Consider the following 50571-nt stretch of genomic DNA (forward strand, 5'->3'; position numbering starts at 1 on the left):
GCGGGAATATGTTAGAATAGTTTTGTTGAACGAAAAGCACTACAAGCAGCTTTATGATTTTTAAGTTATGCGGTTGTGGCGGAATGGCAGACGCGCTGTCTTCAGGCGGCAGTGATCTTCGATCGTGCGGGTTCAACTCCCGCCAACCGCACCATTCATTACTATGGATAACACATTGATTGAAACACTCAAACAATGGAATATCATGACTGTTCTCCCACTTACGGTGGGAGATTTTCAGTTATTGGAAGAATATCGCATGGTTGAAAAAGACGGCAACCCCGTCGAATATCGCCTGTTCACTTATGAAAATAAGGAGAACGGCTGGACTGTGCGGGCTATCTTCAATCCCGAATCGGAAGAATACGCCGTTCGGGTCGATATCGGCATGTTGGAATTTGCCCTTATCGAATTTATCACCGGGTCCTTCGACGCCTTTCGTAAAATGGTGGAAGAGCGGCTGGCCCGGATCATTCATGATTCCTATGTGGAACGCAGGAAAAACTTCGGTGTCATTCTGAAAAACAAGGGACTACCCGACCTTTCCTGGGATGACTTTCTGCCTGAATCGTACGACGGGTTTCGGCGGCTTATCAAGCCGGACGAGGCCGTTCGCATCATCAACGGCTCTTATATGATCTTATCCTATTACGATAAGGCATCGCGAAGCGGGCTGTCCTTGATGTACAACGTCCTGCGCGACGATTTCTTTGCCGAACGGCGGGTGCAGAACTTCCCTAATCTGGTCCACGACTTCGATACGTCGACGTTGCGGGAATTGGAAGCAGCCTTGCGCAAGCGGTTACTTCCGGTCCTCGATGATATCGGTGCCGACCGGGACAAGTCGTTGTCAGAATGACCAGACAGTGGTATACTAAAAGTAATTTAGATGTTTCGATGCGAAGAGTGGGTGAGAGCCCACTCTTAACTTTTACCTAACAGAAATTTTTTGAGGACAGGCTGGTGAATACGATGAGACGTGAACACATTGAAGATTTGATTGCTAAAGAAGTAGAAACGATTATTGCGGGATCTGATATCGAGTTAGTCGATGTCGAATACGTGCGTGAGCGGGACTGGTACTTGCGCGTGTTTATCGATAAAGAAGGCGGCGTCGACCTGGAAGACTGCCAGGCTGTCAGTGAAAAACTGAGCCGGGTCCTCGATGAAAAGGATCCGATTCGCGAAAATTATCTCCTCGAAGTATCGTCGCCCGGACTGGACCGCATCTTGCGGAAGGATAAAGACTTTATCCGCTATGCCGGCCGATCGGTTGATATTCATTTTTTCAAAGCTTGGAACGGCGTCAAGGATGTGACGGCTGAACTGGTCAAAAAGACGGCAGACGATAAGCTCGTCGTTCTGATCGATGGGGAGGAACACGAGATAGACAGGAAAGAAATATCGCAAGTCCGTTTGCATATTGATTTTTAGTGGAGGTTATTACCGTGAATAAAGAATTGCTCAATGCTATTGCTTACTTATCCAAAGAGAAAGGCGTATCTTCGGATGTCATCTGCGACTCTCTGGAAGCCGTCTTGATTACGGCTTACAAAAAGGAGCCCGATGCCAATCCGACGGCAGAAGTTACCTTGGACCGCACGACCGGGGATTACCAGATCCGGGCTGCCAAGACCGTCGTCGATGACGTCGAAGATGAAAACATCGAAATTTCTCTCGATAAGGCACGGCTCATCGATCCCGGCTATGAAGTCGGCGACATCGTCAACGTCGATGTCACACCGGCCAACTTCGGCCGCATCGCCGCCCAGGCTGCCAAACAAGTCATGATTCAGCGCCTGCGTGAAGCCGAACGCAATATCGTCTATGATGAATTTTCCGACCGCATGGATGACATCATTACGGGAATCATCCAGCGTATCGAAAATAAGAGCGTCTATGTCGATCTCGGGAAAGCCGAAGCCATCCTGCCGGCGTCGGAACAGATTCCGACGGAAACCTACACCGTAGGCCAACGCATCAAATGCTACGTCGTCGAAGTTCGCAAGACGACGAAAGGCGCTCAGATCCTCGTATCCCGGACCCATCCGGGCCTGCTCAAGCGCCTCTTTGAATTGGAAGTACCGGAAATTTACGAAGGCGTCGTCGAACTGAAATCCGTAGCCCGCGAACCGGGCCGCCGTTCTAAAGTCGCCGTCTATTCCCGCGATGAAAACGTCGATTCCGTCGGCGCCTGTGTCGGTCCTAAAGGCGTTCGCGTCCAGAACATCGTTTCGGAACTGCAGAACGAAAAGATCGACATCGTCAAATGGGATGAAGATCCGGCCGTCTATATTGCCAATGCCCTCAGCCCGGCTCAGGTCATTTCGGTTACCGTCGACGAAGCTGAAAAATCTTCGGGCGTCGTCGTTCCCGACTATCAATTGTCCCTGGCTATCGGCAAAGCCGGCCAGAATGCCCGTTTGGCAGCGAAATTGACTAACTGGAAAATCGACATCAAGAGCGAAAGCCAGGCAGCTGAATCTTTCGACGAAGAGGCTCCGGAAACGGCAGAAGCCGACGACTTGGACGTCCTCAGCGAAATGGCCCTGCCTTCAGATGACGATACGACCGTACCGACGGAAGGAGAATAAACGATGAAGACCCGAAAAACTCCGATGCGCGTCTGTGCCGGCTGTCAGGAACTCAAGAGCAAGAAAGAGATGATCCGCGTCGTCCGCACGCCGGAAGGTACGGTCGAAATCGACAAGACCGGCAAGAAGTCCGGCCGCGGCGTCTATCTTTGCCCGGACAGCGAATGCCTCGAAAAAGCGTATAAAGAGCATCGCCTGGAGCGGTCGTTAAAGACCAAGGTATCGAATGATATTTATGAAGCATTGAGAAAGGACCTGTTGTGAGCGACAAAATCCTCAATCTCTTAGGCCTTGCCTGCCGGGCCGGTAAGACCGTCTGCGGTGATGGAGCCGCACAGAAAACATTGAAAAAAAAGAGCGTACCTTTACTGTTTCTCGCAGCCGACGGCGGCAATGACAACGTCACCAAATACCGCCGCCTGGCCGAAAGAAAAGGGATCGCCGTCATTGATACATATACAAAAGATGAATTAGGAAGCGCTGTCGGCAAAGCCCAGAACGTTATCGTTCTGGTCGACGATAAAGGATTTGCGGCAGCCATAGAGAAAGCGAAGCGTGATATATAGAAGGGGGTAACTAGATGACGAAACGATTATACGAAGTCGCGAAAGAATACGGCGTTTCTACGACAATCGTTAGAAAGACGTTAGAAGATCATCAGATTAAAGCCGGTAATTTTACCAGCATCGATGATAAGATGAAGGGCATCCTCGACGCAGCCTTTAAAAGGGGTCCCAAGGGAGATGCCAAGGCAGACCGCAAACCGGAAAGGAAGCCGGAAAGGAAGCCGGAAAGCAGACCGGAAAGAAAAACGGAAAAGAAACAGGAACATAAAACGACAGGGGAAGGAAATAGCCGAACAGTGAACGAAACGAGCCGACAGAATAAAAACAGAAAACAGAGCAACCCGCGCAGACAGAACAATCAGGGAACGCAGAATACCCAGAACCAGAATGCCAAACGCCAACAGGGGCAGCAAGGTCAACAGGGCCATAACGCTAAAAATGCCCAGGCCGGTCAAAAGCAGGGTGCTTCCCGCCAGCATCAGAGCGGCAATAAAGGCGGCCAGCAGAACCGTCAGGGCGGCGATACGAAACGTACCCGCTACTTCGGCAACTCCCAGCAGGGCGGAAACGAAGGCGCTAACCGCAGCGGCGGCAACAATAAGAACAACAATCGCCGCGGCGGCCAGCAGAACCGCAACAACCGCAATAACGGCGGCAGCCGTCCGCATACGCTCTTGTCCAACGTATTAAACAAGGGCAAGCATAAAAACAAGCGGAATCAGAAAAATCAGGCTCCTGTCGCGGCTGAAATGCCGAAGAAGAACTATCCGACGTCGGTTGAACTGCCGGAAACGATCATCGTTAAAGATTTCGCAGAACGGCTGGGCCGCGATGTCGGTGAAGTCATGAAGAAGCTCCTCATGGGAGGTATCATGGCGACAATCAACCAGGAACTCGACTTTGATACGGCCTCTTTGATTGCCGATGAATTCGGCGTCACCGTTACCATGGAAGCTCCGCCGGAAGATCCGACGGAAATCGAAGAAATCATCGATGCCCCGGAAACCCTGAAAACCCGTCCGCCTGTCGTTACCATCATGGGTCACGTTGACCACGGTAAAACGAGCCTTCTCGACGCCATCCGTCAGACCAATGTCACCAGCCACGAAGCCGGCGGCATTACCCAGCACATCGGGGCTTACCAGGTCCGTTACGAAGGCAAGAAGATCACCTTCATGGATACGCCGGGCCACGAAGCCTTTACGGCTATGCGTGCCCGCGGCGCTCAGGTTACAGATATTGCCGTCCTCGTCGTCGCTGCAGACGACGGCGTCATGCCTCAGACGATTGAATCCATCAACCATGCCAAATCGGCAGGCGTACCGGTCATCGTCGCCATCAATAAGATCGATAAAGAAAGTGCCAATCCGGAACACGTCATGCAGCAGCTGACCGAATACGGCCTCATCAGTGAAGACTGGGGCGGCGATACCATCATGGTTCCCGTTTCGGCCCATAAGAAAATCGGTCTCGACGAACTCCTCGAAAACATCCTCGTCTTGGCAGAAGTACAGGATCTTAAAGCGAACCCGAACCGTCCGGCCCAAGGCGTCGTCATCGAAGCCAAACTCGATAAGGGCCGCGGTCCTGTCGCATCCGTCCTCATCCAGAAAGGGACTCTTCGCGTCGGCGATACGATCATCGTCGGTACGGCCTTCGGGAAAGTTCGTGCCATGAACAACGAACGGGGCGAACGGGTCAAGAAAGCTGAACCGTCCCTGCCTGTCGAAATCCTCGGCCTCAATGACGTACCGGAAGCCGGCGACATCTTGAACGTAACCGACGAAAAAACGGCTCGTTCCGTTGCTGAAAAACGAATGGAAAAGAAACGTTCGTCCGAACTCCACGTCAATGCCAAGGTTACCCTCGACGACTTGTTCAACCAGATCCAGCAAGGGGAATTGAAGGAACTGCCGCTTATCATCAAGGGCGACGTCCAAGGTTCCGTCGAAGCTCTCAGCCAGTCCTTAATGGGCATCAAGAGCGACGAAGTCCGCATTGCCATCGTCCACTCCGGCGTCGGCGCCATCAACGAATCGGATATCATGCTGGCTTCGGCTTCGAACGCCCTCATCATCGGCTTTAACGTCCGTCCCGATGCGGCTGCCCGTAAAATGGCCGAACACGAAAAGGTCGACATGCGGATGTACCGCGTCATTTACGACGCCATTAACGACGTCGAAGCGGCTATCAAGGGCATGCTCGAAAAGAAATACGAAGAAAAGATTATCGGCCGTGCCGAAGTCCGTAAAGTCATTACGACGCCGAAGGTCATCGTCGGCGGCTCCTATGTCAAGGAAGGGAAGATCACCAGCACGTCTAAGATCCGCCTGATCCGTAACGGCATCGTCGTTCACGAAGGCGAAATCGACGGCCTGCGCCGCTTTAAAGATGACGTCAAGGAAGTCGCTTCGGGCTACGAATGCGGCGTTACCCTTGAAAAGTACCGCGACATCAAGGAAGGCGACGAAATCGAAGCCTACGAAATGGTCGAAGTCGAACCCGAATAAAGGAGGGGACATTCGATGGGAGAATTACGAGTACGAAAAATCCAGGAATTTATTAAACAGGAAGTATCGAAGATGCTCCTGAATGAATTAAAAGATCCGCGCATCGGTTTCGTCACCGTTACCGATGCCCGCATCACCGGCGACTTGCGCGACGCGACGATTTACGTCAGCCTCTTTGGCGACGACGAAGCGAAAAAAAAGACCTTAGAGGCCTTGAAACGCGCCACCGGCTATATTCGGACGGAAGTCGGAAAACGCCTCGGCATCCGCTATTCGCCGTCCATTGTATTTAAAGAAGATACGTCCCTTGACTATGGGATGAAAATCGATAAGATTCTGCACGACATTGAAAAGAAGGACTGATGACATGAATTGCTCCGCCCAGGAAATCTATACCCTCCTTCACCACTATGACCACATTTTGGTGACGGCCCATGTCAGTCCTGACGGCGATGCCTTAGGGAGCGTCTTGGCTTTGTGGCATTGGTTGAAATCAGAAGGGAAGGATGCCGTCATGGTCATCGACGATGACATTGACGACCGCTATAACTTCCTCGATGGCTTGTCGGCTATTTGCCGGCCCGACCAGGTCAAAACCGATGCCTCGTGGCTGACGGTCGTCCTCGATGCGACAGGTTTAGGACGGATCGGTAAGACAGCTGACCTCGTCTGCGGCAAGGTTTTGAACCTCGATCATCACGTCTCGAATGAGCATTTTGCCCAGTGGGAATATTTTAAGCCCGACTATGCGGCGACGGGAGAAATCCTGACCTACCTCTTTGACCAGTGGCATATCACGTGGTCTCCGGCCATAGCCGATGCCCTCTATACGGCCATCGCCACAGACTGCGGCTTCTTCAAGTTTAACAACACGACGGGCCATACCCTGCGCATGGCAGCCATCCTCGTCGACAACGGTGCGCAGCCCGACGTCATTTCAGACCATCTCGACGCTCGGTCACTCAACAAGCTCCGGGCCTTGTCGAAGGTTCTCGATCAGCTGGAACTCTTTGCCGACGGCCGCATTTCCTGCCTGTCCTACACGCCGGAACTCCTTTCCGTCATCGGCGAGCACACGGGCATCTATATCGACTATGCCCGCCGCATCAAGGGCGCTGAAGTGGCCTTTACGGTAAAATACATCGGCCCTGAAGAAACGCGGGTCAGCCTGCGCTCGAAAGGCATCGACGTCAATGCTGTGGCCGCTTCTTTCGGCGGCGGCGGGCACATTCGGGCTGCCGGCTGTACCATCGAAAAGCCTTTAGATGAAGCTAAGGCGATCATCGTAAAGGAAATTGAAAAGCGCTTATGATACATGGAATCATTAATGTACTGAAGCCGACGGGAATGTCGAGCCACGACGTCATCGGCTGCCTGCGGCGCATTTACGGCATGAAGAAGATGGGCCACGCCGGTACCCTCGACCCCTTGGCAGCCGGTGTCCTGCCGGTCTATGCCGGGCAGGCGACGCGCCTCATCGAATACGGCGACAGCGACGTCAAGTCCTACCATGCCGAATTCGTCCTGGGGCTGGCAACCGATACCGAAGACAGTACGGGGACGGTCGTCGAACGGATGCCGGTTCCGGATCTTTCCGAAGCAGATGTCCGCCGCGTCCTGTCCTCTTTCTGCGGCGATATCGAACAAGCGCCGTCGAAGTATTCGGCCATTAACGTCAACGGCGTCAAGGCCTATAAATTGGCCCGCCAGGACCGGGATTTCACCTTGCCTGTGCGGCAGGTGACAATCCACAGTCTGGAACTCCTGTCCTTTGACGGCCGGCGCGGTACCTTTGCCGTGACTTGCTCTAAGGGAACCTATGTCCGATCCCTCATCCGCGATTTGGGGACGGCCCTTGGGACCTGCGCCTGCATGACCTATCTTGTCCGAACCCGGGCCGGTCTGTTTACCATTGAAGAAGCAGCGACCTTAGAAATGTTGGAACAAGATCCTGCGTCTTATGTCCTTCCGGCCGACATGGCCATTCACGATATAAGGCGGGCTAACTGCTCGACCAAGCAGTGTGATTTTCTCCTTCAGGGGCGGCCTGTGCCCTTTGCCGGGCCGAACCTCACCGATGGAGACGTGCTGCGTGTCTATGGCCCTGACGGGCGATTGATGGGCATCGTCCGCTACGATGAACAGCACCATATCCTGCGTCCCCATAAGATGTTTGCAGACGGATTGTGAGGTAACTAACGATGGAAATATTCCACTCCTTTCAGGAAATAACCGGCTTTACGGGCGCCGTCGTGGCCCTCGGGACCTTTGACGGCATCCATAAAGGCCATCAGATGGTCATGAAGACAGCCATCAAGCGGGCTGCAGCCGGCGGTGTGAAAACCATGGTGGTCACCTTCACGGCTCATCCCATGTCGGTCTTATGCCCGGAAAAAGAACCGCTTCGCTTGGCGACAATCGCCCAAAAGGCAGAGTACATCGAAGCCGTCGGCATCGACGGCTTGGTCCTCCTGCCCATGAGTGAAGGGCTCTTGCGTGAATCGCCGGAGGAATTTTGTCAGAATCTCGTGACTTATATTCATCCGTCGGTCATCGTCGTCGGCTCCAACTTTACGTACGGAGCTAAGGCGGCCGGCAATACGGACACGATGAAAGCCTTCATGGCGGACTACGCTATTCCCGTCGAAGCCCTGACTCTGCTCGAACGGCCCGGCGGTACGACACCCATTAGCAGCACCGTCATCCGAAGACTTATTCAAATGGGCCACATGGAGACAGCTGAAAACCTTCTGGGCCGCCCCTTTGCCTTGACCGGGACCATCGTACCCGGTGACCACCGCGGCCGGACCATCGGCTTTGCTACGGCCAATATGCTCATTCCCATCAACATGGCCATTCCGCCGGACGGCGTCTATGTGACCGAACTGTGGTGGGATGGGGAAGGGCACCCGGCCATGACCAATATCGGCGACAACCCGACCTTTGAGAACCAGTACCGCCGCATCGAGACCCACGTCCTCGACTGGGATAAGGATCTTTACGGCAAGAACGTCAGTCTGCGTTTTCGAAAGCGCCTGCGCGGTGAAGAAGTCTTTGCCTCGGCAGACGACCTCATCGCCCAGATGAAAGAAGACGAAAAGGCGACGCAGCAGTTTTTTGCAGCTGATAAAAATGAATAAAAACCGTTAACAGGAAAAGGTTTTGCTTACGAATTTCTTAATTCGAGCAACTTTTCCTGTTTTTTTTCATAAAAAATGTAGAATAACACACTCTGAAGTGGTATAATAAAAACCATTACGACGGGTTGTTATACGTCGTATCGAAAGCAAGTCAATAGATAGGAGTGAAGTTTTATGGTAATGTTTTCTGAAGAAGCAAAAAGTTTGCACGCATCTGACATCCGTGAAATCCTGAAAGTCACTGAAAATCCGGAAATTATTTCCTTTGCCGGCGGTCTTCCGGCTCCGGAATTATTCCCGATTGACGAAATGATGAAGGTGGACGTGGAAATTTTGAAGAAAGAAGGGCGTCAGGCCGTGCAGTACAGCACGACGGAAGGCTACATTCCGCTGCGCAAACAGATTGCTGCCCGCATGAAATCGTCCTTTAATACGGACTGCACCTATGAAGACATTATCATTACCGCCGGCTCTCAGCAGGGCCTGTCTCTTCTCGGCCAACTCTTTTTGAACGAAGGCGACGTCGTCCTCGTTGAAAGCCCGACCTACATGGGCGCTACGACCGCCTTTGCCGTCAATTTCCCCCAGTTCGTCGAAGTCGAAACGGACGACAAGGGCATGGTACCGGAAGCCTTGGAAAAGGCTATTGAAAAGTACGGCGACCGCGTACGCCTGATGTACGTCATCCCGGAATTCCAGAACCCGACGGGTATCACCTGGCCTCTGGAACGGCGCAAAGCCGTCATGGATATCATGAATAAACATGATATCCCGGTCATCGAAGACGATCCGTACGGCGAACTCCGCTATGAAGGCCAGACCATGCCGACCTTGAAATCGATGGATACCAAGGGCAACGTCATCTTCCTCGGTTCCTTCTCGAAAATCTTCATGCCGGGCCTTCGTATCGGCTGGATGGTCGCTCATCATGACATCCTTGAAAAAGCGGTCATGCTGAAACAGACCGTCGACCTCCAGTCTTCGTCCTTTGCTCAGCGCCAGGCTTCGTACTACATCGACATGTACGACCTCGACGCTCACGTCGCCAAGATCCGCGAACTCTACGGCAAACGCCGCACCTTGATGTACGATTCGATGAAAAAATACTTCCCTCAGGGCCTTTCCTTTACCTATCCGGAAGGCGGCCTGTTCACTTGGGTTACCCTTCCCGAAAACATCGATGCCAAGGCCATCATGCCGGAAGTCATCGAAAAGAAAGTCGCTTATGTCCCGGGCGGAGCCTTCTATCCTAACGGCGGCAACGGCAATCACTTCCGCTTGAACTACTCCAATATGCCGGAAGACCGCATCGTCGAAGGCATTAAACGCTTAGCTGAAGTTTTGAAAGAAAAGATGGGAAAATAATTAAACTTTGCAGGAAATGAGACGCTCTCTCCCGAGGGCGTCTTTTCTTTTTTTATTTTTTTTAAAAATTTTTTACATGAATTACTTAATATTTTATGGAGTTTACTTTTGGTATTATCAGTAATTGACCATAATACCCACGAATTTATAGGTTTGCATAAATGAGAATGTAGCTATGACATAAACGTTTAATTGCATAAAAGTAATTTAAATGATACTATATAAACATAGATATGCGCTATGCACAATTATGAAGGAGTGAGTGAATATGCAATTTTCCAACTTAGCTATGAATTTGAAAGCCTCTGAAATCCGTGAACTCTTGAAACTGACGACCATGCCGGAAATTATTTCCTTCGCTGGCGGCCTGCCGGCTCCGGAACTGTTCCCGACAGAAGATCTCAAAAAAGTTGACGAAGCTGTATTGACCAAAGAAGGCCAGGCAGCCCTGCAGTACGGCACGACCGAAGGTTACACGCCCCTTCGCGAACAGATCGCAGGCCGCATGAAAAAATCCTTCATGGTCGACTGCACCCCTGAAAACATCGTCATCACGTCCGGCTCCCAGCAGGGTCTGTCCCTCTTGGCTCAGATTTTCCTCAACCCCGGTGACGTCGTTCTCGTAGAAAGCCCGACCTACCTCGGCGCTATTAACGCTTTTAAACTCTGTGGTCCTGAATTTGTCGAAGTTCCGACGGACGACAAAGGCATCATCCCGGAAGAACTCGAAAAAATCTTGGCAAAATACGGCGACCGCGTCCGCATGATGTATGTTATTCCTGAATTCCAGAACCCGACGGGCATTACCTGGCCGATGGAACGCCGCAAAGCTTTCATGGACATCATCAACCGCTATGACTTCCCGGTTCTCGAAGACGATCCGTACGGCGAACTCCGTTTCGACGGCGACAAAGTTCCGTCCCTCAAATCGATGGATACCAAGGGCAACATCATCTTCCTCGGCTCCTTCTCGAAGATCCTCATGCCGGGCCTGCGTATTGCCTGGATGGTTGCTGATCCGGTCATCATTGATAAAGTCGTTAAGCTGAAACAGGCCGTCGACCTCCAGTCCTCGTCCTTCGGTCAGCGCCAGACTTCCTTCTTCATCGATATGTACGATCTCGATGATCACGTTGCAAAGATCAAAGAATTGTACAAAAAACGCCGCGATCTCATGTGCGATTCGATGAAAGAATACTTCCCTGAAGGCATCACCTTTACATACCCTGAAGGCGGCCTGTTCACGTGGGTAACGTTGCCCGAAGGCATGGATGCGAAAGAACTCATGCCTAAAGTCCTAGCGAAAAACGTTGCCTACGTGCCGGGCGGTCCGTTCTACCCGCATGGCGGCAATGCTAACCACTTCCGCCTCAACTACTCCAACATGCCGGAAGAACGCATCGTAGAAGGTATCAAACGCTTAGCTGAAGTACTGAAAGAAGAATTGGCAAAATAAGCCTAAAAATGATATGATATAAGGGAGCTGTCGCTTTGCGGCAGCTCCCTTTGTACGTTCACTCAAGGAAGGATGCCTTGTTTCATGCTTCAAATTGAATCATTGTTAAAACAGTATTTTGGCTATTCGTCATTCCGGCCGGGCCAGCACGAAGTCATTCAGACCCTGCTCGACGGCCGCGATTGCCTGGCAATCATGCCGACCGGGGCGGGGAAGTCGATCTGCTTCCAGCTTCCGGCCCTGATGATGCCCGGCGTGACCTTAGTCATTTCACCGCTCATTTCCCTGATGAAAGACCAGGTAGACAGTCTGGTCAATCAGGAAATACCGGCGACATATATCAACAGCCAGTGTACCTTTGAAGAAGTGAAGGCCCGCTTTGCTGCCATCCGTGCCGGCCGCATCAAGCTGGTCTATATCTCGCCGGAAAGACTGGAGAATCAGTTCTTTACGGCTTTCATGCAGACCCTGCCCATTTCCATGTTCATCATCGACGAAGCCCACTGCGTCTCTCAATGGGGCCATGATTTTAGGCCCAGTTACTGCACCGTCCGCGACTGGATCGCAGCCCTTCCCAAGCGGCCTGTCGTCGGGGCTTTTACGGCGACGGCGACGGAAAAGGTCAAGCACGACATGATGTCCCTCTTAGGCCTTCAAAAGGAACGCATTTTTATCGGCGGCTTCGACCGGCCCAACCTCTATTTCCGCGTCGTTCATGCCAAGGCTAAGATGGAGTTCACCTTGTCCTACATTGCCAAGCATAAAGAGGACAGCGGGATCATCTATGCGGCGACGCGCAAGGAAGTCGACCGCATCTGTGATGAACTGAATCGGCGGGGCATCAAGGCCGGCCGTTACCATGCCGGTCTCAGCGACGAGATGCGCCGTTCCATGCAGGAAGCCTTTACCTACGATAAAATCCAGGTCATCGTAGCGACCAACGCCTTCGGCATGGGCATCGACAAGAGCAATGTCCGCTACGTCATCCATTACCAGATGCCGAAAAACATCGAAAGTTACTACCAGGAAGCCGGCAGAGCCGGCCGCGACGGGGCACCGGGGGACTGTATCCTCCTCTTTAACCGCCAGGATATCATGATCCAGAAATTCCTCATCGAGCAATCGACTCGCGACGCCAAACAGCAGGAGGTCGAATTCCGCCTGCTCCATGCCATGGTTCGCTACTGTGAAGGCAACCACTGCCTGCGCCATTATATTCTGTCGTATTTTGGTGAGCATCCGTCGTGGGAGCACTGCGATAAATGCGGCAATTGTGACCAGGAAACGGTCGAAGAGGACATGACCGAACAGGTGCGCAGCATCTGCCTCTGCGTCGACGAACTGAAAGGGCGCTTTGGCCTGACCATGGTGTCCGACATCCTGAAAGGGAGTCAGAATGCTAAGATTCGCCGCTATGGCTTTGACCGCAATGCCGTCTTCGGCATGCTCGGTAATTTTTCCCTGTCCGAAGTTCGCGATATGGTGCGCCAGTGCATCGACGACGGCTATCTCGAGCAGTCTGACGGAAAGTATCCCGTCGTCTCCCTGACGGCAGACGGAAGGCAGGCGATGGGGGGCCATAAACGCATCGTTCAGCAGAAACGAGTCGTTGAAGAGATTCCGGCGGCCATTCCCAAACGCCGGCAAAAACGCAGTGCCGGGACCTTTGACGAAGAGACCCTGCGCCCCTTGTTCGACACCCTGCGGGCCGTTCGCCGCGACTTAGCCAAGGACGAAAACATTCCGCCCTTCGTCATTTTTTCCGATGCCACCTTGTGGGATATGGCAGCCCTTAAGCCGAGCAGCCTCGACGCCATGGGTGACATCAAGGGCGTCGGCAGTTTTAAATTGCATAAATATGGCCGCAGTTTCATCAGCGCCATTCAGTCTTATATGAATAATCAGTAATTTTGAGGTGATACTACATGAGCATGGCCGATACACAATACCTGAATATCGTCGAAAATATCCTCGACCACGGCTATTTCGACAACAACCGCACGGGGGTGCGGACGTACAAGCTGCCCCATCAGATGATGCAGTTCGATTTGGAACATGAATTTCCCATCTTGACGACGAAGTTCGTGGCCTTTAAGACAGCCGTCAAAGAAATCCTTTGGATTTGGCAGCTCCAGAGCAACGATGTGCGGGAGCTGCAGAAGATGAACTGCCACGTTTGGGACGAATGGATGCGTCCTGACGGGACCATCGGCAAGGCTTACGGCTATCAGATCCGGAAGTATAAGCAGGTGGATAAGCTCTTGGATACCCTGAAAAACGATCCCCAGAGCCGGCGCATGATCGTATCCTTGTGGAATATCGAGGATTTGGATGACATGGCCCTCCAGCCCTGTGCCTACCAGACCTTGTGGGATGTCACTGACGGCCGCTTGAACTGTATGCTCATTCAGCGCAGCGGCGATATGGGCCTGGGCGTACCCTTCAACATGACCCAGTATGCCGTTCTCATCCACCTCATTGCCAGGTCTGCCGGCCTCCGTCCGGGCCTCTTTACGCACGTCATCAACAATGCCCATATCTATGAAAATCACGTCGAAGCCATGAAGACCCAGCTGGCCCGCCGAAATCAGGCCTTGGATGCTCCTAAATTGATACTTAACAAGGACATTCACGATTTCTACGCCTTTACACCGGACGACATCCGTCTTGACGATTATCAGCATTTGGGCAAACTGTCCATGGAGGTGGCCGTCTGATGATCCATCTCATTGCCGCCGTCGACAGATCCCGGGGCATCGGCCGGGACAACGACCTCTTATGCCATATTTCAGCCGACTTGAAGCGATTCAAGGCCCTCACCATGAATCACACGATGCTCATGGGCCGCAAGACCTTTGAAAGCCTGCCGGGTGTTCTGCCGGGACGCCCTCATTGGGTCCTGACCCATCAGGCGGACTACCATGTCGATAGTCCGGCAGTGACCCTCTTTCACAGCCCGGAGGCCATGTGTGCCGCTATGAAGGCGGAGGAAGACTACTTCATCATCGGCGGGGCCGCCATGTACCGCGCCTTTTTGCCCTTGGCGGACAGCCTCTATCTGACCGAAATCGACGAAGTTTTTCCCGGTGCTGACACGTTCTTTCCGGAGTGGAAGAGCGACGAGTGGACAGAAACAGAACGGGAAGTCCATGATAAAAATAATAATAATAAATATAAGTTTGCCTTTGCTCATTATGTAAAAAAATAAGGAAATACTCGGGAATTTACTTATATAAATTCGATTGACATTAGCAATCTGTTATGTTACACTAACAAAAGAGCTATAAGGTAGCACTTGCTATGGATAGCTGTAATTGTTTTGATTTTTAGGAGGATTTATCATGCACGGTAAAGTAAAATGGTTTAGCGCAGAAAAAGGTTATGGCTTCATCGAAAGAGAAGACGGCGGCGACGTTTTCGTTCATTTCTCTGCCATTCAGGAAGATGGTTTCAAATCCTTGGCCGAAGGTCAGGATGTTGAATTCGATATTGTTGAAGGTGCGCGCGGACCGCAGGCAGCTAACGTAGTTAAAGCTTAATCGGAAAGTAACACATAGACCTTTTGGACCGGTAATCATCGTGATTACCGGTTTTTTGCGTCTCCGGAAAGGAGCTTGCGCTGCATGAAATTGATTTATATGTATAAATTAAAGAAAATTACGTATAAATACTTGATAAAGGAAAGGCCTTGTGCTATGATATAGCCATCAACAAGTTATAGTCTTACAGGATGAGAGGATGGATATACATGAAACACGCCAACAGCTTTATCGATTATACAGCCGAAGAATTGAAAGGCATCTTATTATTGGCCGACAAGATTAAAAAGAATCAAGACGCTTACAGCCATATTCTCGACGGCAAAAAATTATATACCTTGTTTGAAAAGACGTCGAACCGGACTTATTTGTCCTTTTCCATCGGCATGGAAGAATTGGGCGGCAAGGCCTACAACCAGCTCTGGAAGGACAGCAACTTCACCATTGGCGACCTCATGAGCGAAGTCAAGTACGTCTGCCGCAACGTTGACTGCATCATGGGCCGGTTCAAGAAGGCCGAAACGACGGAAGGCTTCATGAAATATGCCACGGTTCCCGTCATCAACGGCTGTGACAATACCTTCCATCCGTCTCAGGCCCTGGCCGACATGCTGACCCTCTATGAAAAGACGGGACGCTTTGAAGCCAAGGTCCTCTATATCGGGGCTAAAAATAATACCTACAACTCGCTCAGTGAAATCGTCGTCAAATTGGGCGGTACCATGTACGGCTTGACGCCCTTCAGTCAGATCACCAACGTGCCGGCTGACTTTTACGACACCTTGGCAGAGACCGGCCATTATAAAGAACTGCCGACGGATATTTCTAAAGAAGACCTCAAGAAAGTCGTCGCTGACGTCGACTGCGTCTACACCGATACCTGGGTCGACATGGAATTTTTCACCAATCCCGATTACGCCGAAAAGAAAGACAAGATCATCAACATGATGATGCCCTATCAAATCGACGCAGCCCTCATGGAAGGGACGGACACCATGGTATTCCATGATATGCCCATCCATCCGGGCTATGAAATCAGCCAAGACGTCATGGAAGCTCATTTGGAAACGATCCTCGACGAAGCCGAAAACAGACGTCATGCCGAAAAAGGACTCTTGGTCTACCTCATGACGGGAAAATTGGATTGGTAAGCCTCGTATCCGTGTCATGACCACCACTTTTTGTAAAAATGCATACATGAACTATAGCGGGAAAACCGTCGCCGTCAGGGATTTTGTCCTTGACGGTGATTTTTTATGCGCCGGATGCCTTATTGACAGGCCGTCGTATTTGAGATACAATTACTTAGGAAACTAAGAAATAGGAGGGTGCCATGATATCGAATAACCGACATATTGGAAGTTATGTCAGCAAATTGTCCAACAAGCTGCGCCGAAAGTTAGAGATGCTTCCGTCCCGCGGTGAATTCAGCGGCTCTCAAGGGCGGACCCTTCACTTTTTGCTGGCCCAAAGAGAAGACGTCTTCCAAAAAGATCTTGAAGAAGAGTTCGGCATCCGGCCGTCGACGGCAACGGAGCTCTTAAAGCAGATGGAAAAGAACGGACTCATTACCCGTGAGGCGGCCGCCCATGACAACCGCTTAAAAAAGATTGTCTTAACGGAAAGGGCCTTGCGGTATCGGCAGCAAGTCATAGACGATTTGACGGCCTTAGATGAAAGACTGATCAAGGACATTTCTAAAAAGGACCTGCAAGTCTTTGTGAAGGTCGTTGAGAAGATGATGGATAACCTGTCTGACTGAAAGGGCAGACGCGTTGTCCTTTCTCTTTAACTAAATACTTAGGAAACTAAGATATGATAGAAAGGCGAGGCACTTTAATATGAATGAAAAAAATGATTTTTCGACGGGAAAGCTCTTTCCCATGATTTTAAAATACTCCATTCCGGCGGCTATTTCTCTTTTGATTACAGCCATTTATAACATCGTCGACCGGATCTTTGTAGGCAACTTCAACGGCACGTCGGCCTTGGCCGGTCTTTCGATTTGCTTTCCTCTTTTTTACATGATGATGGCTTTCGGCCTGACTTGCAGCGCCGGCGGATCGTCTCTGTTCAGCCTGTTTTCCGGAAAAGGGGAACAGGAGAATATGAACCGTTCCTTTGGCAATTCCCTGATTTTAGTCATCGTCTTTGAAGTGCTGCTGTCCGTCTTTTTGCTGCTGTTTGCCGATCCTATCCTAAAGGTGTTCGGCGTTACCGAAACGGCTTATGAATACGCCCTCGCTTATTACCGCATCGTGGCCCTGGGCTGCCTCTTTCAAGGGCTGAGCCAGGTTTTTTGCGACTTTGTTCGCGTTTCCGGAAAGCCCGTCCTGGGGATGGGCGTAACGGCTGTCGGGGCCGTGACCAACATCCTCCTCGACGCCGTCTTTGTGGCCGGCCTCGACTGGGGCGTCACCGGTGCAGCTTGGGCGACGGTTATCGGTCAATTCCTTTCGGCCTTTTTTGGGGCTTACCTCGTTTGGAAAGGCCATACGAAGGTCGAAATCAAACGGGATACCTTTGCCTTCGATGCCTGGCTGTCGCGGACTATCATTTCCTGCGGCTTTGCCTTTTGGATTGCCCAAATGGCCATGGGTCTCATCAGCCTCGTCTATAACAGCCAATTAGGCCAATACGGCGGCGATACGGCCATCAGTGTCTACGCCGTCGTCTCTAGTATGATGACCTTTGTCATCATGCCGGCCAGCGGTATCAGCCAGGGGATTCAGCCCATCGTCGGCAACAACTTCGGAGCGAAACAGTACCATCGGGTCATGGCCACCTTATATCAGGCCTCCGCTTTTTCGGTCGGCATTACCTGCATCATCTGGATTCTGATCATGGTATTTCCCGAGGCCATTCTGGCGGCTTTTGGGGCTACGGAAGATATGCTGGCCATCGGCGTTCCCGGACTGCGGGCCAATTTCTGCATCACCCCGATTCTGGGCTTTGTCATGCTGGTGACGACATTCTTCCAGTCCATTGCCAAACCGATGCCTTCCATCGTCATCACCTTTTTACGGCAGATTCTGTTCCTCATCCCGCTCATCTATATGCTGCCTGTACTGTGGGACATCAATGGTATCTTCATGGCCCAGCCCATCAGTGACGCCTTGGCCCTTATCATTTCCATTTTCTTCGTCATACGGGAACAGCGGATCCTTTATGGCCTTTCCGACAGTCCTGAAAAGGCTGGTTTTATGGCTTCATAAGATGTTTTATTGCAGCAGGGGGACTGTGATTGCATGGGGAGGAGATACGCTGCGTTTGAGCCTGGCCGGAGCCTTCCCATGTTGCCTGCGCGTAAGTTTGACAAGTTCATGAATCAGGTTGTCTACACGAAAAAAGCTGTCCTCATGGGACAGCTTTTGTTCTGCGTGAAATTGAGTTAGCCGAAATAGAGACAGACCAAGGGCAGGGTGAAGATGGAGCAGATCGTCGTCACTAAGGTCATGCCGGCGGCATATTCTCCGGCGGACTGCTGATTTTGAGCCAGCATGACGACGGCGGCCATGGTAGGAAGGGCAGAGAGGAGGCTCAAGGTGATGACGATGTCGTTCATGACGCCTAACATCGTGCCCAGTTCGTAGAAGAAAATGGGAAAGAGGCACATCTTGACCAGGACCGTGCCATAAAACTCTTTTTTGCCAATGTATTTTTTCAGGTCGATGAAGCAGAATAAGCCGCCCATGTAAATCATGGCCAAGGGTGTCGTCACGGCACCGGCCTTCGTCAGCGGAATATTGATGGACTGCGGCAGATGGGCCTCCATAAAGATGCCGATGACGGCTAAGGTGACGGCAATCGTTGCCGGGTTGACCATCTTTAAGAGGCGGCTGGCAATGGACATGGCGTTTTCCTTATCTGTTGGCGCCGTTAAATTGACGCCTACCGTCCACAGCAGGAGCTGGTCGACGACGGTAAATAAGGCGATATAGAGCATGCCTTGTTCGGGAAAGACGGCAGCTACGATGGGGATGCCCATGAAGCCGATGTTGCCGAACATGGAACAGGCGCTGTAGACGTGATTTTCATTGCCCTTTAGGCTGAACAGGCGTGCCAAAAGTCGGCTGAGGGGGTATAATAAAAAATAAAGCAGGGCCGTTACGGCCAAGACCGGAAGGTCGTCGACGAACTCTTGGCGCGTCGCCCCGTTGAGGGTATTGGTGAATAAGAGCAGGGGCAGGGATATCTTGGTAATGAACTGCGATAAGACGCCGAGAGAACGAGGGGTCAAGACTTTCATCCGTACGCCGGCAATACCGATAAGGATGTAGATGACGAAGCCGATGATTTGCACAAGGACGATGGAAAAGTAATTCATTGGCAAGACTCCTTTCTTGAAACTTCCTTATTTTATCATGCCTGATGTGTCCTGACTAATGAAACCTGCGGCCTTTGCCATGAAAAAAAGTGATGGATGAGGAGGATGGCCATGGATCTTTCCAAGATACGGTATTTTTTAGAAGCGGCCAGGCTGAATAATTTTACCCAGGCTGCCCATAACTGCCACATTGCCCAGACGACGATGACAAAATATATTACTAATTTGGAACGGGACCTGGGGTGTCCGCTTTTCTACCGGGAACACCGCGGTGTGTCACTCACGGCAGAAGGCCGCCGTTTTTACGAGGGCATGAAGGGGATTTGCCGGTCTTATAAAGAGCTGCGCGATTCTCTGCGGCGGAAGGGGCATACCGAAATCCGTCTGGGAATGGCCATGCAGGAATACGTCGAAGCCTTATGGCTGCGCCGGTTTGAAGAAGCCTATCCGGAATATAAATTGTATTTCAGTTTTGATGACGTGGCCGACTTAGAGCGTCATTTAGCAGCCGGTCTCCTCGACGGATTCGTCTTTTCTGACGCCCAGGCGGTGAAGGACTCCTTTACGTATCGGCCATTGTTTTCTATTCGTCAGTCCTTTGTCTGCGCCAATTCCCTGTGGGAACGATATGGGGACATCGAAGCCGTCGTCGGCCATGCGCCCTTTGTGACCAAGTCGGACAGCCCGGCTTATGTCGAGAAGATACGGAATAATTTTCGACAGGCTTTTCATCAGGACTTTGAAGAAATCCATCGCTGTAAGAACTTGTCCGAGCAGCTCTTGACGGTCAGCATGTCCCAGGGCTTTGCCGTCCTGCCCCTCCATCAGGGCGATGCCTATCCGGGGCTTCGAGTCATTCCCTTAGCCGACGCTTTTACCGAATATGCCGTCCTGGCATATCGACAGGACGGCATGACCGAGGCGTTACAATGCTTCTTGTCTTTTTTTGCGGGGATGCCATAATTCACTCAAGGCGACGCCGCCGAGGATGAGGACGGCGCCGAGCCACTGCATGGGCGTTAGGATTTCACCGAGAATCAAGGCCGACAAGAGGAGGGCCGTGAAGGGTTCGAAGTAGCCGCAGATGGAAACGCTCTGGGCCGACAGGCGTTGAACGCCGGTAAAATAAAGGGCATAGCCGAGGCCCGTATTGATGATGCCTAATATGGCCATGTAGGACAGGTCTTGGAGGGTTAAATCGACGGCCGGAGTCGGGATAGTATAGGTAACGGCGCCGACGAGGAGGGAGGCGACGACGAGCTGACAGGCCGGGGAAAAGAAACCCGTCATGGGTTTTGCTTTTTTCATGACGATGATCAAGAGGGCAAAGCAGACGGCGCCGAGAAAGCCGCAGGCGACGCCCCAGGACAGGCCGTGAGCCTTAAAGTCGGCTCCGTTGATGGCCATGATGCCTAAGGTGACCAAAATCATGGCTGTGACTTTGGGAAGGGTGAAGGGCTCTTTAAAGACGAACCGCGACAGTATCATGATCAAAATAGGCCCGATATAACACAAGAGAGTGGCCAAACTGACACCGATATGCTGGTAGGCTTCATAGAGAAAAATCCAGTTCCCGCCCAGAAAGACGCCGGCCAGGACTAAGAGCAGCCATTCCCTGGGCGTCATCTGATGGAGGGTACTCCATTCATGGCGGAAGGTCGTCAGGACCATTAAAAACAGGCTGCCCAGGACCGTTCGGGTCAGGACGATTTCGTAGCTCGACAGCGGAATGTGGCTGGCAATGATGCCGTTAGTACCGTAAATGACCGTTGCCAGCATGAATTTTACATAGGCGTCTTTCATGGAGATGCCCCCCTTCACAGTTGCTGTTTTTACTATAGCATATCCGCTCTTGTCTGTCTGTAGGTTGTAAAAGATCAAACGTTTATCTGAAAGAGATTTTCTGTAGATGCCACGATACTTTCCATACAGGACGGGACTGTTGACAAGGGAAAATTTCTGTGATAGAATGCCACCCGTAGAAACATGTTAACTGCATATATAGATTACCGCCGGGTACGCGATACGATTCCAGTAGGCCTTTGTTGGAATCGTGCAGCGTACCTTTTTTTTAGAGAAGGAGAGGATTTATATGTCTTGGATTTACTTATTGATTGCCGGTATTTTAGAAATGGGCTGGGCCGTGGGCCTGAAATATACTCACGGATTTTCACGGCTCGTGCCCAGTGTCCTTACGTTGGTCGCCATGGCCGGCAGCTTCATCTTTCTGAGTTTGGCCCTGCGTCATCTTCCCATCAGCATGGCCTATGCCATTTGGACGGGTATCGGCATCGTCGGAACCGTCATCGCCGGCCTGATTTTCTTTCACGAATCCCTGTCGCCCTGGCAGGTCTTGTCGGTCGCTCTCATCGTCGCCGGTATCGTCGGACTGCGTGTGACCAGCGGTGCTTAGAAGGCTTCCTTTGAGACCGACTCCGGCCGTATGCCCGGTCTTATGATTGTGGTATAATAAAAAAAACGCCATCTACGGTGGCAGAGAAGAGAGGTATTCATCATGAGTATGCAGCACCAAGAAGAAATCACGTGTCCTGCCTGTCAAAAGGCCGGGAATTTTACCGTTTGGGATAGTGTCGACATCGCCGAAAACCCGGAAATGAAGGACAGCATCGCGTCCTTAGACGCCTTTCACTATCACTGCCCGCACTGCGGCACGACGGTGAATATCGACTACGGTTTCTTATATCACGACGCAGCGCGTCGCTTCATGGTGTTTTACGGGCCGACTGAGAATGACGAACAGCGGGCTGACCGTGATATGGCGGACAATCACCAGGTCTTTGAACGCATGAGTGCCAATCAGTATATTTTCCGCCTGGTCCGGACGAAAGAAGATTTGCTGGAAAAAATAACAATCTTTGAAGCCGGCCTCGATGACCGCTTGATGGAATTGACCAAAGCCGCAGCCCTGGCTCAATTTAAGGAACAGGATAAGGACTTTAAGGTTACGAGCTGCCACTTTGTCAGCCAGGATGACGGCTCCCTTCGCCTGGTATTCTTCGACAAGGCCTCGGAACAGGGCGCCTATATTGATTTTAAGGACGGCCTCAGCCCCTTGTACAACCAGTTTGAACAGTCTTTATCGGAAAATCTGCCGAAAGAAGAACCGGTGCTGGCCCGCATCGATCCGGCTTGGACTCAGGATTTCTTGAATACCTACGTATATAACTAAAAGGAGGGAACCTTATGTCCCAATTAGTCGTCGTCATCCAATGCGATATCGTCACCAAGCGCTGCAGCGGCTATGCCTGTATGAATACCTTCGCCAACCGCGTGGACACCATGGCTGATTATCCCGCCGATACGCGGTTTCTCATGATGACCTGCGGCGGCTGCTGCGGTGCCGGCATTTCAGCCAAGCTCGAAAACTTGGCCCGGAAGATGAAGCGCTACGGCGATGATAAAGAAAATGTCACCATCCATTTCGCCTCGTGCGTCGTATCCGACTCGTACCACCGGCCGCCCTGTCCCTTCCGGAATTACATGGCCCGGATCATCGAGCGCAAGGGCTATCCCTTAGTTCTGGGGACGTATATTTCTAAATCTACGGAAGCTAAGCGGAAGAAGGGCATCTATCGTGAATTCTAAGCTGAAAAGAGGCCTTTTGGCAGGCCTTATGGGGGCAGTGCTGTTGGGCCTGCCCTTTTTCGTGTCTCTTCCGGTTCAAGCTAAAATAGGTGTTGACAAACAGGCTGTCGAGAAGGCTCACTGGCAGATGCTGCCGCCTTATGATCGGCCCTTCCTCGACGTGCCGGAAGGCTCCGATACGATCATGGGGCCGGCGACAGTATCTCAGGCGCAGATGGTCCGCTTCATCCGTCAGCGCAATGCCAATCCTAAATTAAACGCTCCCTTAGAAGACGTCGTACAAGCTTATTACGACGAAGCCGGCCGCGAAGGCATCCGTCCCGACGTCGCCCTCTGTCAGGCCTTGAAGGAGACGGGATACTTTGCCTATGGCGGTGACGTGTCGCCTGAGCAGAATAATTTCTGCGGCCTCGGTGCAACGGGAAACGGGGCCCCCGGAGCCAGTTTTGCCACGCCGCAGCTCGGCGTCCGCGCCCATATCCAGCATCTTTTGGCTTATGCCAGCCCGGAACGGCCGAAAACGGCTATCGTAGATCCCCGTTATGAACTCCTCGTTCAAAATCATCCCGACCTCTACGGAAAGGTGACGAATTGGACCGGCCTCAATGGTCGCTGGGCCGTCCCCGGCAAGCACTACGGTCAGGAAATCCTCTGGATGTGGACCGAAGCCCAGACGCCGGACGGGAGCGACGATGATTTACTGACGGGCTTTGAAAAAGTCATCCTCCACAGGGACGACCCGACGTCCTATCTTTATCGGGGCATCGTCTTCTTCCATAAAGGGTATTACTGGCTGGCCGAAGAGGATTTTCGCCAAGCCATAAAGCAAAATGAAGAGTCTTCGGCAGCCTGGTATGATCTGGCCTTGACCCAGCAAAAAAGAGGGAACCTCGACGATTCCCTCACAAGTTATGATAAGGCCATTGCCCTTCGGCCCGAATTTTTAGAGGCCTGGTATAATCGCGGAATGCTGACCATGGACCTCGGAAACGATGAAGAGGCTCTGCGTTCCTTCCGAGAAATCCTCCGCTTTTCACCCCAGTCGGCAGATGCTGCCAATGCCATGGCCGTCCTGTATTTTCGGCAGGGGAAATACGATGCCGGACGGCAGGCTTTGCACAAAGCAGGACAAATCAACACCATGAATGAACGTGTGAAAGCCAATCAAAAACAGATGCAAGCCTACGAATAGGTCTGCATCTGTTTTTTTATGACTTCATTGATATTTCTTTATCGATAATCTTTTCGATGATACCGGCGTGGTGGGTCGCTACGATGAGGGTCTTTCCGGCTGCTTTCAGGCTGGGCAGGAAATCTTCCAACCAGGCAAGGCCGTCGGCATCGAGGTAGCTTTCCGGCTCGTCCATGGTCCAAATCTGGGGATTCATGGTCAGGATGGAGGCCATAGCCGTCCGCTTCTTTTCGCCGCCGGACAGGGAATAAGGCGCCCTGTCGGCCAGTTTCGTCAGGCCCAACAGATCCATAGCATCATCGACGCGTTTTTTGACTTCTTCGGAAGGGAGGCCCATTTGGACGGGACCGAAGGCCAATTCTTCGCGGACGCTGCTGCAAAAGAGCTGCGAATCAGGATGCTGCCAGATATAGCCGATGCGCTGGTGAAACCATTTTGAATAGCGGTGGTCGCGCATCTTGGCCGCCGTAATGACCGTGCCGTCAAAGGTATAGGTCCCCAGCTGCGGGAATATAAGGCCGTTCAACAGCCGCAGGAGAGTCGATTTGCCGGAGCCGTTGGGCCCGGTGAGGAGGACGGCCTGACCGGGTTCGATCGTCTCCGTCAGGTGACTGAGAATGGGTCTGTCGTCATAGGCAAAACAGACGTCGTCGAGAATAATCATGAAAGAACTCCTTCCAAACGGATGAAGAGATAGACGTAAGATAAGAGCATCAGGAGCAGCACGCCCGTAGCCGGTGACAAGGAACGCCTTTTTCCCTCATCATAGACTTGGTATTCGCCGGTGAAACCGCGGCAGCGCATGGCTTCGTAGAGGTCCTGAGAGAGGCGCTGCGACTTTTGCAGCATCATGCCGGCGACGCCGCTGAGGGCCGCTTTTTTATCGGGATTATGGCCGACGGAGCGCAGTTTCAGGGCCGTCAAGAGTTCTGCCGATTCTTGGCCGAGGATGGCGATGTAGCGTAAGGTCGTATCCAAGATGAAAATGACCAGCGACGGAACGTGAAAGGCCTTGAGGGCGGCCGTCAGTTTGTGCCACGACACGTTTTGCTGAAGGAGCATCAGACAGAGGACGGTGAGACAGGTTTTACAGGGCAGGAGAAAGACGTGGCGTCCGTTGCCGAGAAAAAAGGCCGGGGTGACGATGACGGCACAGACGGCGGAAGCGGCAAGGGCTGCCGCCAAGGTCGTGCGCAGCTCACGTCCCGGATGGAAGGCCAGGAGGACCAATTCACCGGCCAGGACAGCCCAGAGAAAGGCCATGGTCCGACAGAGGACGATGAGGAGAATCATGAGTAAGGTCGTCAGCAAGGCCGGACCGGCACCGACGGACCATCGCGACGGGCCGTGCTGTTGGCGCAGGGCCTTCAATATAGAAACTAAGCGCAGGAGAGAGCGGGAAATGAAATAATCCCGGTCACGGCCGGGATTATAAATTTCTTCACGCTGCGCCCATTCGGGGAGTTTCATCGTTTAGGCCTCCTAATGCTGAGATGGTGTGTCAAAGGACGGCTTGGCCGGCAGGAAGGACGCGATGACTTTAAAGATGATGATCAACAGGGCCGTGCCGACGAGGGCGGAAATGATATAGCCTAAAACGTCGGGGAGCCCTGCAATGGCATAGTCCGGCATGAGGACATCGAAGGAGAAGCCGTTTTCCATACCGGCCGGCGTATAGCCTAAGGCCGAGCCGAAGAAATCCGTTTCTGCCAGTTCTTCCGCATCCCATTCGCCCCAAGCCGTACCGGCAGCTAAGAGCCCTAAAGGCGTGGCCAAAATGAGGGCAGCCAAGAGTCCGAACAAGGATTTACTCGACGAGGCCGGAGCCGACATATGAAATAAAGCGGGCGATGTCTTTTTGAGGTAGGCCAGGACACCTGTCGTGAAGATGACTTCAGCCAAACCGAAAATCGTGATATGGCCGATCATCATGGCCGGAATGGAAATGGACAGAGGGTACGGGCAGTATAATGCCTGACCGGCGGCATCGGTGAAGATCAATGGCTGGATGCCGAATTCAACGGCAGCGCAGAAGGCGGCGACGTTGATGCCGACATAAGAGCCGATACCGGCAGCGATGATATCCGAAGAGATGAGTTTTTTTACGCCGTGATAGACGAAATATCCCGTAAAGGGCAAGGCAAAGGCCATGTTGAAACTGTTGGCGCCAAAGGCTAAGATGCCGCCGTCGCCAAAGAAGAGGGCTTGGATGAGAAGGGCCACACTGACAGAGAGACAGGCCGCGTAGGGGCCGAGGAGGATGGCGATGAGCGTGCCGCCGACGGCATGACCCGTCGTACCGCCCGGAAGGGGAACGTTGAACATCATGGCCAAGAAGGAAAAAGCCGCAGCGACGCCGAGGAGGGGCAGCTTTTCACGAGGGACCGTTTCCTTGACCTTGCGGATCGACAGCAGCCAGATCGGAACCATGACCGCCCCCAGGACGCCGCACGTCGAAGGGCTCAGATAATTCTCAGGGATATGCATTGATAATGACCTCTTTTCCACGAATAGTTTAATATAGTATTATTTTACTGAAAAAAAGGAAGAAATATAAGCCCATAGGGGGGATACAAATTTCCTCTTCTTCTTTCCCTGTAGCCGCGAAGTCTTGAAGTATGGTATAATTTACTTAAAAGTATTTTAGTCGGAAAGGAATGAGTCATAAATTTCCGACTAAAAATAATATGACTAAAAGAAATCTGAGTAAAGGAGAAAATATGTTTATTGGCAGACAGGATGAATTAGAGAAATTGGCGGAAATGTACCATTCAGATCAACAAGAAGTCGTCCTTATTTATGGCAGACGCCGCGTAGGGAAAAGTGAGTTGATAAAACAATTTTTGCAAGGCTGTCAGACAAAAGGACTGTACTATCAGTGTAAGCGAACGACGGAGATGAATAATACCGAGAGCTTATCGGCTTTGTTTTCCGAAATATATGGCTATCCGCCGCTGTCTTTTGACAGTTTTGAAGCTTTGTTGGATTTTTTCTTTCAACAGGCTTGTCGGGAAAAGAGTGTACTTGTTTTGGATGAATATCCCTATTTACGTCAGACCGTAAAAGGCCTTGACAGCATCATTCAGGCGATGATTGACAAATATCACGGCCAATCGCAGTTAAAATTAATCCTTTGCGGTTCCTTCGTGGACACGATGAAATCCTTATTATTGGAAGAAAATCCACTGTACGGCCGATTGACCATGACGATTCATTTGCATCCCATGGACTATTTTGAAACAGCGCAGTTCTATCCTTCATTTTCTCCCGTTGATAAGATTCGCTTGTACAGTGTTTTTGGCGGCATTCCTTACTATAACCGGCTTGTCGATGAGACTACGAGCGTTCGTGACAATATTCTTCGCCTTCTCGTTGTACCGGGTGCGCGGTTAGAAAATGAGGTTCAAATGTATTTATTGGGAGAATTGGGGAAATTTGTCAATGCTAATGAAGCCTTTGAAGCCTTAGCGCGAGGTTTTCGGCGGTATAAGGATATTTTGTCCCAATCTCATATTTCCAGCAGCCCGGTACTGGCTGAGGTATTGAAACGACTGATTTTGATGGAACTGGTGGAAAAGACGGCTCCTATTAATGATGCTCAAAATGCGAAAAAAACCAGCTATCATATTTCAGATAATATGGCTGGCTTCTATTACCGATATCTTTTCCGATATAGTTCACAGCGGCGTATTATGTCGCCTGATGCCTTTTATGATCGATATATTGACACTGATTTTGAAGAACAGCTTGTTCCGCATTGTTTTGAAGATATTTGTCGTCAATTCCTTATCCGAAAAAATAGAAGGGGAGAGCTGCCCGAAATATTCGATGCCATTGGCCGCTACTATTATGATTTACCGAAAGAACATCGTAATGGCGAATTCGATGTCGTAACCCATGACCGGAAAGGATACATCTTTTATGAAGCGAAATTTCGTCAGTCTCCATTGACGGACGCCATGATAGAAGAGGAGATACGACAGGTACAGCAGACGGGGTTAGCCTGCTATCAATACGGATTTTTTTCCCGTTCCGGCTATCAAGTTACGCCCCGACCGGACGTTGTTCTCTATCGCTTAGATGATTTGTTTGAATAAGGTGGTTCTAGTTTGGGGCGGGGATCAACTTTTTCTTGTACCTCAGGAACTTTTGCGTTACAATAAGGACGTATTGGGGCATTAGCTCAGCTGGGAGAGCGCAAGGTTCGCAATCTTGAGGTCAGGGGTTCGATCCCCCTATGCTCCACCAATTTGAAAGACCATACCCACGCAGCCGGGAAGCCGCGCGGGTGTTTTTTTACGGTGTCCGTGCCGTCCTTTTCGCCGGCTTTTAGGCGACAGAAAGTGAGTACAGACGATGATCGATTATCATGAAATTTTATCCCGTATGAATCCGAACCAGCGGATCAACTACGATACGGTGTACCAGAAGATGGCCAAGCGCTGGCAGCAGGACGGCGTCAAGCCGCGAATTCTGCTCCACTCCTGCTGCGGTCCCTGCAGTACGGCCGTCTTGGATCGCCTGGTTGAGGTTTCCGACGTGACGGTCTATTTTTTTAATCCCAACATTCATCCCGAAGCGGAATATAAGCGGCGGGAATGGGTGCAGAAAGAGTTCATTGCCGAATATAATGAAAAAACGGGCCACGACGTTCACTTCTTGGCCGCCCCATATGAGCCTAAATCTTATTTTGAAGCCGTAAAAGGCCTGGAAGACGAGCCGGAAGGCGGCGCCCGCTGCCGCGTTTGTTTTGAGCAGCGCATGAAGGCCGCTGCCGAAAAGATGAAGGAACTCGACTTCGATTACTTCACGACGACCTTGACCGTCAGCCCTCATAAAAATTCGCAGGTCATCAATGACGTCGGCCGCGAGATTGAAGCAGCATACGGGATTTCCTACTTGCCTACGGACTTTAAGAAGGGCAACGGCTTTCTGACCTCGACTAAGATGGCCGAAGCCTACGGACTCTATCGCCAGCCTTACTGCGGCTGTATCTTCGGTGCCCGCAGTCAAGGCCTCGATTTAGAAGAGGTCCGCAAAGATGCCGAAGCCTTTTTGGCCGATAAAGAGAAAAATAAATGACATATTGTGTTATCAAAGCCCTTTCGAGAGAATGGGCTTCTTTTTATGGGAAGAGCTTATAGACACAATTAAAATACGATTAGAATAAATAATAATGATATAGTTGTGTGGATTTACACTAAAATTTGATTTACAATATAATTACATAAAACAAATTATATTGATTGGAAGTGGAGTCATGAGTAAAGATAGACGGAATATATTGCGTGCCTGTATCTTGAGCGTATTGATGACTATGCCTGTTGCCGGTGTCTGTTCGGCATCTTCTTATCCTTGGACCGATGAAGATAATATCGGTGGTACATATGAAATCAAAGGCAGAAACCACGCTATTTCCTTTGATGAGAGTGAAAAAACAGTTCAAGCCAAAGATGATGTAATTATCAAAAATGGGGCAGAAGCTGATTTGGATAACAATGATGATACAATGTCTATCATTTCAACTGTCGGTGAAGATGGGAATTCCTTTACCTTCGATATGAATGGAAAAAATATTACTGCTGGCGACTACGGTTCATTTATCAATTTGACAGGTGGGAGTAATAATAAGGCTGAGGTTGTGAATGCTTGGAATATCACCAGCACCACACATAAAGCTAATCTCATATATGCTGTTGGATCAGGGCATAATATCTCCTTAGATGCTAGCAATGATATTCAGTTGAATAAAAAGAGGTCTGATTCACCGGCAACTCTTATTTCTATCGCTGGTGATAATCTCTTACATCTATCGGCTGGTCGCGATGTGATTCTGACCAATGAAAATACTACGAATATACTTAATCTTACGGATGGAGGAAAGGCGGAGGTGCGGGCCGGTCGCAACTTATTGTTTAATCAGGCTAAAATAGAAGGTTCTCCAATACTTACCGTAAGCAATGACTACTCACTGGAGATGATTTCCGGCAATGACATTGTCTTCGATAATGAAGGTAACGGAAATATCATTTATGGAAAGCAGAGTCAAATCAATATTGAGGCGGGGCGTGATATTGTCTATAATCACAAACATGAGAACGGGAGTCCTGTCAATTCTTTTGCTTCTAAGATGAAGACGAGAATCAAAGCTGGCCACGACATCGTAATAAACAGTGTTCGCTCAACCAATCTGTTTAAGATCGTGGGGGGCTCTTCTGTAGCAGTAGTGGCTGATAACGACATCTTATTTCATATTACGAATTTGTCATCACTGCCCGCTATAGGAACTACAAATAATTCCTCCTTTTCCCTAAAGAGCAGGGACTTTTTCAGCAATGCGCAAAGTACTTTGTGGGCAGGTAATAAATCTACGATAGATATCGATGCGAGCCATGATATCAAATTTATCACCTCTGGAGTCAATACTGTAAAGGGCAGTATGATTTCTTCGGATTCATTGGGGCGAAACGAAGTTACTGCTGACCATGATATGATTCTATCTATCGGAGTAACGGCTCGCAACGCTCAGGCGACATCTGGGGGTGTTGTCAATTTGACCGCTGGTCACGACATGATTCTTTCGACGACAGGTAAAGATGCAACCAATCCTCGGGCATCTAACCTCTATGCTAACGACGGCACAATTACGGCGAAAGTCATGGACGGAACTATGTCCATTTCTAACGAAGGCGCTGTCGGGGCCTATGCTGATAACGGCGGCAGCATTACCTTCGAAGGTCCTGTCGTCATGAAAGTCGGAAGCGGAGCCATGGCTGCCAATAGCGGAACGATTCTTTTCAAGGGCCCGGTAACGCTTCAGAGCAGTGCAACGGGCCTTACGGCTGATGGCGGCAGTATTACCCTCGATGGGGACGCTGCGATGAATACGACTGACGGCGCTGTGGCCAATAATAGCGGGACGATTCTTTTCAATGGCCCCCTGACTCTTCAGAGCAGTGCAACGGGGCTTACGGCTGATGGCGGCAGCATTACTCTTGATGGGGCCGCCGTTATGGATACGACTGACGGAGCTGTAGCAACCAATGGCGGAACGATTCTTTTCAACGGTCCATTGACCCTTCACAGCGCTGATACTGCTTTGCGGGCTGCTGACGGCGGCACCATTGATGCTACTGCGGCTGATTCGGATAAATATATTGAAGGCAATGTCGTTTCTAACGGCGGTACCGTTTCTCTCGACTTGAATACGGCCGGATCCTATTTAACCGGGACGACATCGGTGTCGGACAGCACGGCTTCTCTCGATTCGTCTTTGAATCGGGCGGCCGTATCTGACAGTACGGGGACGCTGAACCTGACCCTTGGGAACGGTACCGTTTGGAACGTCACCGGCGACAGTTCTTTGACCAATCTTACCAATAACGGCACCGTCAATATGAGTGGCAGCAATCGGACGGGCCAACAGGTGACGGCTAAGACCCTTTCCGGTACGGGGACGCTGGTCATGGATTTGGACTGGCTGTCCAATCAGGGGACGAAAGGCGTCATGGCCAACAGTGATTATTTGAAGGTCACTGACAGTGCCACCGGGACGCAGTCTTTGGTGAGCAATCCGACTGTCATGAATCTCGATAAGATGGGGGTTAACGACCGCCTCTATGTCGCTGAACTCAATAACAGCGATGCCATTCTTACCAGCCCCATCCAGCAACGCAACGTCAATAAGGGGCATCTCTATGATTACATCATCGGCCTTACCCATGAAACGACGGGCAATACGACGGACTGGTACTTCGGATCCGTCGCTAGCGTCGAAAGCAATGTCGTTCCGGCAGCTAAGGTGCAGAACCGCACCCTGTTCGACATGGCAACCCATATGGATACCCTCAATAAACGCCTCGGCGAAGCTCGCTATGCCGACGGTGAAGATTCGGGTATGTGGGCTCGTTTAACCTATCGCCACCTTGGCCGCGACAGCTACGACGGCCACAGCAATCGCTTTGAACTCGGCTACGATACGGTAAAACCGAGCGATGACAGCACCCTTCGTCAGGGCCTTTCCTTCAGCTACCTTCGCAGCCAAACCTCCTTTGCCGAAGGTCAGGGCAAGTACAAGGGCTACACGGGCAGCTTGTACCGGACTTGGATGGGACAGAAAGGTCATTACCTCGACGTCGTCGGCCGTATTGGCCGCTTGAATGCCGAAGGGACGACGAGACTCACCAATGGCGACGAATCAAAGAGTTCCTTCGGGACTTGGTACCAACAGGCCAGTGTCGAATGGGGCCGCAAGAAAGTTCTGAGCGATTCGTGGTACGTCGAACCGCAGAGCCAACTGCAGTATACGCACATCAATAGGACCAACTACCGGACCAGTGACGGCATCAGCCAAAACTTCGACAGCGTCCACAGCCTCATCGGCCGCTTAGGCTTCCGCTTGGGCAAAGACATCGACGCCAATACATCTTGGTATTTTAAAGCCGACATCCTTCATGAATTTGCCGGCAACAGGACTTTTGATCTGACCTCTGTAGATGGCTTGGAACGGATTCGCTACGATAAGACGGATCATGACACCTGGTACGATGTCGGCGCAGGCATCACGGCTGAGCTCAGCCACGACCGGAGTCTGTGGTTTGAATTGGAACGGACCTTCAACGGTTCCTACGGCAGAGACTGGGAAATCAATGGCGGTATGACCTGGCGCTTCCATTAAGGGAAATAAGGAAAACAATTGAATACATAAACTATTATCCCCGATATCAAGCGAAATATCTTGATATCTGGGATTTTTTCGTTCAAAAAAATACATATATCACAATAACTTATCGATAAATTGATCATATAAACATAAAACTTACACATATTATACAGATAAATGACCATTCTATTACAAAAGTATATAGATAAATGACAGGAAGTAATTTATACTTGAATAAAATGAATGATTTTCGGATTTTTTATGTTTGGAGAGGATACGATGAAAACGGAGAAACGGAATGTATTGCGAGCCTGTATTTTGACCATGCTGCTGGCCATGCCCGTGGCCGGTTCCTATGCCAGTTCCCCCCTTTGGACGGAGGGAACGGAGATATCCGATGAATATACCCTTCCTCCTAGGAGATATGGGGTTACGGTGAATAAGGATGAAGAAATCGTCCGGGCTGCAGGTGATGTGAAAATCAATAACAACGATAATAGCGATAGTTGGCCGATTATTGGTGCGAGTCGTCAAGACCATAAGTCCTTTACCCTTGATATGGATGGACATACGCTTACTGCAGGAGAATATGGCAATTTTATTAATTTTTCTGGCGGAAATGATAATAAAGTTACGATTACCAATGCCGACAATATAGTTAGTAACTTCCATAAGATTTCTTCTATCTTTTCTTGGGGGGAAGGGCATAACATTTCTCTGGATGCGAAAAAAAATATTGAATTTAATAAGATTGAAAACGATAATGGGTATTCCCCGCTTTTTATTCAAGATAAGGGCAGTGTTCTTTCTCTATCGGCAGGGAAGGATGTCGTTGTAACCAATGGCAGCATGAGTTTTATCATAGAGCTTAAAAAGGAGGGAACGGCGAATATACATGCTGATCACGATGTGATATTGAATCAGGAGTATGGTCAGAATCCAAAGTACGGTACGAATCAGATGATTCACGCGGAGAATCAGAGTCAAGTGAGCCTATCTGCCGATAATGATATCCACTTCAATAATAAAGGTGTGAATCGTGTTGTATTTGGTAAGAATAAGGCAGAAGTCAATTTGGTGGCCGGGAACGATATTATCTATAATAATCAGAAGGAAAATGCGAACCCTGTTCATGTTTTAGAATCTGGAAGCAAGGCCTCTATCAAGTCCGGACATGATATTATTCTGAAAGATGTTCCGTCGGTAAACATGTTTGACCTTAAAGAGGGGGCGTCTGTCACGGTAGGAGCCGGAAATGATATTTCCGTCAGTACCAAGAGCGGACAAGCTGTCAGTCTGATTGATACCGATGAGAGCAGTACGGCTGATATCACGGCAGGTCACGACATGACCTTGGATATCGGTGTTGCAGCGCCTGTCGTCCATGCCAAGGGCACGGTCAATTTGGAAGCCGGCAACGATATGACTCTTTCGACGACCGGAGCAGATGATAGAAATCCGAAAATTGCCAATCTGTATGCCGATGGCGAAAAGGCTGTGATTACGGCTAAGGCTACCGAAGGGACGCTGACTATCTCTAATAACGGGGCTGTTGGGGTATATGCTAATAATGGCGGTAAAATTACCCTCGGAGGAAAGGTTGACATGGATACGGGAGATGGCGCCGTGGTTATCAATGGAGGAACGATTTCCTTTACCGGCCCATCTCTGAAGCTTACGAGTAGTGACGCAGGACTTAATGCCGATGAGGGTACGATTACGCTTGACGGGGCTGCTGATGTGGATGCCTCTGACGGAGCTATTGCTCAAAACGGTGGAAGCCTTCTCTTTAAAGGGCCTTTGACCGTACGCAGTACGGATACCGGCCTTGTAGCTTACAGAGATAATAGTAGTATTACTGTCGAAGGTGAAGCTGTCCTGAATGGCTTAGACGGAGTCATTGCTAAAAATGGAGGAACGATTCTTTTTAACGGACCTTTGACCATCAATAGTACGGCGACGGGACTTACGGCTGATGAGGGCAGTATCACTGTCGAAGGTGAAGCTGTCCTGAATGGGGCTTACGGAGTCCTTGCTGAATATGGCGGAACGATTCTCTTTAACGGGCCTTTGACGCTTAAGAGCAGTGCAGCGGGACTTACAGCCGACGGTAGCAACATCACCGTCGGTGGTGACGCCGTTTTGGACACGGCAAACGGGGCTGTGGCTGTTAATGAAGGAACCATTCTTTTCAATGGACCTTTGACGATTCGCAGTACCGGCACGGCTTTACATGCTGTCGACGGCGGCGTCATCGAGGCGACCGCAGAGGATTCGGCTAAATATATTGAAGGCCATATCGTGGCCGACGGCGGCACTGTTTTGTTGGAATTGAATAAGGCCGGCTCGTACCTGACCGGGACGACGACCGTGTCTGATGGCGCAGCCCTTTCTCGTTCCTCTTATCGCAATCGAGCCGCAGACGGCACCGATGAAAGTGCGGGAACGCTGGACTTGAATCTTGGGACGGGAACCGTTTGGAATGTGACCGGCGACAGCTCCCTGACTAACCTTACCAATAACGGCACCGTCAATATGAGAGACAGCAGCCGGACCGGTCAGCAGTTAACCGTCAATACCCTTTCCGGCACGGGCACACTGGCCATGGATTTGGACTGGCTGTCCAATCAGGGGACCAAGAGTGCTACGGCTAACAGCGATTATCTGACAGTCACTGACAGTGCCACGGGAACTCAGACTGTCGTTGCTGATTCGTCGGCCATGAACCTCGATAAGATGACGGTCAATGACCGCTTGTATATCGCCTCTTTACATAATAGTGACGCCGTCCTTACCAGTTCCATTCAGGGACGAATCGCTAATAAAGGTCATCTTTATGACCCCGTTATCGGACTCACTCATGAAACAACGGATGATATGACGGACTGGTACTTCACGGCTGTCGATAGGGTCGAAAGCAACGTCGTTCCGGCAGCTAAGGTGCAGAACCGAGCCCTCTTCGACTTGGCGACGAATATGGACACACTCAATAAGAGACTCGGCGAAGCGCGTTATGCCGACGGCGAAAATTCGGGTATGTGGGCCCGTTTGACCTATCGACACCTCGGCCGTGACAGCTACGACGGTCACAGCAACCGCTTCGAACTCGGTTACGATACGGTAACACCGAGCGATGACAGCACCCTTCGTCAGGGCCTGTCCTTCAGTTACCTCAAGAGCCGGACTTCCTTTGATGAAGGCAATGGAAAATACAAAGGCTATACGGGCAGCTTGTACCGGACTTGGTTCGGACAGAACGGCCATTATCTCGACGTCGTCGGCCGCATTGGAAAGATTAACGGCGATGGGACGACGAGACTCTTCGACGGTGACGAATCGAAGAGCTCCTTTGGTACCTGGTACCAGCAGGCCAGCGTCGAATGGGGCCGCAAGAAAGTATTGCGCGATTCGTGGTACATCGAGCCTCAGAGCCAGCTCCAATATACGCACATCAACGGATACGACTTCCGGACCCATGACGGCGTCGGCCAGGACTTCGACAGCGTCCACAGCCTCATCGGTCGCTTAGGCTTCCGCTTGGGCAAAGATATCGATGCCAATAAGTCTTGGTACTTCAAAGCCGACATCCTCCATGAATTTGCCGGCAACCGGACCTTTGACCTGACTTCTTTGGACGGCTCGGAACGGATTCGCTACGATAAGACCAACCACGACACCTGGTACGATATCGGTGCAGGCCTTACGGCCGAACTCAGCCATGACCGCAGTCTGTGGCTTGAATTTGAACGGACCTTCAACGGCTCCTACGACAACGAGTGGGAACTCAATGGCGGCATGACCTGGCGCTTCCATTGATCGTAAGACCAGACGAAAACTGAACGAATAAAAGATATATCCCCGGTATCACGCTAACTGCTGATATCGGGGATTTCTTTACAATGCCTGTGTCAGAGGGAAGATTGCTCTTTCACCGGATTATCGAATTATTAGAAAACAATTATAATGCAATTAAAAGTATAAATAATAACAAATATGTGTAGATTTATAATTCGATATGATTTACAATGTAATTAGATAAAAAAGTTCCGATATTTTAATGTTTACAGTGGAGACGAAACTATGAAAAAAGAGAGAAAAACGGTATTACGAGCGTGTATTCTGACTATGTTGATGGCTATGCCTGTAGCTAATGTCTGTATGGCTGAAGATTATCCCTTGTCCGGTGATAAAATCGGTGGTGAATACCATATTGAGGGGCGAAACAACGCCATTTTTTTTAGACAGTCAAGAGATGTTGAGGCCGTGGATGATGTGATTATCTCTAATACGGAGGCTGCGGACGGAGATACCACTAACGATACGACCCGGTCTATTATTGGAGCTACGGATGGATCTAACAAGGTTTTTACCCTTGATATGAAGGGACATAGCCTTATTTCCGGGGACTATGGCTCGTTTGTTAATTTGACAAATGGGAGTAATAATAAAGTTATCATCAAAAATGCAAAAAATATCGTCAGCACGTCTCATCTCTCTAATGATATCCATGCTACCGGAACGGGACATGTCATTTCCGTAGAGGCTGCAGAAGATATTCAGTTAAATAGAGAAGATACGATTGAAGACAAATATCCTATCATTTATTGGGGCGGTGAGAATGACCTTTCCTTATCATCGGGGAACAATATTGTCATGAACAATAAGGACGACGTCGTTATGGTTTATGTTGAGCAGCAGGGGAGAGTGCATCTCGTTGCGGACAATGACATTATTTTTAATAGCGATGGAAGGCCCAATGAAGTAAATGGCCATCAAGCCGTGATACATATCGAAGCCGGTCATGACATTATCCATTATCAGAACCATGAAAACAGCAACCCCGTTTATTATTTAGGGGATGAGACGGAGGCTCACGTCAAGGCCGGCCACGACCTGATTATAGACAGCCTCTACTCGACCAATCTGTTTAACGTCAAGGACGGCTCTTCGGCAGACGTCGTAGCAGGCAATGATATTGTCTTTAAGGTGAAGACCTTGGCTTTGACTCCCAGTGCTTACAGCATGTATAATTCAAACCTGTCTCTCCAAAGCAAAAACTTTTTCAGTAATGCCCAGCGAACTTTGCGAACCCGCGACGATTCGCAATTGACGGTCCGGGCCGATCATGATCTCGTCTTTGATACGCCGGGGGCTATTGATGAGCTCAGTATGATTGCCGTGAATGCCAGGAGTACGGCTGACGTCTCGGCCGGTCATGATATGGTGCTAAAGGTTGGCGTCGCAGCCCCTAACGTCCATGTCGATACGAAGGGGACGGCTAATTTGACGGCCGGTCACGATATGATCCTTTCGACGGCCGGTAAGGATGGCGAAAATCCGCTCGAATCCAATCTCTATGCCGATAATGGCACGATTACGGCAAAGGTCATGGACGGGACGTTGTCCATCTCAAATAATGGTGCCGTCGGAGCTTATGCTAATAACGGCGGCAGCATTACCTTCGAAGGCCCTGTCGTCATGAAAACCGGAAGCGGTGCCGTTGCCGCCAATGGAGGGAAGATTCATTTCAACGGTCCCTTGGTGATTGACAGCACCGATACGGCTTTGCGGGCGGTAGATGGCGGCTCCATTGACTTTAAGGGGAGCGATACGGATCAATACATTGAAGGCGATGTCGTTGCTGCTGACGGCGGTATCGTTTCCATCGATTTGGAGAAGGCCGGCTCCTATTTGACCGGGGCAACCTCGGTATCGGATGATCCGACTGCTTCTGTCGACTCGGATTCATCCGATCAGTATCAGGACCGGGCTGCTGTGTCGGACAGTACAGGGACGCTGAATCTTACTTTGGGGAATGGCACCGTTTGGAATGTCACCGGTGACAGTTCTTTGACGAATCTTACCAATAACGGTATCGTCAATATGGCCGACAGCAGTCGGACGGGCCAGCAGGTGACGGCTAAGAACCTCGCCGGAGAGGGGACGCTGGTCATGGATTTGGACTGGCTGTCCAATCAAGGGACGAAAGGCGTGACGGCCAACAGCGATTATTTGAAGGTCACTGACAGTGCTGCGGGAACGCAGGCTTTGGTGAGTGATTCGAGCGTCATGAACCTCAATAAGATGGGCGTTAACGATCGACTCTATGTCGCTGAACTCCATAACAGCGATGCCGTCCTCACCAGCTCCATTCAACAGCGCAACGTCCATAAAGGGCACCTCTATGATTATCTCATCGGCCTGACCCATGAAACGGCGGGTGATAGGACGGACTGGTACTTCGGCTCCGTCGCTAACGTCGAAAGCAATGTCGTTCCGGCCGCAACGGTGCAGAACCGCACCCTCTTCGACATGGCGACGAATATGGATACACTCAATAAACGACTCGGCGAAGCGCGTTATACTGATGGGGAAGATTCGGGCATGTGGGCTCGTTTAACCTATCGTCACCTCGGCCGCGACAGCTATGATGGTCACAGCAACCGCTTTGAACTGGGCTTCGACGGCGTAGATCAGAGAGAGGATGGAAGTACCCTTCGTCAGGGTCTTTCCTTCAGCTACATTCGCAGCCAAACCTCCTTTACCGAAGGGCAGGGCAAGTACAAGGGCTACACGGGCAGCTTCTATCAGACCTGGCTCGGTCAGAAGGGCCACTACCTCGACGTCGTCGGCCGCATTGGCCGATTGAATGCCGAAGGGACGACGAGACTCTTCGACGGTGACGAATCGAAGAGCTCCTTCGGTACCTGGTACCAGCAGGCCAGCGTCGAATGGGGCCGCAAGAAAGCATTGCGCAATTCGTGGTACATCGAGCCCCAGAGTCAGCTCCAATATACGCACATCAACGGATACGACTTCCGGACCCATGACGGCGTCGGCCAGGACTTCGACAGCGTCCACAGCTTCATCGGCCGCCTGGGATTCCGCCTCGGCCGTGACATCGACGCCAACAAGGCTTGGTACTTCAAGGCCGACATCCTCCATGAATTTGCCGGGAACCGCACCTTCAACCTGACCTCTATGGACGGCTTGGAACGCCTGCGCTTCGATAAGACCCATCACGATACGTGGTACGACATCGGCGCCGGCATTACGGCCGAACTCAGCAACGACCGCAGCCTGTGGCTCGAATTCGAACGGAACTTCAACGGCTCCTACGACAATGAATGGGAACTCAACGCCGGCATGACCTGGCGCTTCCATTAAGGGGCACCGCAAAAACGGAATACATGACAACACCCGATATCAGAGGGATTCCTTTGATATCGGGTGTTTTTGGTTGGCCGGCCCAGCGACAGCGGAGGGGCATTCCTTTTAGAGTTTTTGAAATAGCGTCGTCGTTTCCTGGAAGTAGGTGACGTATTTTTGAAATGTCGTGAGTACGGGAATGTGATTGGAAAGGGGCTCCTTATGGGTGATTTGATAAATGGTCCTATCTGGCGGCGGTGAGGTCAGTGGATAGACGGCCAAATCCATTTCTTTCAGCAGTAAACGGGCCATGGAGATCGGGAATATAGACCAGTAGTTATTTTTTAGAAAATAGTGGCTCAATGACGGATTATTGAACTTGATGCGCGGACTGGTGACGGTATTGAACCAGAAATCATGCCAGGCTCGAAATTCAGGGCTCCAGTCGATGAAGATTTCTTTTTTTACGTCTAAATCCTGGGGATGAATCGAAGCAGAAGGAAACGGCATGTCTTTTTGGCACAATAAGACCATCGGTTCGGTGAATAAGATTCGGGTCACGACATTTTTGTAAGCGAAGGAGGTAATGACGAAGCCCGTGTCGATTTCATGATTTAAGAGGAGATTGTAGATCTCCTGTGAATGCTGGGTTCGGATGTCTAAGTCAAGGGTCTCTTCATGGGAGAGGAGATTTTGGTACAGCTCCGGAAAGACGTAGGTATTGAGACTGTCTGTACAGCCCAGGGATAAGGTGCTGTGCGGCCGCATGTCTTGAAGCGCCTGTGTATCCTTAAATAAGGAGAGCCAACGCTCTGCCAGGGGAAGAAAATTTTCGCCTTTGGGAGTCAGGTGGATCGTCCGTTGGCCCTGATGGCGGATAATGAGCTGACTGTTCAGTTCGGCTTCCATGGTTTTTAAATGATGACTGACCGTCGACTGTGATAAGTAGAGGTTTTCCGCTGCTTTCGAAAGACTGTGTGTCTTGACGATTTCCAAGAAGACGCGGATGGCAGTGATGTTCATAATGATCCCTTCTTACGGCGGATATATATCATAAAATATCTAAGTTATCTATATTATAATGCTAAATCATTCATTATTCAAATGAATGACTAGCGTATATAATGAGATTAACCAATAGGAATAGTTGAAAGGAGTTGATTGAATGTATCCGGGAATGAACATGATCCGCTGTAGTATTATGCGCGGCGGCACGAGTAAAGGAATTTTTCTTATGGCTCACGATTTGCCGTCGGATCGGGATCAGCAGGATAAGGTCATCTTACAGATTTTCGGGACACCGGATATCCGTCAAATAGACGGGCTGGGAGGGGGTGACCTACTGACCAGCAAATGTGCCATCATCGGTCCGCCGTCACGGCCTGATGCGGATGTAGATTATACCTTTGCTCAGGTGGCACTCGACGAAGCCAGTGTCAACCGCAAGGGGAACTGCGGCAATATCGCAGCTGCTGTCGGTCCGTTTGCCATCCATCACGGATTGGTTCCGGTAACGGAACCGGTGACAACCGTTCGGATCCACTTGACGAATTCTAACAATATCGTCACCGCGGAAATACCCGTTTCTGAAGGCGAAGCCGTTGTCGACGGAGAGCTTCATATTGACGGCGTGCCGGGGTTCGGGGCCCGCATCACCTTAGACTGGAAAGACGGTCAGGGAGCCTTTACGGGAAAGATGCTGCCTACCGGAAATTTATCCGATGTCATTGAAGCCCGCGGTCGGAATTATCGCGTTTCCATCTTTGATGTCGGCAATCCCTTGGTCTTTATCCAAGCCGCTGAACTCAATCTGACCGGTCTGGAAACGCCTAAAATGCTCGAAGCCAATAAGGAAGTCATGGACTTGTTGGAAGAAATTCGAGGAAAAGCAGCTGAAAAAATCGGAATGGTGAAGCATTGGCAGTCTTCCGTACAAGAATCGGGATACGTTCCCTTTATTGCACTGGTCAGTCCGCCGGCGTCGTATCAGACCTTTGACGGCAAGCACGTAGACGGACAGGATGTCGATATTGTCAGCCGCCTGCTGTTCATGCAGCAAGTCCACAAGAGTTATCCTGTTACGTCAACGGTTACCTTGGCCATTGCGGCAAAACTTCCCGGCACTGTCGTCAGTCCGGTCGTCCGACCGGAGACGAAGCAGAACCTGGACATCCGTATCGGTCATCCGGCAGGAATCATTCCGGCAGAATCGATTGTCGATATTGAAAAAGATTCTATTATCGTTCGCAAAGCGGCTATGTACCGGACTGCCCGGCTCATCATGGACGGCTATGTGTACGTACGTCAGTCTCAGCTCGGTCGGGTATAAGGAGGTTATATTATGGCTGAAAAAACGAAAGAAGGTCTGCAGCGTGGTTTAAAAGAACGGCATATTCAGTTGATGGCCATTGGCACAGCTATTGGTGTCGGCCTGTTCCTGGGGTCTTCCCCGGCCATCCAGCTGACAGGGCCGTCGATTATCCTGGGATATATGGTTTGCGGCTTGATTGTCTTTATTGTCATGAGGGCTTTAGGCGAGTTGTCCGTACATAATCCGGTTTCCGGGTCCTTTGCCCGCCATGCCAGGGACTATATCGGTCCTTGGGCCGGCTTTATGGCTTCGTGGAATTATTTGTACATGATTTGGGCTGTCTGCACGGCAGAAATCATTGCAGCACCGATATTCATGCAGTTTTGGCTTCCGGATACGCCGCGATTGTTATGGTCGTTTCTGGCCTTTGCCCTGATCGTCGGGATGAATTTCATGGCCGTCCGCCATTTTGGGGAATTGGAATTTTGGTTTGCCATGATTAAGATTATTGCCATTGTCGGCATGATTTTCTTTGGCGGACTCATTATTTTTGTCGGTATCGGGCAATTTTCGGAACCTGTCGGGATCTCTCATTTATGGGATACGGGAGGTTTCTTCCCGAAAGGCGCCTCTGGCTTTTTGATGGCCCTGCCGTTTTGTATCTATGCGTACGGCGGTTCGGAAATGATCGGCAATACGGCCGGTGAAGTACAGAATCCTGAAAAAACACTGGCGAAAGCCATTAACAATATCTTTTTGAGAATCCTCATTTTTTATGTCGGCTCGTTATTTGTCGTCATGTGTATCTTCCCCTGGGATCAGGTAGGCGGGAATTTCGGCAGTCCCTTTGTCCAAGTTTTCCACTACGCAGGCATTCAAGAAGCAGCCGGAATCATGAACTTCGTCGTACTGACGTCGGCCTTGTCTTCGTTTAACAGTAATCTCTTTGCCGGGACGCGAATGGTGTTTAACTTGTCGGAACAGCATCAGGCGCCGCAGTATCTCCGGAAGATAAATGGCAACGGCATTCCGTACCGCTGTGTCATCGTCATTGCCATTTCCCTCTTTGCCGGCGTTATCTTAAGCCTTTTCGTGCCGAAGGATGTCTTCAATGCAATGGTTGGAGCCGGTTCGACGTCCATCATGGTGACCTATATGATCATCTTGGTTTCACACCACCGTTATCGTCGGCTGTTGGCCGCCGGGAAAATAAAGGAAAGCCGTTTCCGCCTGCCTTTTTACCCCTTGACGACGTGGATTGCCGCCGCTTTTATCGCCGTTTCCCTGGTAGTTATCGCCTATGGGGAGTCGACTCGTATCGGTTTTTGCGTGGCCCTGGTATTGTATGCTGCTCTCACGGTCATTTATTTTTTTACAGGTATGAATAAACCGGTAACTTTTATGGAATCACAGAAAGGATGCAGTCAAAATGAACTATAAAGAATTAGATACATCAATCGTAGAAGCTTTTAAAGAATTGGATACGTCTTCCCTGACCGATGCTCTTGATAAGCAGGGTATTGACGGTGGCCTTTTGGGCATCAAAGCCGTCGTCCCGGGAACGCGTCTTTGCGGCCAGGCTTTTACCGTACAGTATATTCCCTGCGGTCAAACTAAGGGGACTGTAGGCGATTTCCTCGACGATGTGCCGACGGGCCATGTCGTCGTCATTGCCAATGAAGGCAGACAGTACTGCACTGTCTGGGGGGATATCATGTCCCAGGTCGCTGAATGGAAAGGCGTGGCCGGTACGGTCATCGACGGCGTATGCCGGGACGTTAAGACGATTCAAGCGTTAAAATATCCGATCTTTACAAAAGGCAATTACATGATGACCGGCAAGGACCGCGTTGAAGTTTCTTCGATTAACGAACCTGTTTCTATTTCGTCGGTCAAGGTTTGCCCCGGAGATTTGATCGTAGCCGATGAAAACGGTGCCGTCTGCATTCCCTTGCAGGCCGTAGAAACGACGCTGAAAATCGCCCGATCCATTGAAGAGACGGAACAAAAGATTGTAGCCCTGGTCAAGAGCGGTAAGACCTTGAAAGAAGCTCGGGCACAGATGGGCTATCATCATTTGCAGACACACGAAGAACAGTAAGAGAGGGGAATCACTATGGATATTGCCAGTGCTTTTAAAGGTATCCCGACAGGGAACATTTGTGATATGAACGGCCGGGAAGGGAGTATGGATGAGGCTATAAAACCGTTGGACTATCATTTTGAAATGACCGGTTATGCCATGACCGTGACCTGCGTGCCCGGCGACAACCTGACGATTCACCGGGCTATTGCCGAAGCCAAGCCGGGCGTCGTCTTGGTCATTCAGTGCGGGGGATATCTCCAGGCCGGTGTCTTTGGGGAACTCTTTGCGACATCCTGCCGGGCCAAGGGAATCGCCGGCGTCGTCATCGACGGGGCCTGCCGGGATAAGCGGGATATCATCGACATGAACTATCCCGTCTTTGCCCGAGGCGTCTGCCCGAACGGGACGCTGAAAGAAACATGCGGTACCATCAATGCTGTCATTGAATGCGGAGGACGAATCGTTCATCCCGGTGACATCGTCATCGGCGATGCCGACGGTGTCGTCGTCATTCCCAAGGAAAAAGCAGCAGAAGTTCTTGAAAAATCACAAGCTAAGAAAGCCAAAGAAGACGAATTGAAAGTTCTGTTGCAGCAAGGCCAAACGACGGCCGATTTGATGGGCTTTGCCAAGAAGTGGCAGTAATTGAAACAGGAGGGATCAGTCATGCGTGATTTTATCAGCCAACGGGTAAAGGAGCTGCAGCCGTCTGCAACGGTGCGGCTCATGAGTTTGGCAAAACAGATGAAAGAAGAAGGCCAGGATATCATTAACCTGGCCGGTGGTGAACCGGATTTTAAGACGCCGTCACCGATTATCGAACGGGCCTATACAGATATGAAGGCCGGATTCACCTCTTATATCCAGAGTCAGGGCCTGCCGGAACTGCGCCGGAAACTGGCACAGAAACTGCAGGTCGAAAATCACATCGATGCCGTTCCGGAAGGGATTTTAGTGACGGCCAGTACGAAATTAGCGCTTTTCATCGGCCTTTTTACCTGCCTCCAGGCCGGTGATGAAGCCCTGTATTTTGAACCGGCCTATGTATCCTATAAGCCCATTATTGAATTGACGGGGGCCAAAGCTATCGGCATCCCTTTGTCTTATGAGGATAACTATCAGATTCGCAAGAGTGAGATTGAGCGATTCATTACGCCGCAGACGAAGGCCATTATTTTATGCTCGCCCAATAATCCGACGGGCCGCGTCTGCCAGGCTGATGAACTGAAGGCCATTGCCGAAGTGGCTTGTGAGCGGGATTTGCTCATCTTTTCCGACGAAATCTATGAACGAATCATTTTTTCCGGGTTCAAGCATATCAGTCCGGCCAGCCTGCCCGAATTGAAAGGCCGGGTCATTACGCTCAACGGTTTTTCAAAAGCCTATGCCATGGCCGGCTGGCGTCTGGGCTACGTCGCTGCCGATCCGGATCTGCTTCGGCAAATGGCGAAAGTCCAGCAGCATATTCTCAACTGTGCGACATCCTTCGTGCAGAGTGCAGCTCTTACGGCCCTCGATTGTGAAGCCGACGTCAGCCGCATGTGCCGGGAATATGATGAACGGTGTCGATATTTTGTACAGGCCCTGAATGAAATCCCCTGCGTCACCTGCCGGGCTCCTCAAGGTGCCTTCTATGTCTTACCACGGATTGATTACCGCGGCATGGATTCCCTGGCCTTAAGTGAATACCTCCTTACCGAGGGCCGGGTTGCTGCAGCGCCGGGGGATGCCTTTGGCCGAGGTGCTGAAAATTGTATCCGCATGCCTTTTGCGGCTTCTATGGAAGTCCTGCAGGAAACGGTTCGCCGCCTGCAGCGTATCTTGCAATAAAGAAGGAGAGGAAGGTAACTCATGGTACGCATTGCTTGTGCCCAGCTCCGGTTGGGAAAAAATTTAGAAGAAAATTATCAGAAGGCCCTGACCTATCTTCATAAGGCGAAAGAATCCGGCGCACAGCTGGTCTGCTTTCCGGAAGGGCAGCTGATGGAATATATACCGCAGTATGCCGGTCTTTCTAAGGACAATATCGCCCTTCCGTTGGATGATCCGCATATCGAAGGACTGTGCCGTGCCTGCCGGGAAGAAGGCATCATCGGCGTCTTTTCACTGGTATTGACTTGGGACGGAAAGATTTATCCGACGATGATGGTCATCGATGAAAATGGGGAAATCAAAGCCATTGTCCGCAAGAACCATATTGTCCGGGCCCACCATTTCTATGAGCAGGATTACTTCTCGCCCGGCGATGACGGTTTCGTCGTCGTGCCGACATCAGCCGGCAATATCGGCCTTATCGTCTGCTTTGACCGTCATTATCCGGAAAGCTTCCGGACGCTGGCGCTGAAAGGGGCGGATCTGGTCATTACGGCTGTGGCCAATGAAACGACAGAACCGCTGGATGTATTCCAATGGGAAATTCGGATCCCTGCTTTCCAGAACAGTTTCTATGCCGTCATGGTCAACCGTACCGGTCAAGAAGGCGTCATGGATTTCTGTGGTCAGACCATCGTTGCCGGACCGGACGGATCTGTCGCGGCCTTGGCAGGAGCCGGTGAAGAACTCCTGTTGGCTGATTTGGATTACGAAAAGGCCCGCCAACTGCGGGATGAAAAACAATACTTGCCCCTGCGCCGCAGAGACGTATTTGAATTATAAGAAACTGGAGCTGTGCCTGAGAAAAAGATCCTCAAGGGGCAGCTCCTTCTTCTTTTGATGACGTCTCTTGACGGGTTGGAAGGCCTGGGGTATGATAAAACAAACCACGCTAGATGGTACGATGCAGGCACTGTTATTACGGCTACATTCAATTCCGATGGGAATCGTCGAATTTAAGCGCGTCCGACCGGGACTGAGCACGAAATGCCGGCATGATGGCGTGCCTCTATTAAACGTATACTGACATAATCTTTCAAGAGAGGTGAAGACAGTGACTAACTTAACGGATACCCTTACCTTCAAACGAGGCCTTACGGTAAAGAACCGCTTGGCTATTCCGCCCATGACGACGCGCATGAGTTATTATGACGGCACGGTCACAGGTGACGAAATCGCCTATTACGGCATGCGCACCGGTGCTGTCGGCATGTTTGTTACGGGCGTAGCCTATATCCAGCCGAACGGCAAGGGGTGGACCGGGGAATTGAGCGTCCATGACGATGCATTCATTCCCAATCTCAGCAAATTGGCTTCGACGATAAAACGGGACGGGACCCGGGCTATCCTTCAGATCTTCCATGCCGGCCGCATGACCGACAGCAAGACCATCGAAGGCGAACAGCCTGTAGCCCCCAGCGCCGTCGCTGCTGCCAAGAAAGGTGCCGAAACGCCGCGGGAACTGCGGGATGACGAAATCGAAGAAATCATCGAAAACTTTAAAAAGGCTGCCGTTCGAGCTGTCAAAGCCGGGTTTGACGGCGTAGAAATCCACGGTGCCAACCACTACTTGCTGCACCAGTTCTTTTCACCCCATTCCAACCGCCGCACCGACAAATGGGGTGGAAGCCTGGAAAAGCGCTATACCTTCATTGAACGCGTTGTCGATGGCATCATTGAAACCATCGATGCCATGAACGTTCCCAACTTCATCATCGGCTACCGTTTTTCGCCGCGGGAAGAAACGGATCCGGGCTTCAATTTGAAGGAAACTTTGTGGCTCGTCGATAAACTGGCCGATAAGAAATTGGATTATCTCCATATTTCCCTGACCCGTTATGACCGCAAGACCAACCTTCCGGAATACCAGGAAAAATCGATGCTGGCCTATGTCCACGACGCCATTGGCGGCCGCATGCCCCTCATTTCCGTCGGTGACGTCCGCACTCGTGCCGACGTAGAAGCGGCACTGGCCCATTCGGAAATCGTCGCTGCCGGATGCTCGTCCCTCATCGATCCCAATTGGAGTGCCAAGATTTTGGCGAATCGGGATGCTGAAATCCGTCAGAAACTCAACGTACAGGACCGGGACTTGCTGATGATTGCCAATGGCACATACGGTTTCATGAAACTGAAAGTGCCTGACCGCTTAGTCGAATAAAAAATATCATAAGCGATAAAAATGCCTTGCACCCTCGTAGATGCAAGGCATTTTGTCTGTCTGTGAGCGGACGTGTCTTTTGATGATACCTTGAGTTATCTCAATTAATGGCCGGCAGCTTCGGCAGTCGGCTTGAAAGCCTGTGACGTTTGCGGATTTTCGTTCATGCTGTCGATGCGAGCCCGGTATTCCTTATCACTGGCATAGCGTTTATTTTTATAGCGGCCAATGGTCAGGAAGGGGACGATGATGATGGCGATGGCAGCGTATCCGCAGTAGCCGTAACCGTATTTGATGATATTGGTCAGGCCGGCAATGGAAACGGTCATCGAGGCGATGATGATGAAAGCCGTGACCATGGCAGCGCGGATGACCGAGCGGGAGCTGATTTTTTTCAGGATATTGATTTCCGAAAAACGAGCGGTGAAGCCGAAGACCGTCGTGACGCCGGTAGAAATGAGGCACAGCATCAGGAAGGCACTGTAGACGATGGTCAGCCACGGTAATCCCATGGCCTGGCTGCTGGTCAGCGTCGGCAGTGTCGATTTACCGTAGAAGCCGGACCAGCCTAAGAGCATGACGACGGCTAAGGTCAGGGCAGCGGCGTTCATGGCGAAGGAAATCCACATCGACATGGCGCAGTTCTTACGGGTGACTAAGGGCGTACCGACGACGATCATGGTCGGGATGACGACGCACTGGAAACCGGCATAGGTGAAGGCGTGGAGAATGGCTGTCGGGACGTTGCTGAAACCGTTGGCGGAAAAGTCCTGGGCCATGACGGCTGTAAAGGCCTGGGTTCCTTCAACGGAACCTGCCGCATAGATGCCGACCGAGAAAATGATGGCGACCATGGCCAGGATGGCCATGCCCATGTACGTCGTTGCTCGGCGGACCAGGCCGGCACCGAAGATCGTCAAGAAGAAGATGATGATGCCGACGACGCCGATACCGGCGTAGTAGTTGAGGCCGGTTTGGGCATTGATGGCGGAAGCGGCACCGGAAATCGTAGCCGATACGGCCATTAAGACCATGATATAGAAGAAGGCTTCAAAGAAGTATTCGATGCCCGTAAAGGGGCGGTATAAGTTCTGGAATAACTGGCGGTAACTGGTGAGGTGCCGCGAATTGTACATGTTCATGGCTTCTTTGATGGTCAGGGTAAAGAGCAGCATGGTGATGATCGCCGTAATGGGGCCGAGCCAGCCCAGGCTGACGAAGTAGACGTTTTCCTGATTGCCTGTGGCAAAACCGCCGCCGGCGTGAGAACTGAACAGGACGGCACCGACGGAAAAGCACATGCTGAGGGATGCCGTTTTAATCGATGAAATATTGGCCATAATAGTTTCCTCCTTTGATGGACAGGGAGAGAAACGAAAACGCCTTTCGTCTCTCTGCAAGGTATTTGCTAAGAGACGAAAGGCGTTATATCCTTCCGCGGTACCACTCTGTTTCATCCTCTCGGATGCACTCTCGGATACGGCCATCGGCGATATCCATGCTCTGTAACGGGAGTTCCCGTGTCGGCCTACTTTGTTCAGCGTCTCCGCTCGGCAATGAGTTCGGTTCGGCTCCTGTACTGCCTTGCACCGGCCGGCAGCTCTCTGAAAACGAGGGGTTCGAACGTACTATTTTGCGTCGTCGCGTTTATGGCGTTTTTTGTTGATGTGGCTATGATATCACCGAGAACTTAAAAAGTCAAGGAAGAAAAATAAAATTTTTTTGAAAATATATAGATAAACGTTTAAGTTTAAAGAAAAAGAAAAGACCGCCCATGACGGTGAACTGCTACCCGTCAAGTAGACACTTGAAAAAATATAAATAGGTTTTGTTTCTGCCACCGGTTTCCGGTGGCAGTTTTTTATGCTGCCAGCCAATAGCTGGCATGTTTTTCCATCGGAGTCAAGACTCCCAGATTTCTCTGTAATCGTTTGGTATTGTAGTATTCAATATATTCTTCTATCGCTTTAATCAGTGTTTCTCTATCTGTAAAACGATGGCCATAGTAACGTTCTCTCTTTAAGATGCCCCAGAT

Annotated in this window: 46 protein-coding genes, 2 tRNA genes and 1 other annotated feature (1 of these 49 cut by a window edge); of the genes, 39 read left to right on the plus strand and 9 right to left on the minus strand. The window is 50.8% G+C overall.

Annotated elements, in window-relative coordinates; translation table 11 throughout:
- The 21 genes from UCI88_RS08025 to UCI88_RS08125 all read left to right on the plus strand — a co-directional run.
- On the plus strand, positions 1-64 hold the 3' portion of the coding sequence (locus UCI88_RS08025) for a lytic transglycosylase domain-containing protein (RefSeq protein ID WP_330024170.1). 512 nt of this gene lie to the left of the window's left edge; the window shows 64 of its 576 coding nt (coding positions 513-576); its start codon lies beyond the left edge, outside the window; it ends in the stop codon at positions 62-64.
- Between the two features lie 5 nt (positions 65-69).
- Positions 70-154, plus strand: a tRNA-Leu gene (locus tag UCI88_RS08030).
- 9 nt (positions 155-163) lie between these two features.
- A complete protein-coding gene (locus tag UCI88_RS08035; protein WP_287769826.1) occupies positions 164-859 on the plus strand; it encodes a hypothetical protein in 696 nt (231 codons plus the stop codon).
- A 113-nt stretch (positions 860-972) separates the two neighbouring features.
- Complete coding sequence (locus UCI88_RS08040) at positions 973-1434, plus strand: ribosome maturation factor RimP (RefSeq protein WP_065360046.1); 462 nt, start codon at positions 973-975, stop codon at positions 1432-1434.
- A gap of 14 nt (positions 1435-1448) precedes the next feature.
- The gene (gene nusA / locus UCI88_RS08045; RefSeq protein WP_065360030.1) at positions 1449-2594 is read left to right on the plus strand and encodes a transcription termination factor NusA; all 1146 of its coding nucleotides are present in this window, start codon (positions 1449-1451) and stop codon (positions 2592-2594) included.
- 3 nt (positions 2595-2597) lie between these two features.
- Entirely contained in the window at positions 2598-2858 is a 261-nt protein-coding gene (gene rnpM / locus UCI88_RS08050) for an RNase P modulator RnpM (protein WP_044503549.1), read from the plus strand.
- Positions 2855-3160 (plus strand): L7Ae/L30e/S12e/Gadd45 family ribosomal protein, encoded by a 306-nt coding sequence (locus UCI88_RS08055; RefSeq protein WP_044503550.1) that lies wholly within the window; start codon positions 2855-2857, stop codon positions 3158-3160. The genes rnpM and UCI88_RS08055 overlap by 4 nt, the downstream gene beginning before the upstream one ends.
- 14 nt (positions 3161-3174) lie before the next feature.
- Positions 3175-5670, plus strand: coding sequence for a translation initiation factor IF-2 (gene infB, locus UCI88_RS08060; RefSeq protein WP_256179366.1), 2496 nt, complete (start codon positions 3175-3177; stop codon positions 5668-5670).
- A gap of 15 nt (positions 5671-5685) precedes the next feature.
- The gene (gene rbfA, locus UCI88_RS08065) at positions 5686-6033 is read left to right on the plus strand and encodes a 30S ribosome-binding factor RbfA (protein WP_044503552.1); all 348 of its coding nucleotides are present in this window, start codon (positions 5686-5688) and stop codon (positions 6031-6033) included.
- A 4-nt stretch (positions 6034-6037) separates the two neighbouring features.
- The gene (locus tag UCI88_RS08070; protein ID WP_256179365.1) at positions 6038-6982 is read left to right on the plus strand and encodes a DHH family phosphoesterase; all 945 of its coding nucleotides are present in this window, start codon (positions 6038-6040) and stop codon (positions 6980-6982) included.
- The gene (gene truB / locus UCI88_RS08075; RefSeq protein ID WP_256179364.1) at positions 6979-7860 is read left to right on the plus strand and encodes a tRNA pseudouridine(55) synthase TruB; all 882 of its coding nucleotides are present in this window, start codon (positions 6979-6981) and stop codon (positions 7858-7860) included. Before UCI88_RS08070 ends, truB begins: the two co-directional genes overlap by 4 nt.
- A gap of 11 nt (positions 7861-7871) precedes the next feature.
- Complete coding sequence (locus UCI88_RS08080) at positions 7872-8810, plus strand: bifunctional riboflavin kinase/FAD synthetase (protein WP_256179363.1); 939 nt, start codon at positions 7872-7874, stop codon at positions 8808-8810.
- Positions 8811-8984: 174 nt separating this feature from the next.
- Positions 8985-10175 carry an aminotransferase-like domain-containing protein gene (locus UCI88_RS08085; RefSeq protein ID WP_256179362.1) on the plus strand — a complete coding sequence of 397 codons (1191 nt, stop codon included), beginning with the start codon at positions 8985-8987 and terminating at the stop codon, positions 10173-10175.
- Positions 10176-10443: 268 nt separating this feature from the next.
- Complete coding sequence (locus tag UCI88_RS08090) at positions 10444-11631, plus strand: aminotransferase-like domain-containing protein (protein WP_256179361.1); 1188 nt, start codon at positions 10444-10446, stop codon at positions 11629-11631.
- Positions 11632-11715: 84 nt separating this feature from the next.
- On the plus strand, positions 11716-13539 hold the full coding sequence (gene recQ, locus UCI88_RS08095) for a DNA helicase RecQ (protein WP_256179360.1): 1824 nt from the start codon (positions 11716-11718) through the stop codon (positions 13537-13539).
- A 17-nt stretch (positions 13540-13556) separates the two neighbouring features.
- The gene (locus tag UCI88_RS08100; protein ID WP_044503559.1) at positions 13557-14348 is read left to right on the plus strand and encodes a thymidylate synthase; all 792 of its coding nucleotides are present in this window, start codon (positions 13557-13559) and stop codon (positions 14346-14348) included.
- Entirely contained in the window at positions 14348-14839 is a 492-nt protein-coding gene (locus UCI88_RS08105) for a dihydrofolate reductase (protein ID WP_044503560.1), read from the plus strand. Before UCI88_RS08100 ends, UCI88_RS08105 begins: the two co-directional genes overlap by 1 nt.
- Positions 14840-14969: 130 nt before the next feature.
- Positions 14970-15170 carry a cold shock domain-containing protein gene (locus UCI88_RS08110; RefSeq protein ID WP_218055521.1) on the plus strand — a complete coding sequence of 67 codons (201 nt, stop codon included), beginning with the start codon at positions 14970-14972 and terminating at the stop codon, positions 15168-15170.
- A 209-nt stretch (positions 15171-15379) separates the two neighbouring features.
- Positions 15380-16321, plus strand: a complete 942-nt coding sequence (locus UCI88_RS08115) for an ornithine carbamoyltransferase (RefSeq protein ID WP_256179358.1) — start codon at positions 15380-15382, stop codon at positions 16319-16321.
- A 182-nt stretch (positions 16322-16503) separates the two neighbouring features.
- Positions 16504-16932 (plus strand): MarR family winged helix-turn-helix transcriptional regulator, encoded by a 429-nt coding sequence (locus UCI88_RS08120; protein ID WP_256179357.1) that lies wholly within the window; start codon positions 16504-16506, stop codon positions 16930-16932.
- Between the two features lie 79 nt (positions 16933-17011).
- Complete coding sequence (locus tag UCI88_RS08125; RefSeq protein WP_256179356.1) at positions 17012-18385, plus strand: MATE family efflux transporter; 1374 nt, start codon at positions 17012-17014, stop codon at positions 18383-18385.
- 176 nt (positions 18386-18561) lie between these two features.
- On the opposite strand, the gene UCI88_RS08130 is transcribed toward UCI88_RS08125, so the two are convergent.
- Entirely contained in the window at positions 18562-19497 is a 936-nt protein-coding gene (locus UCI88_RS08130; protein ID WP_256179355.1) for an AEC family transporter, read from the minus strand.
- A 111-nt stretch (positions 19498-19608) separates the two neighbouring features.
- On the opposite strand from UCI88_RS08130, the gene UCI88_RS08135 reads away from it, so the two are divergent.
- The gene (locus UCI88_RS08135) at positions 19609-20460 is read left to right on the plus strand and encodes a LysR family transcriptional regulator (RefSeq protein WP_256179354.1); all 852 of its coding nucleotides are present in this window, start codon (positions 19609-19611) and stop codon (positions 20458-20460) included.
- On the opposite strand, the gene UCI88_RS08140 is transcribed toward UCI88_RS08135, so the two are convergent.
- The gene (locus tag UCI88_RS08140; RefSeq protein WP_044503566.1) at positions 20422-21300 is read right to left on the minus strand and encodes a DMT family transporter; all 879 of its coding nucleotides are present in this window, start codon (positions 21298-21300) and stop codon (positions 20422-20424) included. The two genes, UCI88_RS08135 and UCI88_RS08140, sit on opposite strands and share 39 nt — an antisense overlap.
- A 289-nt stretch (positions 21301-21589) precedes the next feature.
- On the opposite strand from UCI88_RS08140, the gene sugE reads away from it, so the two are divergent.
- The 4 genes from sugE to UCI88_RS08160 all read left to right on the plus strand — a co-directional run bounded on the left by sugE (position 21590) and on the right by UCI88_RS08160 (position 24295).
- A complete protein-coding gene (gene sugE / locus UCI88_RS08145) occupies positions 21590-21910 on the plus strand; it encodes a quaternary ammonium compound efflux SMR transporter SugE (protein WP_044503567.1) in 321 nt (106 codons plus the stop codon).
- Between the two features lie 102 nt (positions 21911-22012).
- The gene (locus UCI88_RS08150; RefSeq protein WP_044503568.1) at positions 22013-22687 is read left to right on the plus strand and encodes a CpXC domain-containing protein; all 675 of its coding nucleotides are present in this window, start codon (positions 22013-22015) and stop codon (positions 22685-22687) included.
- 14 nt (positions 22688-22701) lie between these two features.
- Positions 22702-23103 (plus strand): CGGC domain-containing protein, encoded by a 402-nt coding sequence (locus UCI88_RS08155; RefSeq protein WP_044503569.1) that lies wholly within the window; start codon positions 22702-22704, stop codon positions 23101-23103.
- On the plus strand, positions 23093-24295 hold the full coding sequence (locus UCI88_RS08160; RefSeq protein ID WP_256179353.1) for a tetratricopeptide repeat protein: 1203 nt from the start codon (positions 23093-23095) through the stop codon (positions 24293-24295). The genes UCI88_RS08155 and UCI88_RS08160 overlap by 11 nt, the downstream gene beginning before the upstream one ends.
- A gap of 16 nt (positions 24296-24311) precedes the next feature.
- On the opposite strand, the gene UCI88_RS08165 is transcribed toward UCI88_RS08160, so the two are convergent.
- From UCI88_RS08165 to cbiM, 3 genes are read right to left on the minus strand one after another with little or no spacing between them, the layout of a single operon-like run.
- On the minus strand, positions 24312-24959 hold the full coding sequence (locus tag UCI88_RS08165; RefSeq protein ID WP_044503570.1) for an energy-coupling factor ABC transporter ATP-binding protein: 648 nt from the start codon (positions 24957-24959) through the stop codon (positions 24312-24314).
- Positions 24956-25765 (minus strand): energy-coupling factor transporter transmembrane component T, encoded by an 810-nt coding sequence (locus tag UCI88_RS08170; protein ID WP_044503571.1) that lies wholly within the window; start codon positions 25763-25765, stop codon positions 24956-24958. Before UCI88_RS08170 ends, UCI88_RS08165 begins: the two co-directional genes overlap by 4 nt.
- Positions 25766-25777: 12 nt before the next feature.
- Positions 25778-26782 (minus strand): cobalt transporter CbiM, encoded by a 1005-nt coding sequence (cbiM, locus tag UCI88_RS08175; RefSeq protein ID WP_256179352.1) that lies wholly within the window; start codon positions 26780-26782, stop codon positions 25778-25780.
- Positions 26783-26982: 200 nt separating this feature from the next.
- On the opposite strand from cbiM, the gene UCI88_RS08180 reads away from it, so the two are divergent.
- The 3 genes from UCI88_RS08180 (at position 26983) to UCI88_RS08190 (ending at position 29377) form a co-directional block, all read left to right on the plus strand.
- On the plus strand, positions 26983-28392 hold the full coding sequence (locus UCI88_RS08180) for an ATP-binding protein (RefSeq protein WP_302357147.1): 1410 nt from the start codon (positions 26983-26985) through the stop codon (positions 28390-28392).
- Positions 28393-28467: 75 nt separating this feature from the next.
- Positions 28468-28543: transfer RNA gene (locus UCI88_RS08185), tRNA-Ala, on the plus strand.
- A gap of 108 nt (positions 28544-28651) precedes the next feature.
- Positions 28652-29377: an epoxyqueuosine reductase QueH gene (locus UCI88_RS08190; RefSeq protein ID WP_256179350.1), complete on the plus strand. Its 726-nt coding sequence runs from the start codon at positions 28652-28654 to the stop codon at positions 29375-29377.
- Positions 29378-30263: 886 nt separating this feature from the next.
- On the opposite strand, the gene UCI88_RS08195 is transcribed toward UCI88_RS08190, so the two are convergent.
- Entirely contained in the window at positions 30264-30389 is a 126-nt protein-coding gene (locus UCI88_RS08195) for a hypothetical protein (protein ID WP_256179349.1), read from the minus strand.
- Between the two features lie 396 nt (positions 30390-30785).
- On the opposite strand from UCI88_RS08195, the gene UCI88_RS08200 reads away from it, so the two are divergent.
- The 3 genes from UCI88_RS08200 to UCI88_RS08210 all read left to right on the plus strand — a co-directional run bounded on the left by UCI88_RS08200 (position 30786) and on the right by UCI88_RS08210 (position 40124).
- Positions 30786-32972 (plus strand): autotransporter outer membrane beta-barrel domain-containing protein, encoded by a 2187-nt coding sequence (locus tag UCI88_RS08200; protein ID WP_302357144.1) that lies wholly within the window; start codon positions 30786-30788, stop codon positions 32970-32972.
- A gap of 264 nt (positions 32973-33236) precedes the next feature.
- A complete protein-coding gene (locus UCI88_RS08205) occupies positions 33237-36773 on the plus strand; it encodes an autotransporter outer membrane beta-barrel domain-containing protein (RefSeq protein ID WP_256179347.1) in 3537 nt (1178 codons plus the stop codon).
- A 309-nt stretch (positions 36774-37082) separates the two neighbouring features.
- Positions 37083-40124 carry an autotransporter outer membrane beta-barrel domain-containing protein gene (locus UCI88_RS08210; protein ID WP_302357142.1) on the plus strand — a complete coding sequence of 1014 codons (3042 nt, stop codon included), beginning with the start codon at positions 37083-37085 and terminating at the stop codon, positions 40122-40124.
- A 108-nt stretch (positions 40125-40232) separates the two neighbouring features.
- Here UCI88_RS08210 and UCI88_RS08215 read toward each other — a convergent pair whose 3' ends face one another.
- Positions 40233-41129, minus strand: a complete 897-nt coding sequence (locus UCI88_RS08215) for a LysR family transcriptional regulator (RefSeq protein WP_044503577.1) — start codon at positions 41127-41129, stop codon at positions 40233-40235.
- A 160-nt stretch (positions 41130-41289) separates the two neighbouring features.
- Between UCI88_RS08215 and UCI88_RS08220 the strand changes: the two genes are divergently transcribed.
- The 7 genes from UCI88_RS08220 (at position 41290) to UCI88_RS08250 (ending at position 48536) form a co-directional block, all read left to right on the plus strand.
- Positions 41290-42435 (plus strand): 2-methylaconitate cis-trans isomerase PrpF family protein, encoded by a 1146-nt coding sequence (locus tag UCI88_RS08220; protein ID WP_330024171.1) that lies wholly within the window; start codon positions 41290-41292, stop codon positions 42433-42435.
- Positions 42436-42447: 12 nt separating this feature from the next.
- Positions 42448-43857 (plus strand): amino acid permease, encoded by a 1410-nt coding sequence (locus UCI88_RS08225; RefSeq protein WP_044503579.1) that lies wholly within the window; start codon positions 42448-42450, stop codon positions 43855-43857.
- Positions 43847-44518: an RraA family protein gene (locus UCI88_RS08230; protein ID WP_044503580.1), complete on the plus strand. Its 672-nt coding sequence runs from the start codon at positions 43847-43849 to the stop codon at positions 44516-44518. The genes UCI88_RS08225 and UCI88_RS08230 overlap by 11 nt, the downstream gene beginning before the upstream one ends.
- 15 nt (positions 44519-44533) lie before the next feature.
- Positions 44534-45148, plus strand: coding sequence for a 4-carboxy-4-hydroxy-2-oxoadipate aldolase/oxaloacetate decarboxylase (locus UCI88_RS08235; RefSeq protein ID WP_044503581.1), 615 nt, complete (start codon positions 44534-44536; stop codon positions 45146-45148).
- A gap of 21 nt (positions 45149-45169) precedes the next feature.
- On the plus strand, positions 45170-46333 hold the full coding sequence (locus UCI88_RS08240; protein ID WP_044503582.1) for a pyridoxal phosphate-dependent aminotransferase: 1164 nt from the start codon (positions 45170-45172) through the stop codon (positions 46331-46333).
- A gap of 21 nt (positions 46334-46354) precedes the next feature.
- Positions 46355-47158, plus strand: a complete 804-nt coding sequence (locus UCI88_RS08245) for a carbon-nitrogen hydrolase family protein (RefSeq protein WP_044503583.1) — start codon at positions 46355-46357, stop codon at positions 47156-47158.
- Positions 47159-47429: 271 nt separating this feature from the next.
- The gene (locus UCI88_RS08250; RefSeq protein WP_256179344.1) at positions 47430-48536 is read left to right on the plus strand and encodes an NADH-dependent flavin oxidoreductase; all 1107 of its coding nucleotides are present in this window, start codon (positions 47430-47432) and stop codon (positions 48534-48536) included.
- Positions 48537-48640: 104 nt separating this feature from the next.
- On the opposite strand, the gene UCI88_RS08255 is transcribed toward UCI88_RS08250, so the two are convergent.
- The gene (locus UCI88_RS08255) at positions 48641-49876 is read right to left on the minus strand and encodes a YkvI family membrane protein (protein ID WP_256179343.1); all 1236 of its coding nucleotides are present in this window, start codon (positions 49874-49876) and stop codon (positions 48641-48643) included.
- A 68-nt stretch (positions 49877-49944) separates the two neighbouring features.
- Positions 49945-50187: a binding site (T-box leader), on the minus strand.
- Between the two features lie 210 nt (positions 50188-50397).
- On the minus strand, positions 50398-50571 hold the full coding sequence (locus tag UCI88_RS11445) for an IS3 family transposase (protein ID WP_407944387.1): 174 nt from the start codon (positions 50569-50571) through the stop codon (positions 50398-50400).

Origin of the sequence: Megasphaera massiliensis (assembly GCF_036305205.1) — a bacterium.
Taxonomy (GTDB): Bacteria; Bacillota; Negativicutes; order Veillonellales; family Megasphaeraceae; genus Megasphaera; species Megasphaera massiliensis.

Coding starts and splice junctions, on each gene's coding strand:
- UCI88_RS08255 (WP_256179343.1), bottom strand. CDS start 49,876: ATGGCCAATATTTCATCGATTAAAACGGCATCCCTCAGCATGTGCTTT.
- rnpM (WP_044503549.1), top strand. CDS start 2,598: ATGAAGACCCGAAAAACTCCGATGCGCGTCTGTGCCGGCTGTCAGGAA.
- UCI88_RS08040 (WP_065360046.1), top strand. CDS start 973: ATGAGACGTGAACACATTGAAGATTTGATTGCTAAAGAAGTAGAAACG.
- UCI88_RS08210 (WP_302357142.1), top strand. CDS start 37,083: ATGTTGATGGCTATGCCTGTAGCTAATGTCTGTATGGCTGAAGATTAT.
- UCI88_RS08035 (WP_287769826.1), top strand. CDS start 164: ATGGATAACACATTGATTGAAACACTCAAACAATGGAATATCATGACT.
- UCI88_RS08120 (WP_256179357.1), top strand. CDS start 16,504: ATGATATCGAATAACCGACATATTGGAAGTTATGTCAGCAAATTGTCC.
- UCI88_RS08215 (WP_044503577.1), bottom strand. CDS start 41,129: ATGAACATCACTGCCATCCGCGTCTTCTTGGAAATCGTCAAGACACAC.
- UCI88_RS08130 (WP_256179355.1), bottom strand. CDS start 19,497: ATGAATTACTTTTCCATCGTCCTTGTGCAAATCATCGGCTTCGTCATC.
- UCI88_RS08125 (WP_256179356.1), top strand. CDS start 17,012: ATGAATGAAAAAAATGATTTTTCGACGGGAAAGCTCTTTCCCATGATT.
- UCI88_RS08165 (WP_044503570.1), bottom strand. CDS start 24,959: ATGATTATTCTCGACGACGTCTGTTTTGCCTATGACGACAGACCCATT.
- UCI88_RS08195 (WP_256179349.1), bottom strand. CDS start 30,389: ATGTTTGTGATTATAGACAATATCACGCCCCGCCTCAATATTGATTTG.
- UCI88_RS08245 (WP_044503583.1), top strand. CDS start 46,355: ATGGTACGCATTGCTTGTGCCCAGCTCCGGTTGGGAAAAAATTTAGAA.
- UCI88_RS08235 (WP_044503581.1), top strand. CDS start 44,534: ATGGATATTGCCAGTGCTTTTAAAGGTATCCCGACAGGGAACATTTGT.
- cbiM (WP_256179352.1), bottom strand. CDS start 26,782: ATGCATATCCCTGAGAATTATCTGAGCCCTTCGACGTGCGGCGTCCTG.
- UCI88_RS08100 (WP_044503559.1), top strand. CDS start 13,557: ATGAGCATGGCCGATACACAATACCTGAATATCGTCGAAAATATCCTC.
- recQ (WP_256179360.1), top strand. CDS start 11,716: ATGCTTCAAATTGAATCATTGTTAAAACAGTATTTTGGCTATTCGTCA.
- truB (WP_256179364.1), top strand. CDS start 6,979: ATGATACATGGAATCATTAATGTACTGAAGCCGACGGGAATGTCGAGC.
- rbfA (WP_044503552.1), top strand. CDS start 5,686: ATGGGAGAATTACGAGTACGAAAAATCCAGGAATTTATTAAACAGGAA.
- UCI88_RS08190 (WP_256179350.1), top strand. CDS start 28,652: ATGATCGATTATCATGAAATTTTATCCCGTATGAATCCGAACCAGCGG.
- UCI88_RS08105 (WP_044503560.1), top strand. CDS start 14,348: ATGATCCATCTCATTGCCGCCGTCGACAGATCCCGGGGCATCGGCCGG.
- UCI88_RS08230 (WP_044503580.1), top strand. CDS start 43,847: ATGAACTATAAAGAATTAGATACATCAATCGTAGAAGCTTTTAAAGAA.
- sugE (WP_044503567.1), top strand. CDS start 21,590: ATGTCTTGGATTTACTTATTGATTGCCGGTATTTTAGAAATGGGCTGG.
- UCI88_RS08225 (WP_044503579.1), top strand. CDS start 42,448: ATGGCTGAAAAAACGAAAGAAGGTCTGCAGCGTGGTTTAAAAGAACGG.
- UCI88_RS08090 (WP_256179361.1), top strand. CDS start 10,444: ATGCAATTTTCCAACTTAGCTATGAATTTGAAAGCCTCTGAAATCCGT.
- UCI88_RS08070 (WP_256179365.1), top strand. CDS start 6,038: ATGAATTGCTCCGCCCAGGAAATCTATACCCTCCTTCACCACTATGAC.
- UCI88_RS08085 (WP_256179362.1), top strand. CDS start 8,985: ATGGTAATGTTTTCTGAAGAAGCAAAAAGTTTGCACGCATCTGACATC.
- UCI88_RS08140 (WP_044503566.1), bottom strand. CDS start 21,300: ATGAAAGACGCCTATGTAAAATTCATGCTGGCAACGGTCATTTACGGT.
- UCI88_RS08115 (WP_256179358.1), top strand. CDS start 15,380: ATGAAACACGCCAACAGCTTTATCGATTATACAGCCGAAGAATTGAAA.
- UCI88_RS08200 (WP_302357144.1), top strand. CDS start 30,786: ATGATTCTATCTATCGGAGTAACGGCTCGCAACGCTCAGGCGACATCT.
- UCI88_RS08170 (WP_044503571.1), bottom strand. CDS start 25,765: ATGAAACTCCCCGAATGGGCGCAGCGTGAAGAAATTTATAATCCCGGC.
- UCI88_RS08180 (WP_302357147.1), top strand. CDS start 26,983: ATGACTAAAAGAAATCTGAGTAAAGGAGAAAATATGTTTATTGGCAGA.
- UCI88_RS08135 (WP_256179354.1), top strand. CDS start 19,609: ATGGATCTTTCCAAGATACGGTATTTTTTAGAAGCGGCCAGGCTGAAT.
- UCI88_RS08240 (WP_044503582.1), top strand. CDS start 45,170: ATGCGTGATTTTATCAGCCAACGGGTAAAGGAGCTGCAGCCGTCTGCA.
- UCI88_RS08150 (WP_044503568.1), top strand. CDS start 22,013: ATGAGTATGCAGCACCAAGAAGAAATCACGTGTCCTGCCTGTCAAAAG.
- infB (WP_256179366.1), top strand. CDS start 3,175: ATGACGAAACGATTATACGAAGTCGCGAAAGAATACGGCGTTTCTACG.
- UCI88_RS08220 (WP_330024171.1), top strand. CDS start 41,290: ATGATCCGCTGTAGTATTATGCGCGGCGGCACGAGTAAAGGAATTTTT.
- UCI88_RS08080 (WP_256179363.1), top strand. CDS start 7,872: ATGGAAATATTCCACTCCTTTCAGGAAATAACCGGCTTTACGGGCGCC.
- UCI88_RS08155 (WP_044503569.1), top strand. CDS start 22,702: ATGTCCCAATTAGTCGTCGTCATCCAATGCGATATCGTCACCAAGCGC.
- UCI88_RS08205 (WP_256179347.1), top strand. CDS start 33,237: ATGAAAACGGAGAAACGGAATGTATTGCGAGCCTGTATTTTGACCATG.